Annotated in this window: 48 protein-coding genes (1 of these 48 running past the window's edge); 30 read left to right on the top strand and 18 right to left on the bottom strand. The window is 75.1% G+C overall.

Features of this window, described 5'->3' with window-relative positions; translation table 11 throughout:
• Positions 1-880 carry the 3' portion of an APC family permease gene (locus EV188_RS27570; protein ID WP_133829544.1) on the top strand. The gene continues 593 nt to the left of window position 1, outside the view, so the window shows 880 of its 1,473 coding nt (coding positions 594-1,473); its start codon lies off the left edge, out of view; it ends in the stop codon at positions 878-880.
• Positions 881-925: 45 nt separating this feature from the next.
• Positions 926-2,860 (top strand): primary-amine oxidase, encoded by a 1,935-nt coding sequence (locus EV188_RS27565; RefSeq protein WP_133829543.1) that lies wholly within the window; start codon positions 926-928, stop codon positions 2,858-2,860.
• A 71-nt stretch (positions 2,861-2,931) separates the two neighbouring features.
• Here EV188_RS27565 and EV188_RS27560 read toward each other — a convergent pair whose 3' ends face one another.
• A complete protein-coding gene (locus EV188_RS27560; RefSeq protein WP_133829542.1) occupies positions 2,932-3,198 on the bottom strand; it encodes a hypothetical protein in 267 nt (88 codons plus the stop codon).
• The gene (locus tag EV188_RS27555; protein WP_133829541.1) at positions 3,191-4,402 is read right to left on the bottom strand and encodes a PspC domain-containing protein; all 1,212 of its coding nucleotides are present in this window, start codon (positions 4,400-4,402) and stop codon (positions 3,191-3,193) included. Before EV188_RS27555 ends, EV188_RS27560 begins: the two co-directional genes overlap by 8 nt.
• 156 nt (positions 4,403-4,558) lie before the next feature.
• On the opposite strand from EV188_RS27555, the gene EV188_RS27550 reads away from it, so the two are divergent.
• Together EV188_RS27550 and EV188_RS27545 are read left to right on the top strand one after the other, a co-directional pair.
• A complete protein-coding gene (locus EV188_RS27550) occupies positions 4,559-5,929 on the top strand; it encodes an ATP-binding protein (RefSeq protein WP_133829540.1) in 1,371 nt (456 codons plus the stop codon).
• Complete coding sequence (locus EV188_RS27545) at positions 5,926-6,606, top strand: response regulator (protein ID WP_133829539.1); 681 nt, start codon at positions 5,926-5,928, stop codon at positions 6,604-6,606. Before EV188_RS27550 ends, EV188_RS27545 begins: the two co-directional genes overlap by 4 nt.
• Before the next feature lie 20 nt (positions 6,607-6,626).
• On the opposite strand, the gene EV188_RS27540 is transcribed toward EV188_RS27545, so the two are convergent.
• The 4 genes from EV188_RS27540 to EV188_RS27525 form a co-directional block, all read right to left on the bottom strand.
• Positions 6,627-8,324: a serine/threonine-protein kinase gene (locus EV188_RS27540; protein WP_279536775.1), complete on the bottom strand. Its 1,698-nt coding sequence runs from the start codon at positions 8,322-8,324 to the stop codon at positions 6,627-6,629.
• A 103-nt stretch (positions 8,325-8,427) separates the two neighbouring features.
• Entirely contained in the window at positions 8,428-10,431 is a 2,004-nt protein-coding gene (locus tag EV188_RS32015; RefSeq protein WP_166660123.1) for a hypothetical protein, read from the bottom strand.
• Between the two features lie 251 nt (positions 10,432-10,682).
• Complete coding sequence (locus tag EV188_RS27530) at positions 10,683-11,000, bottom strand: hypothetical protein (protein ID WP_133829538.1); 318 nt, start codon at positions 10,998-11,000, stop codon at positions 10,683-10,685.
• A gap of 87 nt (positions 11,001-11,087) precedes the next feature.
• The gene (locus tag EV188_RS27525) at positions 11,088-11,423 is read right to left on the bottom strand and encodes a chorismate mutase (protein ID WP_133829537.1); all 336 of its coding nucleotides are present in this window, start codon (positions 11,421-11,423) and stop codon (positions 11,088-11,090) included.
• A 487-nt stretch (positions 11,424-11,910) separates the two neighbouring features.
• Between EV188_RS27525 and pcrA the strand changes: the two genes are divergently transcribed.
• The gene (pcrA, locus tag EV188_RS27520; protein WP_133829678.1) at positions 11,911-14,253 is read left to right on the top strand and encodes a DNA helicase PcrA; all 2,343 of its coding nucleotides are present in this window, start codon (positions 11,911-11,913) and stop codon (positions 14,251-14,253) included.
• A 75-nt stretch (positions 14,254-14,328) separates the two neighbouring features.
• Here the strand turns inward: pcrA and EV188_RS33135 are convergent, their stop codons facing one another.
• Complete coding sequence (locus EV188_RS33135; RefSeq protein ID WP_341770800.1) at positions 14,329-15,576, bottom strand: M23 family metallopeptidase; 1,248 nt, start codon at positions 15,574-15,576, stop codon at positions 14,329-14,331.
• 377 nt (positions 15,577-15,953) lie between these two features.
• On the bottom strand, positions 15,954-16,907 hold the full coding sequence (locus tag EV188_RS27510) for an esterase/lipase family protein (protein WP_133829536.1): 954 nt from the start codon (positions 16,905-16,907) through the stop codon (positions 15,954-15,956).
• A gap of 297 nt (positions 16,908-17,204) precedes the next feature.
• Here EV188_RS27510 and sucC point away from each other — a divergent pair, with 297 nt between their 5' ends.
• From sucC to purH, 6 genes are all read left to right on the top strand, one after another.
• Positions 17,205-18,380, top strand: coding sequence for an ADP-forming succinate--CoA ligase subunit beta (sucC, locus tag EV188_RS27505; protein ID WP_133829535.1), 1,176 nt, complete (start codon positions 17,205-17,207; stop codon positions 18,378-18,380).
• Between the two features lie 3 nt (positions 18,381-18,383).
• Positions 18,384-19,265, top strand: coding sequence for a succinate--CoA ligase subunit alpha (sucD, locus tag EV188_RS27500; RefSeq protein WP_133829534.1), 882 nt, complete (start codon positions 18,384-18,386; stop codon positions 19,263-19,265).
• Between the two features lie 57 nt (positions 19,266-19,322).
• On the top strand, positions 19,323-20,828 hold the full coding sequence (locus EV188_RS32010; RefSeq protein WP_166660122.1) for a DUF5336 domain-containing protein: 1,506 nt from the start codon (positions 19,323-19,325) through the stop codon (positions 20,826-20,828).
• 253 nt (positions 20,829-21,081) lie between these two features.
• Positions 21,082-22,560, top strand: coding sequence for a cell division protein PerM (locus tag EV188_RS27490; RefSeq protein WP_133829533.1), 1,479 nt, complete (start codon positions 21,082-21,084; stop codon positions 22,558-22,560).
• A gap of 61 nt (positions 22,561-22,621) precedes the next feature.
• The gene (purN, locus tag EV188_RS27485) at positions 22,622-23,239 is read left to right on the top strand and encodes a phosphoribosylglycinamide formyltransferase (RefSeq protein WP_133829532.1); all 618 of its coding nucleotides are present in this window, start codon (positions 22,622-22,624) and stop codon (positions 23,237-23,239) included.
• Entirely contained in the window at positions 23,236-24,849 is a 1,614-nt protein-coding gene (gene purH, locus EV188_RS27480; RefSeq protein ID WP_133829531.1) for a bifunctional phosphoribosylaminoimidazolecarboxamide formyltransferase/IMP cyclohydrolase, read from the top strand. The genes purN and purH overlap by 4 nt, the downstream gene beginning before the upstream one ends.
• Before the next feature lie 6 nt (positions 24,850-24,855).
• Here purH and EV188_RS27475 read toward each other — a convergent pair whose 3' ends face one another.
• On the bottom strand, positions 24,856-25,755 hold the full coding sequence (locus EV188_RS27475) for an alpha/beta hydrolase (RefSeq protein WP_133829530.1): 900 nt from the start codon (positions 25,753-25,755) through the stop codon (positions 24,856-24,858).
• A gap of 10 nt (positions 25,756-25,765) precedes the next feature.
• Entirely contained in the window at positions 25,766-27,133 is a 1,368-nt protein-coding gene (locus EV188_RS27470; RefSeq protein ID WP_166660121.1) for an MFS transporter, read from the bottom strand.
• Positions 27,134-27,230: 97 nt separating this feature from the next.
• Between EV188_RS27470 and EV188_RS27465 the strand changes: the two genes are divergently transcribed.
• Positions 27,231-27,563, top strand: coding sequence for a chorismate mutase (locus tag EV188_RS27465; protein WP_133829528.1), 333 nt, complete (start codon positions 27,231-27,233; stop codon positions 27,561-27,563).
• Here EV188_RS27465 and EV188_RS27460 read toward each other — a convergent pair.
• On the bottom strand, positions 27,515-28,291 hold the full coding sequence (locus tag EV188_RS27460; RefSeq protein WP_133829527.1) for an NAD-dependent epimerase/dehydratase family protein: 777 nt from the start codon (positions 28,289-28,291) through the stop codon (positions 27,515-27,517). The genes EV188_RS27465 and EV188_RS27460 overlap by 49 nt on opposite strands.
• A 114-nt stretch (positions 28,292-28,405) precedes the next feature.
• Here EV188_RS27460 and EV188_RS27455 point away from each other — a divergent pair, with 114 nt between their 5' ends.
• The 5 genes from EV188_RS27455 (at position 28,406) to EV188_RS27435 (ending at position 35,382) form a co-directional block, all read left to right on the top strand.
• A complete protein-coding gene (locus tag EV188_RS27455; RefSeq protein ID WP_133829526.1) occupies positions 28,406-29,281 on the top strand; it encodes a hypothetical protein in 876 nt (291 codons plus the stop codon).
• The gene (locus tag EV188_RS27450; RefSeq protein ID WP_133829525.1) at positions 29,278-30,984 is read left to right on the top strand and encodes a DNA polymerase Y family protein; all 1,707 of its coding nucleotides are present in this window, start codon (positions 29,278-29,280) and stop codon (positions 30,982-30,984) included. Before EV188_RS27455 ends, EV188_RS27450 begins: the two co-directional genes overlap by 4 nt.
• A gap of 79 nt (positions 30,985-31,063) precedes the next feature.
• Positions 31,064-31,360 (top strand): DUF6247 family protein, encoded by a 297-nt coding sequence (locus tag EV188_RS27445; RefSeq protein WP_133829524.1) that lies wholly within the window; start codon positions 31,064-31,066, stop codon positions 31,358-31,360.
• Complete coding sequence (locus tag EV188_RS27440) at positions 31,361-31,612, top strand: type II toxin-antitoxin system RelE family toxin (protein WP_133829523.1); 252 nt, start codon at positions 31,361-31,363, stop codon at positions 31,610-31,612.
• Positions 31,613-31,842: 230 nt separating this feature from the next.
• Positions 31,843-35,382 (top strand): error-prone DNA polymerase, encoded by a 3,540-nt coding sequence (locus EV188_RS27435; RefSeq protein WP_243742056.1) that lies wholly within the window; start codon positions 31,843-31,845, stop codon positions 35,380-35,382.
• An 89-nt stretch (positions 35,383-35,471) separates the two neighbouring features.
• On the opposite strand, the gene EV188_RS27430 is transcribed toward EV188_RS27435, so the two are convergent.
• Positions 35,472-36,140 (bottom strand): GPR1/FUN34/YaaH family transporter, encoded by a 669-nt coding sequence (locus EV188_RS27430; RefSeq protein WP_133829522.1) that lies wholly within the window; start codon positions 36,138-36,140, stop codon positions 35,472-35,474.
• Positions 36,141-36,368: 228 nt separating this feature from the next.
• On the opposite strand from EV188_RS27430, the gene EV188_RS27425 reads away from it, so the two are divergent.
• From EV188_RS27425 to EV188_RS27400, 6 genes are all read left to right on the top strand, one after another.
• Positions 36,369-36,935: a hypothetical protein gene (locus EV188_RS27425; protein ID WP_133829521.1), complete on the top strand. Its 567-nt coding sequence runs from the start codon at positions 36,369-36,371 to the stop codon at positions 36,933-36,935.
• Between the two features lie 122 nt (positions 36,936-37,057).
• Complete coding sequence (locus tag EV188_RS27420; RefSeq protein WP_133829520.1) at positions 37,058-38,083, top strand: DMT family transporter; 1,026 nt, start codon at positions 37,058-37,060, stop codon at positions 38,081-38,083.
• Positions 38,084-38,087: 4 nt separating this feature from the next.
• Positions 38,088-38,942 carry a bifunctional methylenetetrahydrofolate dehydrogenase/methenyltetrahydrofolate cyclohydrolase gene (locus tag EV188_RS27415; protein WP_133829519.1) on the top strand — a complete coding sequence of 285 codons (855 nt, stop codon included), beginning with the start codon at positions 38,088-38,090 and terminating at the stop codon, positions 38,940-38,942.
• Between the two features lie 238 nt (positions 38,943-39,180).
• Entirely contained in the window at positions 39,181-39,540 is a 360-nt protein-coding gene (locus EV188_RS27410; protein WP_243742036.1) for a DUF3017 domain-containing protein, read from the top strand.
• Between the two features lie 112 nt (positions 39,541-39,652).
• Positions 39,653-40,870 (top strand): NADP-dependent isocitrate dehydrogenase, encoded by a 1,218-nt coding sequence (locus EV188_RS27405; protein ID WP_133829518.1) that lies wholly within the window; start codon positions 39,653-39,655, stop codon positions 40,868-40,870.
• Between the two features lie 167 nt (positions 40,871-41,037).
• A complete protein-coding gene (locus EV188_RS27400; RefSeq protein WP_133829517.1) occupies positions 41,038-42,318 on the top strand; it encodes an AI-2E family transporter in 1,281 nt (426 codons plus the stop codon).
• A gap of 116 nt (positions 42,319-42,434) precedes the next feature.
• Here the strand turns inward: EV188_RS27400 and EV188_RS27395 are convergent, their stop codons facing one another.
• Together EV188_RS27395 and EV188_RS27390 are read right to left on the bottom strand one after the other, a co-directional pair.
• Positions 42,435-42,866, bottom strand: a complete 432-nt coding sequence (locus EV188_RS27395) for a DoxX family protein (RefSeq protein WP_133829516.1) — start codon at positions 42,864-42,866, stop codon at positions 42,435-42,437.
• Between the two features lie 70 nt (positions 42,867-42,936).
• Positions 42,937-43,419, bottom strand: coding sequence for a GNAT family N-acetyltransferase (locus tag EV188_RS27390; RefSeq protein WP_133829515.1), 483 nt, complete (start codon positions 43,417-43,419; stop codon positions 42,937-42,939).
• A gap of 48 nt (positions 43,420-43,467) precedes the next feature.
• Between EV188_RS27390 and EV188_RS27385 the strand changes: the two genes are divergently transcribed.
• On the top strand, positions 43,468-44,007 hold the full coding sequence (locus EV188_RS27385) for a TetR/AcrR family transcriptional regulator (RefSeq protein WP_133829514.1): 540 nt from the start codon (positions 43,468-43,470) through the stop codon (positions 44,005-44,007).
• A gap of 152 nt (positions 44,008-44,159) precedes the next feature.
• Here EV188_RS27385 and EV188_RS27380 read toward each other — a convergent pair whose 3' ends face one another.
• Positions 44,160-45,320 carry an MFS transporter gene (locus EV188_RS27380; protein ID WP_243742035.1) on the bottom strand — a complete coding sequence of 387 codons (1,161 nt, stop codon included), beginning with the start codon at positions 45,318-45,320 and terminating at the stop codon, positions 44,160-44,162.
• Positions 45,321-45,488: 168 nt separating this feature from the next.
• Between EV188_RS27380 and cofG the strand changes: the two genes are divergently transcribed.
• From cofG to yhjD, 4 genes are all read left to right on the top strand, one after another.
• A complete protein-coding gene (gene cofG / locus EV188_RS32830) occupies positions 45,489-46,823 on the top strand; it encodes a 7,8-didemethyl-8-hydroxy-5-deazariboflavin synthase CofG (RefSeq protein WP_243742034.1) in 1,335 nt (444 codons plus the stop codon).
• Positions 46,820-47,902, top strand: coding sequence for an FO synthase (locus tag EV188_RS32825; protein WP_243742033.1), 1,083 nt, complete (start codon positions 46,820-46,822; stop codon positions 47,900-47,902). The genes cofG and EV188_RS32825 overlap by 4 nt, the downstream gene beginning before the upstream one ends.
• A 193-nt stretch (positions 47,903-48,095) precedes the next feature.
• The gene (locus tag EV188_RS27370; RefSeq protein ID WP_208114401.1) at positions 48,096-49,577 is read left to right on the top strand and encodes a flavin-containing monooxygenase; all 1,482 of its coding nucleotides are present in this window, start codon (positions 48,096-48,098) and stop codon (positions 49,575-49,577) included.
• 85 nt (positions 49,578-49,662) lie between these two features.
• A complete protein-coding gene (yhjD, locus tag EV188_RS27365; protein WP_133829512.1) occupies positions 49,663-50,721 on the top strand; it encodes an inner membrane protein YhjD in 1,059 nt (352 codons plus the stop codon).
• Here yhjD and EV188_RS27360 read toward each other — a convergent pair.
• Positions 50,718-52,001 carry a PucR family transcriptional regulator gene (locus EV188_RS27360; RefSeq protein ID WP_133829511.1) on the bottom strand — a complete coding sequence of 428 codons (1,284 nt, stop codon included), beginning with the start codon at positions 51,999-52,001 and terminating at the stop codon, positions 50,718-50,720. The two genes, yhjD and EV188_RS27360, sit on opposite strands and share 4 nt — an antisense overlap.
• 224 nt (positions 52,002-52,225) lie before the next feature.
• Between EV188_RS27360 and EV188_RS27355 the strand changes: the two genes are divergently transcribed.
• Together EV188_RS27355 and EV188_RS27350 are read left to right on the top strand one after the other, a co-directional pair.
• Positions 52,226-53,170, top strand: coding sequence for an alpha/beta hydrolase (locus EV188_RS27355; protein WP_133829510.1), 945 nt, complete (start codon positions 52,226-52,228; stop codon positions 53,168-53,170).
• Positions 53,171-53,195: 25 nt separating this feature from the next.
• Positions 53,196-54,707 carry a flavin-containing monooxygenase gene (locus tag EV188_RS27350; RefSeq protein ID WP_133829509.1) on the top strand — a complete coding sequence of 504 codons (1,512 nt, stop codon included), beginning with the start codon at positions 53,196-53,198 and terminating at the stop codon, positions 54,705-54,707.
• Here the strand turns inward: EV188_RS27350 and EV188_RS27345 are convergent, their stop codons facing one another.
• Together EV188_RS27345 and EV188_RS27340 are read right to left on the bottom strand one after the other, a co-directional pair.
• Positions 54,708-56,186 (bottom strand): AMP-binding protein, encoded by a 1,479-nt coding sequence (locus tag EV188_RS27345; protein ID WP_133829508.1) that lies wholly within the window; start codon positions 56,184-56,186, stop codon positions 54,708-54,710.
• 15 nt (positions 56,187-56,201) lie between these two features.
• Entirely contained in the window at positions 56,202-57,413 is a 1,212-nt protein-coding gene (locus EV188_RS27340) for a D-alanyl-D-alanine carboxypeptidase family protein (protein ID WP_133829507.1), read from the bottom strand.
• Positions 57,414-57,671 lie beyond the last annotated feature (258 nt).

The raw sequence follows: 57,671 nt of genomic DNA, 5'->3' as shown, positions 1-57,671 counted from the left end.
CGTGCAGGTGGCCTCCGGCGAGGTCGGCATCGCGATCATGTTCGCGATCGCGAGCTTCATCGGCTTCGAGGCCACCGCGGTGTTCCGCGACGAGGCCCGCGACCCGCAGCGCACGATCCCGCGGGCCACCTACCTCGCGCTCGTCATCGTCGGCGTCTTCTACGCGATCTCGACCTGGGCGATCGTCTCCGCCTGGGGCGACGAGGCCGCCGTCGCCGAGTCCGGCGCGAACCCCGCCACGTTCCTGCTCACGACGTTCGAGAACTGGCTCGGCCCGGCCGGCGGGCTCATCGTCACGATCCTGCTGGTCACGAGCCTGTTCGCCGCGATCCTGGCGTTCCACAACGTGGCCGCGCGCTACTGGTACGCCCTCGGCGGCCACGGCGCCTTCCCGAGCGCCGTGGGCCGCACCCACGCCCGCCACGGCTCGCCGCACGTCGCGTCGCTGACGCAGACGATCCTCGCGGCGGCGCTCGTGATCGTGTTCGCCGTCGCCGGGCTCGACCCGGTCGCCCAGGTCTTCGCCTGGATGGCCGGCACCGCGACGCTCGGCATCCTCCTGCTGATGGTGCTGACCTGCATCGCCGTGCTCGCCTTCTTCGCCCGCAGCCGCGTCGACCGGCGCGTGTGGCACACCCGGATCGCGCCGGCGCTGGGCCTCGTCGGCCTGCTCGTCTGCCTCGCGCTGACGATCCGGAACTTCCCGACGCTCATCGGCGGCTCCACCGGGCTCGCCCTCGGGATCGGCGCCGTGCTCGTCGTCGTGTTCCTCGCGGGCGTCGTCGTCGCGGTCACGCGGAAGCCGGCGGAGCCCGCACTGTCCGGCGACCCCGCGGCGCCCGGCGGTGTCCCCGGGGACACGCCGCGCGAGAACGTCTAGCCAGCGACCCGTCCCGACACCGCCCACGACAGGAGGTCCGCCCGCATGACCGCCACTGCCCCCGCGCACGTCGACACCGGCGCCGCCACCCACCCGCTCGACCTGGCCACCACCGAGGAGTTCCGCGCCGTCCGCGAGGTCCTCGACGGCGCCGGGCTGCTCGGCGACGCCGTCCGCTACTGCTTCGCCGGCCTCGAGGAGCCCGCCAAGGCCGAGGTCCTCGCCCACGCCGACGGCGACCGCGTCGACCGGCGCTTCCGCGTCCTGCTGCTCGACATGAGCGGCGGGCCCTCGCGCGACGTCGTCGTCTCCGCCTCCCGCCGCGAGATCGACTCGGCGGTCGAGCTCGACCCGGCCACCAGCGGCCAGCTCCCGATCATCGACTCCGAGTTCGAGATCATGGAGGAGATCGTCAACGGCTCGCAGGAGTGGTGCGACGCGCTGCGCCGCCGCGGCATCGACCCGGCCACGGTGCGGGCCGTGCCGCTCTCGGCCGGCGCCTACTACCCCGAGGAGACCGGGCACCGCATGGCGCGGGTGCTCGGGTTCCGCCAGGACCACGAGAAGGACTCGCCCTGGGCCCACCCGGTGGACGGTGTCGTCGCCTACGTCGACCTGACCCGCCGCGAGGTCACCCGCGTGATCGACCACGCGCCGCTGCCGGTGCCCGACGAGCCCGGCAACTTCGACGACCCCGAGCAGGTCGGGCCGCAGCGCACGACGCTGAAGCCCATCGAGATCACCCAGCCCGAGGGCGTCAGCTTCACCCTCGAGGGCAACCGGCTGCGCTGGGAGGGCTGGGACCTGCGCGTCGGGTTCAACGAGCGCGAGGGCCTGACCCTGCACCAGATCGGCATCCACGGCCGCCCGGTGGTCTACCGGGCATCGATCGCCGAGATGGTGGTGCCCTACGCCGACCCGTCGCCGGTCCGGTTCTGGCAGAACTACTTCGACGCCGGCGAGTACATGTTCGCCCGGTACGCCAACTCGCTCGAGCTCGGCTGCGACTGCCTCGGCGAGATCACCTACATGGACGTCGTGGTGGCCGACGACGACGGCTCGCCGCGCACGATCACCAACGCGATCTGCCTGCACGAGGAGGACTACGGCGTCCTCTGGAAGCACTTCGACCTGTTCACGAACGCGCAGGAGACCCGCCGTCAGCGCCGCATGGTGATCTCGTTCTTCACCACGATCGGCAACTACGACTACGGGTTCTACTGGTACCTGTACCTCGACGGCACGATCGCGTGCGAGTCGAAGCTGACCGGCATCCCGTTCACCTCGGCCTATCCCTCCGAGGGGCACCCGTACGCCACGCAGGTGGCCCCGGGGCTCGGGCTGCCGTACCACCAGCACCTGTTCTCGGCGCGCCTCGACATGGCCGTCGACGGCACGCGCAACGCCGTCGAGGAGTGCGAGGCCGTCGCGCTGCCGATGGGGGAGGGCAACCCCTGGGGCAACGCCTTCACCGAGTCCCGCACGCGGCTCACCAGCGAGGCCGACGCCCAGCGCGTCGCCGACCCGGGCCGGGGGCGCACGTGGCAGGTGGTCAACCCGGGGTCGACCAACCGCCACGGCCGCCCCGTCGGGTACGCGCTGCAGGCCGAGGGGAGCCCGACGCTGCTCGCCGACCCGAGCTCCGTCGTCGCCGGCCGCGCCGCCTTCGCGACCCGGCACCTCTGGGTCACCGCGTACGACAGCGACGAGCGCTATCCCGCCGGTGACTTCGTCAACCAGCACGCGGGCGGCGCCGGCCTGCCGGAGTGGACCGCGGCCGACCGGTCCCTCGACGAGGACGGACAGGGCGCCGACGTCGTCCTGTGGCACACCTTCGGGCTGACCCACGTGCCGCGCCCGGAGGACTGGCCGATCATGCCCGTCGACTACGCGGGCTTCCGCCTGATGCCCGTCGGGTTCTTCGACCGCAACCCCACGCTGGACGTGCCGCCGTCGTCGAACGGGCACTGCCACAGCTGACCCGAGACGCACTACTGGCTGGTATCCCTCGCTGAGCGAGGGATACCAGCCAGTAGTCGTTGCGGGCCGGGTCAGGTCTGACGGCGGCGCAGGGTCATCCAGAGGACGGCGGAGCCCACGCCGACCGCGCCGATGACGAGCACCCAGCGCGGGTCGACGCTCGCCAGCGCGCCGGTGAGGGCGAGGACCGCGATGACGATCGCGGTCAGCCCGGCGACGAGACCGAGCGGGTCGGGTCCGGGCCGCGTGGCCGGCGCGGACTCGCCGGCGTCCTGGTCGTGGACGACGTCGACGTCGCGGTGGATCGTGTACGGCTGGTCAGGAGTCTTCTCATCCACGGCGCACCTCCACGTCCCCGCCGCCGCTGACGGCCTGCAGGTCGATCCGGGGTCCTCCGGGCCCGTCGGGCCCGAGGTCGTTCACGGGGCCGGCGCCGCGCCCGAGGCAGTCGGCGTCGCCGCCGCCGGACTCGCACGTCGCCGTCACGTCGGCGGTCGCGGGCACGATCACGGTGACGTCGCCCGCGCCGCTCTGCACCTGGGTGCGCACCGGCGGCACCCCGGGCGGGGTGGGCGCGAGGTCGCGCAGGTCGAGCTGCGCGTCGCCGTAGGCCGTCTCGTAGGCCGGCGCCACGGCGTTCGCCATCGGCCGCCACTGCGCGTCGCCGAGGGTCTGGACGGCGCCGTCCGTCTGCTGGTACCCGTCGAACTGGTCGACCCAGGGCGGCGGGCCGGTGCGGCCGTCGTCGTTCGCGGCGGCCACCAGCACGAGTGCGAGCGGCACCGCGGCCACGATGAGACTGCGGCCCTTGTTCCGGAAGGCGCCGACGACCAGGCCGGCACCCACCACGGCCAGCGCGGTGCCGACCACGGCCGTCACGCCGAGCGGCACGAGCCCGAGCAGGCCCAGCCCCGCGACGACCGCGGACGCGACCAGCGCGACGGCGAGGGTCAGCGGCGCGAGCCGCGAGCGCGGCGGCTTCGGCGGCACCGGGGCCGCCGGCTCGGGCAGGTCCCACGCGAACGGCGCGGCGCCCAGCGGGTCCCACGACGGCGGGCGGAGGGTCCCGTCCGGGCCCTCCACGGGCTCGGTCGCCGTGTCACCGGTGACGATCGGGCGCTGCGGGTCGCGCAGGTGCCCCCGGCTGCGGTGCAGCGCGTAGACCAGGGCCAGCACGGTGACGATCCCGATGACCGTGCCCAGGTCGCCGGAGAACGCCCCGACGACCGCCACGATCCCCAGCAGTGTGCCGACGACGATCGCCCAGACCGGCGTCTCGCGCCGGCCCTGCGCGTCGACCCGCGGCAGCACCAGCATGCCGGCCAGGTAGACGAGCAGGCCGAAGCCGTAGAACGCGGTGACGACGAACGCGACCCGCACGAGCGTCGGGTCGATCGCGTAGCGCCGCGCGATCGCGGCGGACACGCCACCGATCTTGCGGTCCTCCTTGAGACGCGCGGGGCGCGTCGCCCACATCTCGCGCAGGGTCGCGCCGACGTCGGCCCCCGCCGGCGCCCGTGACCCCTCTCCCGGACTGCTCATCACGCCTCATCCTCCTCGGTGCGGTCGATCCGGGTACCGAGACTGCGCGGGCGTCCGGCCCCCGGAATCCGGGAGCGACCCCGGTCCTGCCCCCGAGACGACCCCGAGGACCTCGGGGGTCGCACCGGGCCCACCGGGGGTCGGTGACGTGTGACGATGGTTCCCGTGGACGAGGCGACGACCCTGCACACCGGCACCCCGCCGGTGACCGCGGAGACGCCTGCCCCCACGCCCGCCCCCACCCCCACCGAGCCGCCGACCCGGCCGGGCCCGGCGATCCCGCGCATCCGGCGCCGCCGGCAGGGCGCGGTGATCGCGGGCGTGACGGGCGGGGTGGCCGACCACCTCGGCGTCGACGTCCTGCGCGTGCGCCTGGTGTTCGTGCTGCTCGTCGCGGCCGCGGGCGCGGGCTTCGTCGCCTACGCCGGGCTGTGGCTCTTCTGCCCGATCGAGCCGCGCGGCGTCCGGCGCGACGTGCCGCCCCGCGAGCGCCGCCAGGGCCTCGGTCTGGCCACGCTCGGCGTGCTGCTCGCGTTCATCCTCTCCGGGCTCGGCGGCCAGCTCTCCGGCTGGGTGATCGGGCCGCTGGTCGTCGTGGTCATCGGTGTCGCGCTGGTGTGGCGCGAGGCCGACACCGGCGGCGCCGCCGTCGAGGGCGAGACGGGGTGGCGGGCGCGCTGGCTCGTCGGGCGCCGGCTCGGGCTGCTGCGGCTGCTCGCGGGCGCGCTGCTCGTCACCATGGGCATCGCGGTGTTCCTGCTCGGCAACGTCGACCTCGGGCAGGTCCAGTTCGGCGTCCTCGCCGCCCTCGCGACGCTCGCCGGGGTCGTCGTCATCACCGTGCCCTGGTGGATGCGCCTGGTGCGCGAGCTCGGCACCGAGCGCCGCGAGCGCATCCGGGGCCAGGAGCGCGCCGACATCGCCGCGCACCTGCACGACTCGGTGCTCCAGACCCTGGCGCTGATCCAGAAGCAGGCCGGCGAGGACGTCGCGGGCCGCGAGGTGCGCCGGCTCGCCCGCAGCCAGGAGCGCGAGCTGCGCGCGTGGCTCTACGGCCCGCCGGGCGGCGACGCCGGACGCCCCGCGGGTTCGACCGACGCGACGCTCGCGGCCGCGCTGGCCACCGCCGCCGGCGAGGTCGAGGACGACTACGGGGTCCGCGTGGCGCCGGTCGTCGTCGGCGACACCGAGCTCGACCCGAACACCACCGCGCTCGTCGCTGCCGCCCGCGAGGCGATGGTCAACGCCGCCAAGCACGCCGGCGTCGACGAGATCGACGTCTACGTGGAGGTCGAGCCGGACGTCGTCGAGGTGTTCGTGCGCGACCGCGGCCGCGGGTTCGACCCCGACGCCGTGCCCGAGGACCGCCGCGGTCTCGCCGGCTCGGTCCGCGACCGCATGACCCGCCACGGGGGCCGCGTGCGCCTGCGCACCGCGCCCGGCGAGGGCACCGAGGTCGGTCTCGTGCTGCCCCGCAGCCGTCGTGGCACGCCCGCCCCCGCCACCGCCCAGGAGGAGTCCCGATGACCGAGCCGGCGAGTGCGCCAGACGAGCCCGTCACCGTCGTCCTCGTCGACGACCACGCGCTCTTCCGCCGCGGCGTGCGCGCCGAGCTCGAGTCGCTCGCCCGCCGCACCGTCAGCGTCGTCGGCGAGGCGGGCTCGGTGGACGAGGCCGTCGCCGTCATCGGGCACCGCAAGCCCGACGTGGTGCTCCTCGACGTGCACATGCCCGACGGCGGCGGCGCCGCGGTGCTCAGCCGCACGCGCCCCGACCACCCGGACGTCGTGTTCCTCGCGCTGTCGGTGTCCGACGCCGCCGAGGACGTCATCTCGGTCATCCGCGCGGGCGCCCGGGGCTACGTCACCAAGACGATCTCCGGGCACGAGCTCGCCGACGCCGTCGTGCGCGTGCGGGCCGGCGACGCCGTGTTCTCGCCGCGGCTGGCGGGGTTCGTGCTCGACGCGTTCGCCGACCGCCCGGGCGCGACCGGCGTCGTCGACCCCGAGCTCGACCAGCTGACCCGCCGCGAGCGCGACGTGCTGCGCCTGCTGGCCCGGGGCTGGTCGTACAAGGAGATCGCCGCCGAGCTCGTCATCTCGGTGAAGACCGTCGAGACCCACGTGTCGAGCGTCCTGCGCAAGACCCAGTCGTCGAACCGCCACGAGCTCTCGCGGTGGGCGAGCGACCGGCGCCTGGTCTGACCGCCTGGTCCGAGCGGGCTCTAGCCCTCGTCGGAGTGGTCGTCCCCGCCGTGCCCGGAGTCGTCACCCGAGTGGTCGTCGGACCCGGAGTGGTCGTCGCCGTGGTGACCGCCGTGGTCGTCCCCGGAGTGGTGGTCCTCGGCCGCGCGTGAGGGGGACGCCGACGTGGTCGGCGCGGCCTCCGCGAGCGGGGTGTCGAGCTGCAGGCCGGTGGCCGCCGCCCGCGGGCTCGCGCCGTCGACGCTCTCGTCGGTGTCGATCAGCCAGCGCCCGTCGGGGCCGCGGACCATGCCGAGCTCGTGGACCTCGCGGATGCGCTCGCGGCCCTCGGGCACGAAGTCGAGGGTGGCGCGCACCGTGTCGGCGTCGAGGGCGCTCGCGTCGACGACCTGGACCGACGAGATCGTCGTCCAGAACGCCTGGTAGCGCGCGAAGCCGCCGGCCTGCGACTGCAGGTTGGGTCCGAGGCGCGCCCAGCCCGCGGCCTCGTTGCCGGTGACGACGCCGTAGTAGTCGCGGACCGCGGCCACCATCGCGGCCTGCGGATCGTCGGCGGCCGCGCCCCCGGGTGCCGCGACGCTCGCCCCCGTCGAGTCGGAGCCCGACGACGACGACAGCAGCGCGACCCCGACGACCCCGCCGGCGGCGAGGGCGACGAGCAGGACGAGGACGACGATCGCGGTGGTCGGGCGCCGGGCCGGGCGTCGCCGCGGCGGGGGGTCCGGGGCGGGCATGCCCTGGCGGGTCGGGGGACCGGCCGGGCCGCCGGAGCCGGAGCCCGAGCCGCCGCCGGAGCCCCCCGGACCGGGCATCCACGGGTCGGACGAGTGCCGCGCCTCGGGGACTGCCGCCGGGGCGCCGAGCGGGACGAGGTTGCCGAGCGGTTCCTCGGGCCGCCCGCCCGCGTGCGCGATGCGGCCCAGCTCCTGGCGGGCCTCGGCGGCGGACGGGCGCTCGGCGGGGTCGTTGCGGAGCAGCCGCATGAGCAGCGCGGTCAGCGGCCCGGCCTGCGAGGGCGGCACGACCTTGCCGGCGGCCACCGAGTGCAGCAGGGCGAGCGCGTTGTCGTCCGCGCCGAACGGGGGCATGCCCTCGACCGCCGCGTACAGCGTGGCGCCGAGGGAGAACACGTCGGACGCCGCCGTCGAGTCGTCGCCCCGGGCGACCTCGGGCGCGAGGTAGGCGGGCGTGCCGGCGAGCATCCCGGTGCGCGTGAGGGTGAGGTCGCCGGTGGCGCGGGAGATGCCGAAGTCGGTGATCTTGACGGTGCCGTCCGCGCCGAGCAGGACGTTCCCGGGCTTCACGTCGCGGTGCACGATGCCGGCCTGGTGGGCGGCGTCGAGGGCGTCGGCGACCTGGCGCCCGATGCGCGCGACCGTGCGCGGCTCGAGCGTGCCCTGCTCGCCCAGCACGTTGGCGAGGCTGCGCGAGGGCAGGTACTCCATGACCAGCCACGGCTCGTCGCCCTCGATGGACGCGTCGAACACCGAGATCGCGTGCGGGTGCTGGAGGCGCGCGGCGATCCGGCCCTCGCGCAGGGTGCGCTGGCGGACCTCCTCGGCCTCCCGGTCGTCCAGACCCGCGTGCAGGAACACCTGCTTGACCGCGACGACGCGACCCAGGCGCTCGTCGGTGCCGCGCCACACCACGCCCATCGCCCCGGAGCCGATGCGCTCCTCGAGGCGATAGCGCCCGGCGACCACGCGGGGAGAGCTCACTGGCCGCTCCCCGTCGGTGTGTCCACGGGGGTCACAGTAGAGGTCCCGACCGGGTGACGACCACGCGCCCGAGCACCCGCGGCCCTGCCCACGGCGGCGCTGCTCAGTCGTCGCCGCCGAGCAGGCCACCGACGGTGTCGCCGAGCGCGTCCGTGGTGTCCTCCACCGCGTCGCCCGTGTCGTCCACGGTCGACGACACGGAGTCCACCGTGTCGTCCACGGTGTCGCCGACCTCGTCGGTCGTGTCCTCGACCGCGTCGCTCGTGTCGTCGACGGTCGAGGACACGTCCTCCACGGTGTCGTCCACGGTGTCGCTGACCCGGTCGGTCGTGTCCTCCACGACGCGCGAGGTCGTGCGGCCGACGGCGGAGACGTCGTCGACGGCGTCCCCGGCGGTCCGGCCGGTGTCGCGCACGGCGCCGGTGACCGTCTCGGTCGCGGGCTCGACGACCTCGCGGGTGGTGGTGCGCAGGGTGGTCCCGGTGGTCTCTCCGGTGTCGCGCACGGCGCCGGTGACGGTCCCCGTGGCGGGCGCGACGACCTCGTGGGTCGTGTCGTGCAGCGTGGTCCCGAGGGTCTGGCCGGTGTCGCGCACCAGCCCCGACGTCGTCGTGGCGAGCGGCGCGACGACCTGGTGCTGGACCGTGCCGACCGTGGTGTCCACGGTGGTGCCCAGGGCCTCCACCGGCACGCCGAGCGGCCCGGGCAGGGCGCCCGCGACGCCGCTGGTGGTGTCGCCGACGAGGGTGCCGACGCGCCCGACGAGGCCCGGGTCCCCGGCGGGGGCGTCGTTGTTGCCGATGGCCCCGAGCCCGCCGGCGAGCCCGTCGACCGTCGTCCCGAGGCCGCCGGTCAGCCCGTTCACCGTGGTGCCGACGCCGGTCACGGTGGTCCCGAGGCCGGTGCCGACGTTGCGGACCGTGGTCCCGAGCCCGCCGGTCACGCCGGTGACGGTGGTGCCGACGCCGGTCACGGTGGTCCCGAGACCGTCCCCGACGTTCGTGACGGTGTTCCCGAGGCCGTCCACGACGGCGGGGACGATGCCGGGGGTGCCACCGGGGCTCCCGGGGGTGCCGCCCGGGCTGCCGGGGCTCCCGGGCGTGCCGCCGGGACCGGGCGCGACGGGGCCGGCACCCGGGGCGCCGCCGCCGGCGGCACCGGGCGCACCCGCACCCGGTGCCGCGGCGCCGGGGAGCGCGCCGGCGGGGGCGGCGAGCGGGCCCCGGACCCCGGCGAGACCGCCGCCGGCGACGGCGTTGCCGCCGGGTGCGCCGAGGCCGAGGTCGCTGACCGAGGCGCTGAGGGTGACGCCCGGGACCGGGACGCCGCCGACGGTCGTGCCGGGCAGCGCGCCGAACGTCCCGGGGAGGCCGGGCACCAGGGCGACGCCGGGCGGGAGCGCGCGGGGGTCGCCGGGGTAGGGCACGTCCTCGATCGGGAGGCCGGGCAGCTGGCCGGCGACGCTCGCGATCGTGCCCGCGACCAGGAACACGCCCGTGCTCGCGCCCAGCGACCGCCCGCGGCCCAACCGGAACGGGTTGGTGCGCCGGCGCGCCGAGCGTCCGGGCGTGGGCTGCGGGCGCACGGGGGCGGCGCGCGGCGGCCGCGGGGCACGGCCGGCGGAGGTGCTCCGCGTCGTCTCCCGGGCCTCGGCGGCGTCCAGGGCCGCGGCGAACGCGAGGGCCTTGGCGAGCGCGGCGGAGTCGGGGTCGGAGTCGGGGTCCGGCTCCTCGTCGGGCTCGGGGGTCTCGTCGTCCGGGCTGTCCTCGACCACGGGCTGCGGGCCGGTCAGACGGGCGAGGATCTCCGTGACCGGGATGCCGTCGGTGTGGCGGGACTCGACCGGCTCCGGCTCGTGCTCCGGCTCGTGCTCCGGCTCCGGCGCCTCGGCCGCCGGGATGTCGTCGGCGGGCCGGCGGGGCGCCGGCAGGAGCTCGACCCAGTGCTCACCGGTGTCGTCGGCCCCGGGGGTCTGCGCGGTCTCGACGCCCTCCGGGTCGACGTCGGCGGGCAGGGCCGGCGGGGGGACCGTCGGCGGCACGAGCAGAGCGCCCGTGACCTCGCCGGGGTCGTCGAACCACGCGTGCCGCCCCTCACGCTCGTTCATTCGTCCGTGCTCCTCGTCCGCTGCCGTCCGTGTCCCGGGTCCCCGACCGGTGACGTCGTCTCCACTCCGCGTGAGGGAATGGCTACTCCGACGTCACCCGGCGGGGGAGACGTCGTCCGGGCGACGGCTGGCCATCGTTCGGGTCTGGTCGCCGGACGGGCGTATCCCCCGGGGCGACCGAACACAGCACTTCGTTCCCCGGACAGGCACCACGTCATGTGCCGTCCGGCGCGAGGAGCGGACCGTCCGGCTCAGTGGGGCGGCGCGGCGAGGCGCTTGCGGGCGCTCTGGAGCTGGTTCGTCGCGACGAGACCCACCCCGCCACCGACGAGCAGCCCGATGACGTCGAGCGGGATGCCGCCACCCGTCAGGAGCAGTGCGACGAGCGCACCGAGGGCCAGACCACCCGCGGCCGGCAGGCGCTTGCGGGCGTCGATCGCGAGGTGCGACGCCCCGGGGCGCTTGGAGGCCACCGACGAGATCATGAGCAGGTAGCCGCCGTAGCCGACGGCGGCCAGCAGGCTGAGCACCGTGACGATCGTGGCGATCAGATCGATGACGCTTCCCATGACACCAGAGTGCCACCACACGCGTGTGGTCGGTGCTCGCCGCGACCCCCGTGTTGTTCGGGGTCGCGCCTCAGGGTCCCCGGCTCGTCAGCTGCGGCCGCCGAGGCGGCCGCGCCCGAGGCGCAGGAGCAGCATGCCCAGCTCGCGACCCTCGGCGCCGAGGTCGCGGAAGCGGGCCAGCACGGCCATCTCGCGGTTGTAGACGATCCGCGGCCCGCCGGCCGCCATGCGCGCCAGCCCGATCCGCTGGGAGATCTCGGTGCGGCGCTGGATCAGCCGCAGGATCTCGGCGTCGATGCTGTCGATCTCCACGCGCAGGTCGGGGATCTCCTCGGCGCTCGCGGGGGAGAGCGCCGCGCCCCGATCGGGGTCGGCGTCCTCGTCGGCGGTGGTCGGGGTGGAGTCGCTGGTCGCAGCACTCACGGGGATCGGCCTCCAGGGGGTGTCCGGGGTTGGGTGGCTCCACGAGGAACCCCGGACACGAGAACGCCCCGGGGTCCGTGGACTCCGGGGCGGCGTGGGTCGGGCGCGGCAGGCGCGTCAGATGTCCACGGGCACCGGGGTCCGGTACCCGTAGAAAAATCGAACGGTCTGCGCGTGCACGACGAACATCATGCCACCGCGCCCCCGTGCCGCCAACCGCCCGCTGCGCCGCCCGTCCGTTGTCAGGGGGCCCCGGTAGCGTGGACCGACGATGAGCACCGGTCCTGCCACCCGTCCCGCCGGGTCCGACGCCGCCCTCGAGGCCGGGCCGGACGCCGGGTCGGGTCCCCCTGCGCGCTCGGCGGCCTCCGCCCTGTCCCGGCGCCTCGCCGCGGCCGCCGCCGGCGGGGGTGACGCGGGCGGCGGCGCGGCGCTGCGCCGCTCGTCCGACACGCCGGACCCGGCCGACGATCCCCTGCTCGAGGGCATGAACCCGCCGCAGCGCGAGGCCGTGATGCACACCGGCTCGCCGCTGCTGATCGTCGCGGGCGCCGGGTCGGGCAAGACGCGGGTGCTCACCCACCGGATCGCCTGGCAGATGCGCCACCAGGGGGTCGGGCCGGGCCAGGTCATGGCCATCACGTTCACCAACAAGGCCGCCGCCGAGATGCGCGAGCGCGTGGCCGCGCTGGTGGGCCGGCGCGCCAACGCGATGTGGGTTTCGACGTTCCACTCCATGTGCGTGCGCATCCTGCGCCGCGAGTACCGCCACCTGGAGCTGAGCTCCACGTTCTCGATCTACGACGCGGACGACTCCCGCCGGCTGGTCGCGTCGGTGGCCCGGGGGCTCGACCTCGACGCCAAGAAGTACTCGCCGCGCGGCCTGCTCGCGCGCATCTCGGCGTGGAAGAACGAGCTGGTCTCCCCGATCGAGGCCGCCGACGCCGCCACCACCGACGCGGAGAAGCGCACCGCCGAGGTCTTCGCCGTCTACCAGCAGCGCCTGCAGCAGTCGAACTCGCTCGACTTCGACGACCTCATCGGCCGCACGGTCGACCTGCTGACGCGCTTCCCGGACGTCGCGGAGTACTACCGGCGCCGCTTCCGGCACATCCTGGTCGACGAGTACCAGGACACCAACCACGCCCAGTACATGCTGGTCCGGGCCCTGGCGGCGGGCAGCGTTGACGGCTCGGTGAAGCCCGCGGAGCTCTGCGTCGTCGGCGACGCCGACCAGTCGATCTACGCCTTCCGCGGCGCGACCATCCGCAACATCATCGAGTTCGAGCGCGACTACCCCGAGGCGCGCACGATCCTGCTCGAGCAGAACTACCGCTCCACCCAGCGCATCCTCACCGCGGCCAACGCCGTCATCAGCCGCAACCCGGAGCGCCGCGACAAGCGGCTCTGGACCGACGCGGGCGACGGCGAGCTGGTGGTCGGCTACGTCGCCGACAACGAGCACGACGAGGCCGCCTTCGTCGCCGCCGAGATCGACCGCCTCGTCGACGCCGGCGAGGTGCGCTTCGGCGAGGTCGCCGTCTTCTACCGCACCAACGGTCAGTCCCGCGTCTTCGAGGACGTGTTCATCCGCCTCGGGCTGCCGTACAAGATCGTCGGCGGCGTGCGGTTCTACGAGCGCCGCGAGGTCCGCGACGCCATGGCCTACCTCAAGGTGCTGTCCAACCCCGAGGACACGGTCTCGCTGCGGCGCATCCTCAACGTCCCCAAGCGCGGGATCGGCGACCGCGCCGAGTCGGTGGTCGCCGACGCGGCCGACCGCGAGCGCATCACCTTCGCCGCCGCCCTGCGCCGCGCGGCCGCGGGCGAGGTGCACGGGCTGGCCACGCGCTCGCAGCGCAACATCGCCGACTTCGTCGAGATGATGGACGGGTTGGCGGGGCTGCTGGTGGGGGGAGACGAAGCGGAGCGGAGCTCGACCGATCGAGGCGCTGCGCCGGTCGACGAGGTGCTCGACGCGATCCTCGACCGCTCGGGCTACCGCGCCGAGCTCGAGGGCTCGGAGGACCCGCAGGAGCAGTCCCGCCTCGAGAACCTGCAGGAGCTCGTCAGCGTCGCCCGCGAGTTCGTCCAGGACGCGCGCAACGCCGAGGGCCTCGAGGGTGACGACGAGACGCCCGCCGCGGGCACCGACGGCACCCCCGAGCCCGGCTCGCTGGAGGCGTTCCTCGAGCGGGTCTCGCTGGTCGCCGACGCCGACTCGATCCCCGACGGCGGCGACGGCGTCGTCACCCTGATGACGCTGCACACCGCGAAGGGCCTCGAGTTCCCGGTGGTGTTCGCGACGGGCTGGGAGGACGGCGTCTTCCCGCACTCCCGCGCCCTGGCCGACCCGGCGGAGCTCTCCGAGGAGCGCCGGCTCGCCTACGTCGGCATCACACGGGCGCAGAAGCGGCTCTACCTCTCGCGCGCGGTGATGCGCTCGGCGTTCGGGCAGCCGCAGGCCAACCCGCCCTCGCGGTTCCTCGACGAGGTCCCCGGCGACGTGTGGGAGTGGCGGCGTGTCGAGCCCAGCTCCGAGCGGTCCTCGCCGGTGGGCCGAACCCGGTTCGGCTCCGGACGCTGGGCGAGCCCCGGCACCGACCTGTCGGGGCGCACCTCGCGCCCGTCGCCGATGCGCCCGGACTGGAAGGAGGCGCCGACCATCTCGCTCGAGGTCGGCGACCGCGTCACCCACGACAAGTACGGCCTCGGCACGGTCGTCACCGTCGACGGCGTCGGCTCCCGGGCCACCGCCACCATCGACTTCGGCTCCTCGGGCACCGTGCGCCTCATGCTCATCGGCGGCGTCCCGCTGACGAAGCTGTAGCCCGCCGCCGACGCCCCCACGACGAGGGCCCCGGAGCGCGTGCTCCGGGGCCCTGGTCGTCTTGCGGGGAGCGGACTAGTCCTGAGGGGAACCCAGCGAGATGCCGCGTTCCGCGAGCCACGGCAGCGGGTTGATCTTCTGGCTGCCGTTCTTCCACACCTCGAAGTGCAGGTGCGGGCCGGTCGACTGACCGCGGTTGCCGATCTCGGCGATCTCCTCGCCCGCGCGGACCCGCTGGCCCTCGCGGACGTAGGAGCGGTTGACGTGGCCGTAGACGTTGACCGTGCCGTCCTCGAGCTCCACCCGGACCCACTGGCCGAAGCCGCTGGCCGGGCCGGACTCGATGACGGTGCCGTCGCCGACCGAGACGATCGGGGTGCCGATCGGGCCGGCGATGTCGATGCCGCGGTGCGACGAGCCCCAGCGGGCACCGAAGCCCGAGGTGAAGCGGCCGTCGGCGGGCTTGACGAAGTCGGGGCGGGCGGCCTCGGCGGCGGCGCGCGCCGCGGCGGCCGCACGGTCGGCGGCCTTGCTCAGCGAGCCGACCTGGTGCGCGTCGTCGGCGTCGGACGACGACGAGGTGCTCGATGCGCCCGTCGTGGACCCCGAGCCGGTCGTCGTGGTGACCGGGAGGACTCCCGAGGTGGCGGGGTCGAGGTCGGTCGCGCTGCGCGACGACCCGCCGGTGCCCTCGGTGCTGCCGCGGTCGGCGGCGAGGGCCAGCTCCGCGGTGGTCGGGGCGTCGCCGAGGGCGTCGAGGCCGGCGAAGCTCTGCCCCGCCGTGGCCAGGGCGCCCGCGGCCACCGCGGCGACGGCCAGGCGGCCGCGCAGCGGCGAGGGGCCGCGCTCGGCGGGCGGCGCGGGACGGGCACCGCGGCGGGGGTCGACGTCGCGGCGCTGGGGAGCGCCCTGCGGCCGACGCTGCGGCGAACCCGGGGGCGGGCCCTGGGGCGCCCGGTGCTCGCGCGGGAGGTCGCGGAGGGTCTCCTCGGTCCGCGGGGGACGGCGGTGACCGCCGGTCGTGGGTCCCTGCGGCGGCGGGCCGGCCGGACGCGGGGGCGCGGGCGGCGGGGAGCCGGGGCGGACCCCGACGGGGCGGCCGGGCACGGGGCCGGGGGCGTGCGCCGGGGCGTTCACCAGGCCGGCGGCGTCACCGCCGCGCCGGCCACCGCGGGCGCCGAGCCCGGGCAGTCCTCCGGCGAGGCCGGAGAGATCGGGGAATCGCGGTCCCGACGGAGCTCCACCGGCGCCGGCGAGGGCGGGGGTGAGACCGAGGGAACCGAACAGGGGCGCGGACGGCGGGCGTGGGGAGCTGTTCGCCAAGACCATCCTTCCCGCAGATCGGGGCCGGTCGCGGCGACATGCAGGGCGGTGGTTCGGGGAGTGCCCTGGGGAACGTCGGGGTCGTTCCGTATGTCGTTCGTGACCTGGCCGTGATGAGGACGGCGGAAAGGTAGCGACGAGGTCACGGCGGGAGCAAACGACAGGAGTGCCCCGAGTCGGTCGCTACGCCGTGCGTGCGGGCGTACGCGCCGAGCGGTCGTCACCGGGTCGGGTGACAGCGGTTCGCTCGGTCGGCGGCACCGTCGGGGTCCCGCCCGTGCCGCGGGACCGTGACCGGCCCGTTCGGCGCGTGCGCGGCGCCCGCCGGCACGTGGCGCCGACCGTTCGCCGTGCCCGTGTCGCCCGGGTCACGCCCGTCAGCCGGCGAGGCGGCCCGTCGGCTCGCGGTTGCCCACGACAGGCTGTCGGGACAACAACCGTGTGACCAGGTGCACGACGTCGGCGTCGATCGTCATCGACAGGTGCCCGACGTGCTCCAGCTCGACCTCGGTGACCTGCAGGTCGGGATGGGTCAGCCGCGCCGCGCGCTGCGGGATGATCAGCTGGTCCTGGCGGCTCCACACCGCGAGGAAGCGCGTGCGGCAGCCCGGGGCCGGTTCCTCGAGCTCGCGCAGCAGGTCGGAGCCCGGCTGCAGCTGCATCGGGACGCGGGTGGGCGGCAGGACGTGCGCGATGAGGCTGCCCTCGTGCGGGGTGCCGAGCGTGACCAGCGTGTCCACGCGGGCGTCGCCGCCGAGACGCTGCACGTAGTAGCGCGCGATGAGCCCGCCGAGGGAGTGCCCGACGATGTGCACGCGGTCGGCGCCCGTGCTGGCGCACAGCCGCTCGACGTGGTGGCCGAGGTCGCGCGCGGCCTCGCGGATGTCGCCGGTGAACGCCGTGAGGACGCTGAAGTTGATCGCGTGGACGACGCCGAACCCGCGGCGGCGCAGGGCGCGGGCCAGCAGCGCGAAGATCGAGCGGTTGTCGACGATGCCGTGCACGAGCAGGACCGGCGTCGTCGAGCTCTCCATGTCGGAGACGACGAGGCTGCGCTGGGCGGGGGAGAGCGCCTCGGTGCGGTGGTGGACGAACGTGCCCACCGGGCGCAGCACCTCGTCGACCAGGCCCCACGGGTAGAGCGACATGTGCACGGCCGTGTAGGCGATCTCGACCGCGAGGCCGCGCACGCCCGCCGGCACCCCGAAGGTGCGCGCGACGTAGCCGAGCCCGCGCCAGACGGCACCGGCGACGGCCGTCACCGGTCGCTCCGCGGGTCCCAGCGCGTCCGCCGGCTCCGTCGCCGGCGACATGACGCCCGTCACGTCCATGAGACGGACGTTAAGCGTTGTTCACTCCCAATTCTCACCAGGGTCTGCGCCGAACCGATCAAGATCGCCCGGAGGTGGGCCCGTTCGGGGCACCGGCGAATCGATCCAGACCCCGGTCGACCTGCTCGTGTGTCGGGAGTCGCCCCCCACCGTGGCGCCCGGCGCGTCCCCGCGTGGATAGGGTCGCCGCGCATCCGTCGGACGCAGGCGCTCCACTCCACACCGAGGGCGCCGCGCGACCTCGCCCGGCGACCGCCGTCCGGCGGCGCCCGGGGAGTTGGTGAGGAGAGTTCACGAGTGGACCTGTACGAGTACCAGGCGAAGGACCTCTTCGCCGCCCACGGGGTGCCGGTGCTGCCCGGTCGCACCGTCGACACCGCCGCCGAGGCGGAGCGGGCCGCGGAGGAGATCGGCGGCTCGGTCGTCGTCAAGGCGCAGGTGAAGACCGGCGGCCGCGGCAAGGCCGGCGGCGTCAAGCTGGCGCAGAGCCCGGCCGAGGCCAAGGAGAAGGCCGAGGCCATCCTCGGGCTCGACATCAAGGGCCACATCGTCCACCGGGTCCTGGTCACCGCGGCCAGCGACATCGCGGAGGAGTACTACTTCTCCTTCCTGCTCGACCGCTCGAACCGCAACTTCCTGGCCATGTGCTCGGCCGAGGGCGGCATGGAGATCGAGGAGCTCGCGGTCGAGCGGCCCGAGGCGCTGGCCCGGGTGCCGATCGACCCGATCGCGGGCGTCGACCGCGCGAAGGCCGACGAGATCGTCAAGCAGGGCAAGCTGCCCGCCGAGGTCGCCGACGAGGCCGCGCAGGTCATCGTCAAGCTCTGGGACACCTTCGTCGGCGAGGACGCGACGCTGGTCGAGGTCAACCCGCTGGTCCGCGACCCCGAGAGCAGGATCGTCGCGCTCGACGGCAAGGTCACGATCGACGAGAACGCCGAGTTCCGCCACGAGGCCCACGCCCAGCTCGTCGACGAGAAGAGCCAGAACCCGCTCGAGGCCAAGGCCAAGGAGTCGAACCTCAACTACGTCAAGCTCGAGGGTGGCCAGGTCGGCATCATCGGCAACGGCGCCGGGCTGGTCATGTCGACGCTCGACGTCGTGGCGTACGCCGGTGAGCAGCACGGCGGCATGAAGCCCGCCAACTTCCTCGACATCGGCGGCGGCGCGTCGGCCGAGGTCATGGCGGCCGGGCTCGACGTCATCCTCGGCGACGACGACGTGCGCAGCGTCTTCGTCAACGTCTTCGGCGGCATCACCGCGTGCGACGCGGTCGCGAACGGCATCGTCGAGGCCCTGAAGATCCTCGGTGACAACGCGACCAAGCCGCTCGTCGTCCGGCTGGACGGCAACAACGTCGACGAGGGCCGCCGCATCCTCGCCGAGGCGAACCACCCGCTGGTCACCGTGGTGGACACGATGGACGACGCGGCCGCGAAGGCCGCCGAGCTCGCCGCGAAGGCTGGTGCCTGAGAGATGTCGATCTTCCTCAACGAGAACAGCAAGGTCATCGTCCAGGGCCTCACCGGCTCCGAGGGCATGAAGCACGGCCGCAAGATGCTGGCCGCGGGCACGCAGCTCGTCGGCGGGGTCAACGCCCGCAAGGCCGGCACGAGCGTCGAGATCGACGGCACGAACGTGCCGGTGTTCGGCGGCGTCGAGGAGGCCATGAAGGAGACCGGGGCGGACGTCTCGGTGCTCTTCGTGCCCCCGAAGTTCGCCAAGGACGCGGCGATCGAGGCCATCGACGCGGGCATCGGCCTGACCGTCGTGATCACCGAGGGCATCCCGGTGCACGACTCCGCCTGGTTCTGGGCGCACGCCACCGCGAACGGCAACCGCACCCGCATCATCGGCCCGAACTGCCCCGGGATCATCTCGCCCGGGAAGTCGCTCGCGGGGATCATCCCGGCGAACATCTCGGGTCCCGGCAAGATGGGCCTCGTGTCCAAGTCGGGCACGCTGACCTACCAGATGATGTACGAGCTGCGGGACATCGGTTTCTCGACCGGCATCGGCATCGGCGGCGACCCGATCATCGGCACGACGCACATCGACGCCCTCGCGGCGTTCGAGGCCGACCCCGAGACCGAGGCGATCGTGATGATCGGCGAGATCGGTGGTGACGCCGAGGAGCGGGCCGCGGACTACATCAAGGCCAATGTGACCAAGCCCGTCGTCGGCTACGTTGCGGGGTTCACGGCCCCCGAGGGCAAGACGATGGGCCACGCCGGCGCCATCGTCTCGGGCTCCGCGGGGACCGCGCAGGCCAAGAAGGAGGCGCTCGAGGCCGCGGGGGTGAAGGTGGGCAAGACTCCCACCGAGACCGCCGACCTCGCGCGCTCCCTGGTCAGCTGACCCCAGCCGGCCCCCAGCCGACCCGCCCGACGCCGCCGTCCCCGGGAGGACAACCTCATGAGCTCACCGAACCAGGGCCCGCCCCCGGGCGGCCCGTCCGGTCAGCGACCGGGTCAGGCGGCGTCCGGCCCGGGCGGCTGGGGCGCCGGCGGCGGCTCGTACGGCGCACCGGGTGGTGCGCCGTACGGCGGGTCGTCGTGGGCCGGCGCGGGTCAGCAGCAGCAGCCCTACGGGGCTCCGGGTCAGCAGGGCTACGGCCAGCAGACTCCGGGACAGCAGGGGTGGGGCCAGCAGCAGCCGGCGCCGTCCTCCCCGCAGTCCTCGCAGCCACCGCAGCCGTCGCAGCCGTCGCAGCCGTCGACCGGGGGCTTCCCCGCGGCCACGACGACGATCACCGCGAAGCCCGAGACCGGCGGCCCTGACGGCTCGGCACGTCCCGGGGCCGGCTCGGGTGCCGAGCGCGGTGTCGCGCTGGGTGCCGGGGTCCTGGCGCTGCTCGCCTACATCCTGACGTTCTTCGGCTCCGCCGAGGCGTCGGGCGTCGCGTCCGACCTCAGCGCGGCCTTCGGCTCGCTGTTCTACCTGCCGCTGGTGCTCGCCGGCGGCCTGCTCACCGCCGCGTCGCTGCTGCCCCGCAGCCCGAACACGCTCGTGCCGGGCGCGGTCGTCGGGGTCACCGGGGCGCTGGCGATGCTGCCGCTGCTCGCGTACGCCGACGCGCTGCTCGTCGTGCAGGTGGTGCTCGCGGTGCTCGCCGCCGTGGCCGCGGTCGTGGCGGCGCTCTTCGGCACCGGCGTGATCAGCGCCCCGGCCGCGCGCCCCGCGGCGTCGGGCTTCGGGGCGCCGGCGGGTGGTGCGCCGGCCGGGCCCCCGCCGCCGACCCCGGCCGGGCCCTGGGGCGGACCGGCCGGTCCGCCGTCGGGGGGCATGCCGCCCGCTCCCACGCAGCAGCAGGGATACGGCGCTCCGGGTCAGCACACCGGGCCGGGCTCCGGGCAGTTCGCCGCGGCGCCGCGGGGTGGTCAGGGCGGCGCGCCCGCGTCCGGGCCGCCGTCGGGTCCCTTCGGGGCGGGCTACGGCTCGGCGTCGACCACCCAGGTCGTGCCCAGCGCGACCGCGTCCGGTCAGGGCGGCGAGTCCGCGTCGTCGTCGGCTTCTCCGTCGGACGCCGGGTCGTCGCCGAGCGCGGCCACGGGATCGTCGGGGCCGCTCGGGACGCCCGGGTCCCCGGACTTGCAGGCGACGAGCGTGACGCCGGGCTTCAGCTCCTACGGGTCGAGCGAGTCGTCGAGCAGCGACGACGGCCCGAACACCCCGCCCCAGGGCACCCCGCAGGGCTCGACCGGGCCCAGCTCGACCCCGGGCTACGGCATCCCCTCCACCGGTTGGGGCGCGCCGTCGAACCCCGGTGCCGGCTCGGCGCCGTCGAACGGCCCCTCGAACAGCCCCGTCGCCCCGCCGCCCGGCGGCGAGCGCCGCGGTGCCCACGAGTCCGGCGAGGACCCGGGCCGCCCCGAGTCGTCGTCGGACGACCGGCGCGGCGAGTGGGGCTCGCCGCGCTGACCTGCGCTCTCGGGTGATCAGGAGCGCGTGGTGCACCTCGTGGCGCTGGTGAGGTGTCTGAGGCGCTCCTGATCATGCGAGCGCCAGTCGGCGTGGCTCGGTGGTGCCAGCGATGCCGCATCGCTCGCACGCCCCGCCCATGATCGTGGTGGATTTCCTGACACTGAGTGTGAGCGTGGCCGCCACGCTGGAACACCCCGGGCGACGGCGTGGCGGCGGGTCCCGGTGCCCGCTCTTTGACAGTGTCGGGAGCGTGACCGCCCCGACCAGCCAGTCCCCGCGACGCGGCGGTCGCGGGACTCGCCCGGCGACCGCCACCCCGGCCGCCCCCGGGCCCCCGGGCTGGGTGCCGGTCCTCGCGCGCGTGGCGCTGCTGCCGCCGCTGACCCTGTACGGGGTCGCCGTCGTCCTCGCCGGCGTGATCGCCGCGCTGGCGTCCGGCACGACGCCGGGCGGCGAGCCCGGTCTCGGGCAGGCGCTCGCCGTCGGGATCCCGCTGTGGCTGGTCGCCCACCTGGTCCCGCTGCAGGTCACCGGGGTGCCGCTGGGCATGCTGCCCCTCGCCCCCGCGCTGCTGCTCGCGGTCCTGGTCGCGACGGTCGCGCGCGGCGCGGTCGCGCGGCTCGAGGGCCGCGCCGACGGGCGGACCGCCGGCCTCCTGCACGGCGTCGGCGTGCCGGTCGTCGCCACGGCCGCGGCGGCGCACGCGGTGATCGGCGTGCTCGCGGCGGCCCTGCTCACCCCCGAGAACGTCGTCGACGCGTCACCCGGCCTCGCCGGGGTCGTGTGCGGCCTGCTCGCCGGCCTCGCCGCGCTGGCCGGTGTCGCCCGCCCCTGCGGCCTGCTCGCGCTGCCCCGCCGCCTGCCCGCGTGGGCGCGCCACGGCCTGCAGGGCGGCCTGCTCGCGACGACCGCGCTCCTGACCGCCGGCGCGGGCCTGCTGCTCGCGGCCCTGCTCGCCGACCTGACCGCGGTACGCGGGGTGTTCGCCGACATCGCCCCGGAGGCCGGCAGCGGCGCCGGCCTCACCCTGCTCACGCTCGCCTATCTGCCCAACGCCGTCGTCGGGGCCGCGGCGTGGCTGGTCGGGCCGGGGGTGTCGATCGGGGCCGCCTCGGCGACGCCGACGGCGATCACGTCGGGCCTGCTGCCGCCCGTGCCGCTCGCGGCGGTGCTCCCGCAGAGCACCCCGCCGACCTGGGCGGGGCTCGCGTTCGCGGTGCCGCTCGCGGTCGGGAGCATCGTCGGTTGGCGCCTCGCCCCCTCCGCCGCCGAGGCCCCGCCGCGCGTCAAGGCGGTCGTCACCGCGGCCCTCACCGCGGCGCTGCTCCTGGGGCTCGCGGCGGCCCTGTCCGGCGGGCGCCTCGGGGCGGGGCCGTTCGACCCGGTCGACGTGCCGGCCGCGCCGGTCGCGTTCGCGGTGCTGGTCTGGGTGCTCGTGCCCGGCCTCGTCGTCGCGCTGCTCGCCGTCCCGCTGGGGACCGCGCCCGCCCGGACCCGTCGCCGGCCGGTGTCCACGACCCGCCGCCGCGCCACCGAGAAGACCGAGAAGACCGCGAAGACCGACAAGACCGCGACGACCGCCACCGAGGAGCCCGCGGCCGAGGACACGGCCGACGCCGACGATACGAGCGCCGAGGACCCGCCCGACGACGCCGGGGAGACCCCGCCCGACGAGGCGGTGTCGGAGGCAGGCGAGGCCGTCCGACCTGCGGAGGAGCCGCGCGGTTAACCTGGACGCCGACATCCACGGCGGCCCGGGAGCAGCGCTGACCACCACCGAGCAGCACCGGCTGACTCTGCCCGTGCCCGCCCGCGTCGTCGTCCTGGCCTCCGGCTCGGGGAGCCTGCTGCAGGCGCTGCTCGACGCTTGCGCCGCGGACGACTACCCCGCGCGCGTCGTCACCGTCGTCTCCGACCGCACGGCGGTGGGTGCGCTGGACCGCGCGACGGCCGAGGGCGTCGACACCGCCGTGGTGCCGCCGGCCGAGTTCGCCGACCGCGCCGCCTGGGATGCCGCGCTGGCCGAGGCCGTCGCCGCCGCCGAGCCCGACCTCGTCGTGTCCGCCGGGTTCGCCCGGCTGCTCGGGACGGCGTTCCTGGCCCGGTTCGGCGGCCGCACGATCAACACGCACCCGGCGCTGCTGCCGGCGTTCCCGGGCGCGCACCCGGTGCGCGACACCGTCGCCTACGGGGTGAAGGTCACCGGGGCGACCGTGCACCTGGTCGACGCCGGCGTGGACACCGGCCCGGTGCTGGCCCAGGAGGCCGTCACCGTCGCGCCGGACGACACCGAGGACACGCTGCACGAGCGCATCAAGGTGGTGGAGCGCCGCGTGCTCGTCGAGACCGTGGCCGCCCTGGCCCGCCACGGCGCCACCGTCACCGGACGAGGAGTGAGGATTCCGTGACCGCCACCGAGGCCCAGGCCACCAGCACCGTCGAGGGTCGGCGCCCCGTCCGCCGCGCCCTGGTCAGCGTGTTCGACAAGGCCGGCCTGCTCGACCTCGCCACCGGCCTGCACGCGGCCGGCGTCGAGGTCGTCTCCACCGGCTCGACGGCCGCGCGCATCCAGGACGCCGGGGTGCCGGTGACGCGGGTCGAGGAGGTCACCGGCTTCCCCGAGTGCCTCGACGGGCGGGTCAAGACGCTGCACCCGCGGGTGCACGCCGGCCTGCTCGCCGACATGCGCCTGCCCACCCACACCGAGGCGCTCGAGTCGCTGGACATCGCGCCGTTCGACCTGCTGGTCGTGAACCTCTACCCGTTCACCCAGACCGTTGCCTCCGGCGCCTCGCCCGACGACTGCGTCGAGCAGATCGACATCGGCGGGCCCGCGATGATCCGCGCGGCGGCCAAGAACCACGAGTCGGTCGCCGTGGTCACCGACCCCACCCGCTACGCCTGGGTGCTCGAGCAGGTCGGGGCGGGCGGCGTCACGCTCGCCGACCGGCGCGGGCTGGCCGCCGAGGCCTTCCGCCACACCGCCTCCTACGACGTCGCCGTGGCGTCGTGGATGGGCAACGTCCTGACCTCGGACGCCGAGCCGGGCTCGCCGTTCCCCGGCTGGGTCGGCACGACGGCCCGGCGCCGCGCGGTGCTGCGCTACGGCGAGAACCCGCACCAGGCGGCCGCGCTCTACGGCGACCCGGAGGTCACCTCGGGCATCGCCGGCGCGACGCAGCTGCACGGCAAGGAGATGTCGTACAACAACTACGTCGACACCGACGCCGCCTGGCGTGCCGCGCACGACCACGACGGCGTCTGCGTGGCGATCATCAAGCACGCCAACCCGTGCGGGATCGCGGTGGCGACGGCGAACGACCCCGCTGATGACGCTGTCGCCGCCGTGCACCGCAAGGCCCACGCCTGCGACCCGACCAGCGCGTTCGGCGGCGTCATCGCCGCGAACACCGAGGTCAGCGTGGCCATGGCCGAGACCGTCGCGGAGATCTTCACCGAGGTGATCGTCGCGCCGTCGTACGCCGACGGCGCGGTCGAGGTGCTGGCGCGCAAGAAGAACATCCGCGTGCTCACCGCGACCTGGGCGCCGGCCGCGGCCGAGCAGCGCGCGATCTCCGGGGGCCTGCTGCTCCAGCAGCGCGACGCCGTCGACGCCCCCGGCGACGACCCGGCGTCCTGGACCCTGGCCTGCGGCGAGGCGGCCTCGCCCGAGCTCCTGGCGGACCTCGCCTTCGCCTGGCGCGCCTGCCGCGCGGTGAAGTCGAACGCGATCCTGCTGGCCCACGACGGCGCCACCGTCGGCGTCGGCATGGGCCAGGTCAACCGCGTCGACGCCGCACGCCTCGCCGTCACCCGCGCCGGCGACCGCGTCCGCGGTGCGGTGGCCGCGTCGGACGCGTTCTTCCCGTTCCCGGACGGCTTCGAGGTGCTCGCCGAGGCGGGCGTCGCGGCCGTCGTCCAGCCCGGCGGGTCGGTGCGCGACGAGCAGACGATCGAGGCGGCGCAGAAGGCCGGCGTGACGATGTACCTCACCGGCACCCGCCACTTCGCGCACTAGAGCGCACTAGGCCAGCTGTCGGCGCACCCACTCCCCGGCCCGCGCCAGCGCGTCGGCGGCCTCGGGGTAGACGCCGACACCGAGCTGGAAGAAGTGCTGCATCTGCGGCCAGACGTCCAGCGTGACGGGGACGTCGGCGAGCGCCGCCACGCGCGTGACGGCGAGGGCGTCGTCGAGCAGGACCTCGTGGCTGCCGACCTGCACCAGCAGCGGCGGCCACGCCACGGCGACGTTCTTGGGCAGCGCGAGGGCGGGCGAGGCGCCCGGGTCGGTGGGGTCCCGGCCGTCGAGGTACTGGCGGGCCATCCGCGTCAGGCTCTCGCGGCTGCACTCGAGGTCGACGTCGCGGCGGGCCTCGAAGGACGGCGCCGAGCAGGTCAGGTCCGCCCACGGGGACATGAGGTAGGCCGCGGCGGGACGGGGCAGCCCGGCGCGGGCGGCGGCGAGCAGCGTCTCGAGGACGAGCCCGCCCCCGGACGACTCGCCGACGACGACGAGCCGGTCGGCCGGCACCCCCTGCCGCTCGAGCAGCCAGCGCGCGGCCGCGACGGCGGCGTTGACGTCCTGCGGGTAGGGGTGCTCGGGCGCCAGCGGGTAGTCCAGCAGCAGCACGCGGGCGTCGAGGGCGAGCGCCAGGTGGCCGGCGAACTTGTGCCGCGACGCCGGCGAGGTGATGACGTGCCCGCCGCCGAACAGGTACAGGACGGTGCTGGTGGCCGTGGCGCCGGTGACCCAGACGCCCGTCACCCCGTCCTCGGCGACCGGCGCGTAGGTGACGCCCTCCGGCGTCGCCGTGAGGTCCTCGGCGTGCTCCCCGGCCTCCCGCTGCGCGGTGAGCGGCATCTCGGCCATGCGCGGCGCCTGCCGCAGCATGTCGGCGAACTTCTCGGCCTCGGCGCTGACCACGGGCGTCTCCTCAGGCGGGTACGGGATCGGTGGTCTCGGCGGTGCGCCGCCGCGGCCACTGGCTGACGAGGGTCGCCACGCCGGCGACGAGCAGGAGGGCCGCGATCGCGACGAGGGTGAGCGCCAGACCGGCCTCGGTGGGCGGGCGCGGCCCGACGGCCTCGATGACCGCGGTGGCGGCGACGACGCCGATGCCGCCGACGCAGATCAGCGACGTGAGCATGACCGAGGTGCCCTCCGCGGAGCGCCGGGCCGGCAGGACGTTCTGCGCGGCGAGCGGGCCGAGCCCGTACCCCATGCCGGTGGTCAGCCCGCACAGCCCGAGCGCCACGACGTAGAGCGGGAGCGGCCCGGCCGCGGCGAGCAGGACGAGCGCCGGCGCGCAGGCCAGGACGGACACGGCCATCACCAGGCCGGCGGGCACCTTCGTCGTCACCCAGCCCGACAGCGGCCCGCACGCCGCCAGCCCGACCGACGACACGGCGAACGCGAGCCCGGCCGCCGCCGCGGGCAGGCCGCGCAGGGTCTGCAGGTCGATGGTGGCCGCGACGATGTAGGTCACGGTCCCGATGTTCGCGAGGGTGCCGGCGACGCAGAGCAGGACGAACAGCCGGTTGCGCACCAGCGACGGCCGGACCAGCGGCGCGGGGGCGTGGCGCTCGCGGACCGCGAAGGCGACGAGCAGGGCCAGCCCGCCGAGCAGCGGCCCCCAGGTCGCGGGGGTCGTCCAGCCCTGCACGCCGACGTCGTCGATGGCGACGCTGATCGCGACCAGCCCGCCGACGACGGTGACGACGCCCCACCAGTCGAGGGTCCGGAGGTCGCGGCCCGCCTCCTCGTCGCGCGACGTGCGCATCCGCCGCCCGCCCCAGAGCGCGAGCAGGGCGACCGGCACGTTGACGAGGAACACCCAGCGCCAGCCCACCGTCGACGACAGCACGCCGCCGACGACCGGCCCCAGCGCGGTGCCGACGCCGGAGACGCCGAGCAGCACCCCGGTGACCTTCGGGCGCTCCTCCTCGCTCGTCGCGTTGGTGACCAGCGCGAAGCTCGACGGCATGATCATGGCCGCGCCGACGCCCTGCGCCACGCGGGCGGCGATGAGCACCGGGACCGCGCTCGCGAGCCCGCACACGAGCGAGCTCAGCCCGAACAGCGCGATGCCCGCGAGCATGACCTCGCGCCGCCCGAGCATGTCGCCGAGCCGTCCGCTCGGGATCAGCAGCGCCCCGAGGGCGATCATGTAGCCGCTCAGCAGCCACTGCAGGTTCGTGACGGTCGTGCCGAGCTCGACGGCCATCGTCGGCAGGGCGAGGCCGAGCGAGAAGAAGTCGAGCTGGATGCAGAAGAGGCCCGCCGCGGCAGGGAGGAACGGCAACGAAGCACGCAACGTAGCCGTGGACAGGGCCATGAGAGGTACGTTAGGGAGTCATACCCGGATCGTCATCACTCTGCGTCGATAAAGTGGGGGTCCGATGTCCGACGAGCTCGAGGTGCTGCGCGCGGAGCTCGACGGCATCGACGAGGCGCTGTACGCCCTCGTGCGGGACCGGATGCGCTGCATCGAGCGGGTCGGGGCGGTGAAGGCGCGCGCGGGGACACCGGTGTTCCAGCCCGGCCGGGCCGCCGAGGTGGAGCGCCAGGCCGCGGCCCGCGCCCGCGAGCACGGCCTCGACGAGGGCTTCCTGGTCCGGCTGGCCGACCTGCTCATGGCGGAGGCCATCCGCGTCGAGGAGGCGATCGTGGCTCGGGGGACGGGTCAGGCGGGGGTGTCGAACGACGGGCCGGCGAACTCGCCGCCGACGTAGCCGTCGGTGTCGGCGGTCCGGTCGCCGACCTGCGCGGCGAAGACCTCCGCGTCGTCCTGCGGGCGGTAGCCGATCTCGTGCGCGCCGGCCAGCGACCACCGGCGGCGGGTGTTCGCCGAGACGCCCCAGACGACGCGGAACCCCGGTGCCCGACAGGTCAGCGAGGCCTCGACGAGCCGGCCGCAGTCGTCGGGCGAGAGCCAGGTCGCGAGCCCGCGGGCGTTCGGCGGGGTGTCGCTGCAGGTGCCGATGCGCAGGCAGACCACGTCGAGGCCGTAGCGGTCGTGGTACAGGCTGCCGAGCGCCTCGCCGGTCACCTTGCTGACGCCGTAGTAGGTGTCCGGGCGGGTCGGGAGGTCGTCGGGGACGGGGTCGGTGGCGGGGTGGAAGCCGGCGGCGTGGTTGCTGCTCGCGAACACCACGCGGCCGACGCCGGCCCGCCGGGCGGCCTCGAACGCGACGTAGGTGCCGTGGATGTTCGTCGCGAGGATCTCCTCCCACGGCGCCTCGCCGCTCTGTCCGCCGAGGTGGACGACGGCGTCGACGTCCGCGCACGCGGCGACCATCGCGTCGAGGTCGGTGACGTCCGCGGTGATCGCCTCCTCGTGCTCGCCGACCGCGTCCGGGGTGGTGATGTCGAGCAGGCGCAGCGTGCGGTCGGGGCGGGGGAGGCGGGCCCGGAGGTAGCCGCCGATCCGCCCGGCCGCTCCGGTGACGAGGACGCGCATGGGTCTCCTTCGCTGTCGGGTCTCGTTCTCGTGACCCTGCCCGCAGGGCTCGGCGGCTGTCGGGGGTGTGGGTTAGCGTTCCGGTGTTCGAACACGTGTTCGAGGAGGGCGCTCATGGGTGGTGCGTCGTCGTTGCTCGACGAGCAGGGTTCCCCGTCGCGGCGGTGGGCCGACCTCGGGGTGGTGCGGGCCTCGGAGCTGCGGGGCCGGCGGCGCGCCCCGGCGCCGGCGGCCCCGGAGTCCGCGCCGGTGCCGGAGAGGGTGGAGGAGCCGGTCGCCGAGCCGCCGCGCGTCGACCGCGAGGGCAGCGCGGTGCTGCCGGTGGCGGCCCCGCTGGCCGGCCTGCTGCCCGACGGCGGGCTGCGGCGCGGGTCGACGGTGGCGGTTTCCGGGTCGACGTCGTTGCTGCTCGCGGTGCTGGCCGAGGCCTCGCGGGCCGGGTCGTGGTGCGCGGTGGTGGGGCTGCCCGACCTCGGGGTCCAGGCCGCCGCCGAGGCGGGGCTCGACCTGGCACGCACGGCGCTGGTGCCCCGCCCCGGGCCGCGTCCGGCGGCGGTGGTGGCGGCGCTGGTCGACGGGGTCGACGTGGTCGTGCTCGACACGGCGCTGCCCGGCGTGCGGTGGCCCGCGGGCGATCGGCAGCGGCTCGGCGCGCGGGTCCGCCAGCGGGGCGCGGTGCTGGTGCCGGTCGGGGCGCCGGGCACGTGGCCGGGCGCCGAGGTCGAGCTGCGGGCGCAGGGCAGCGCCTGGGCCGGGCTCGGGGGCGACGGCGCGGGGCGCCTGCGCTCGCGGCGGGTCCGGGTGCGCTCCGCAGCGCGGGGGCGTCCGGGCGAGCGGGAGGAGCCGCTGCTGCTGCCCGGCCCGGCGGGGACGTGCCTGCCGGACGGGGAGCTGCCGGTCGGGGCGCCGCTGACGGGTCCGCCACGGCCGGTGGAGCCGGCAGGGCCGACGGAGCCGGTGGCCGCGTCGCTCGGGGTGGTGGCCGGGTGAGCGCGCCGGCGCGGGTGCTCGCGCTCTGGTGTCCCGACTGGCCGGTGGTGGCGGGCGCGGCCGAGGCGGGGCTGCCGCCCGCGCGGCCCGCGGCGGTCCTGGCGTCCCACCGGGTCGTGGCGTGCTCGGCGACGGCGCGGGCGCAGGGGATCCGGCGGGGGCTGCGGCGCCGCGAGGCCCAGGCCCGCTGCCCGGACCTCGCGGTGCTCGCCCGCGACCCCGAGCGTGACGCCCGCTGCTTCGAGCCGGTCGCGTCGGCGGTCGAGGAGATCGCGCCGGGGGTCGAGGTGGTGCGCCCGGGGCTCGTCGCGCTCTCGGCGCGTGGGCCGGCGCGGTACTTCGGGGGCGAAGAGGTCGTGGCCGAGCGCCTGGTCGACCACGTGGCGGCGCGCACCCGCGTCGAGTGCCAGGTGGGGGTGGCCGACGGGCTGTTCGCGGCCGGCCTCGCCGCCCGCCGCTCGCTGCTGGTGCCGCCCGGCGGGAGCCCGGCGTTCCTGGCGCCGCTGCCGATCACCGAGCTCGAGCTCGAGCCGGGCGTGGAGCCCGACACCGCCGGTGCCGACGACGACGCGAGCGCGACCCGCGCGGAGCTGATCGGCCTGCTGCGCCGGCTCGGGCTCAGCACGCTGGGCGCCTTCGCCGGCCTGTCCGCCACCGACGTGGCCTCGCGCTTCGACGCGGCCGCGGTCCGGGCCCACCGGGTGGCCCGCGGGCTCGACGAGCGCCCGCCCTCGCGCCGCCGGATTCCCGACGAGCTCACCGTCGAGCTCCCGCTCGACCCCCCGGTCGACCGGGTCGACGCCGCCGCCTTCGCCGCCCGCTCGCTGTCCGAGCGGCTGCACGAGGCGCTGGGCCGGGCGGGCCTCGCGTGCACGCGTCTCGGGGTGCAGGCGCGCACCACCGAGGGCGACGAGCTGGCCCGGGTCTGGCGCTGCGCCGAGCCGCTCACCCCGCACGGCACGGCCGACCGCGTGCGCTGGCAGCTCGAGGGCTGGCTGTCCCGCCGGCAGGGCCACAGTCGAGACGGCGGCCTGACGGTGCTGCGCCTGGTGCCCGAGGAGGTCGTCGACGCCGGGCGGCTGCAGCTCGGGCTCTGGGGCGAGGTCGGGGTGGCCGACGAGCGGGCCGGGCGGGCGCTGGTGCGGGTGCAGGGTCTGCTCGGTCCCGAGGAGGTGCTCACCGGGGTGTCCGGCGGCGGCCGCGGTCCCGGCGAGCGGATCCGGCTCGTGCCCTGGGGCGACGAGCGGGCGCCCCAGGGCGCCGACCCGGAGGCGCCGTGGCCCGGTGTGCTCCCCGCGCCCTCGCCGGCGCGGGTGCCGCCCGAGCCGCTGCCCGCACGGGTCCTCGACGCCGACGGTGCGCCGGTGCGCCGGGCCTCCCGCGGCCGGCTCACGGCCCCGCCCGCCCACGTGGCGCTGGGCACCGACCCGTCGGCCCCCACCGCGCCGGTGCGGGCGTGGGGCGGGCCCTGGCCCGATCCCGGCCGCTGGTGGGACCCGCGGGCGGTGGCCGGGGGCAGCCTGCGCGTCCAGGTCGTGTGCAGCACCGACGCCGACGAGATCGCCGCCGGCCGCGACCCCGAGCCCGACCCGGCGGCCGACCTCGCCCCCGACCCGGTCGCCTCCGGCGCCGACGCCGTCGGCCGCGCCCTGCTCCTGGTCCACCGCGACGGCCGGTGGGCGGTGGAGGGGATCTACGACTGACCGACATCTCCGTTCCGACCCGGCGAGGCGCCGACGATGGGAGAGTGTCCGGAACCGCAGCTCGTCGAGGGGAGGGGTCATGACGCTGACGATCACCGTTGAACGTTCCGGTCCAGCGATCAGGGCCGCCCTCGCGAAACACCGGCCCGAGGAGGGCGCGGCGTTCGAGGCCGAGTTCCGCGAAGCTCTCGATCGCGCGCGTGACACCTTCGACCTCGCTCCGGTGGAGGCAGTCCTGGACCGGTGGTGGGGCATCGCTGCGATTCGCGCGAACCCTCTCACCGACGCCGAGAAGGAGCAGGTTGCCGGGGTCGGTCGAGGCGATGTCGACGGGCTCCTGGCCCGCGACGACCAGGGGAACTGGATCCGGATGTAGATGGCGCGCTACTCGGTGGTGTGGCTCGAGGTCGCGCGAGAGCAGTACGACGGCCTGCCGGGTGAAGCCCGGGACCACATCGACGCCCGACTCGATCAGCTCGCCGAGAATCCTCGTCAGGTCCCTCGCAGTGCGTACGACCACCTCACTGACCAGTGGACCACCGTCTACGGCGACGGTGCCGGCCTGATCCTCTTCGCGCTGGTCGAGCGACCGCCGCGCGTGATCGTCCTGCGCCTGGTGGCCGGGTGACGGCGCGGCGGTCGTCGAGCACCGCCGTCGCTCCCGGTTCCACGAGGACGTCGGCTCGGCGAGCGGAGGGGATGATCGCGTCGAGGCCGACGTCCGTCTCGACGCGATCACGACCCTGGGTCCGCTCGCCCCTCCCGAGAGCCGCCGCCGTCACGCGACCGGCCCCCGCCTGTCGGGCCCGTCGTCTATCGTGTCGAACACGTGTTCGATCGACGGAGCCGGAGGTGCGGATGGGGTGGGGCAACCCGCCGGTGAGCTGGTCGGAGATGGAGCGCCTGCTGGCCGGGCGCCCGGCCGACGGGCCCAGTCTGCAGGGGCGGGGCAACGGGACGCGCAAGGCCATCCAGGGGGATGCCAAGGTCCGGCGGAAGGACGACGAGCCGCACGAGGGCCACATCGGCCCCTGGCCCCCGGACGACTTCGTCCGCGACCCCCTCGCCTTCGACGACGGCGACCGGGTCGACGGCCCGGGCACGATCCGCGCGCCGCGCGACGAGCAGTTCCCCGGCGACGGGGGCGACAGCCCGGCGTGGAGCAGGCACCGCACGCCCTACCGCCCGCCCGCCGGGCAGCGGTCCACGGGCACGACCGTCCCCTACGCCGAGCTGCACGTGCACTCCAACTTCAGCTTCCTCGACGGCGCGTCGCACCCCGAGGAGCTGGTCGAGGAGGCGGCGCGGCTGGGGCTCGAGGCGATCGCGCTGACCGACCACGACGGCATGTACGGGGTGGTGCGCTTCGCCGAGGCCGCGCAGGAGCTGGGGGTCCCGACGGTCTACGGCGCCGAGCTCTCGCTGGGCCTGTCGGCGCCGCAGAACGGCGTGCCCGACCCGGAGGGCGACCACCTGCTGGTCCTCGCCCGCGACCCCGACGGCTACCGGGCGATCTCGCGGGCGATCACCGAGGGGCAGATGCACACCCACGGCGAGAAGGGTCGCCCGGTGTACGACCCCGAGCGCGTCGCGTCGACGCTCGGGGGGCACGTGCAGGTGCTGACGGGGTGCCGCAAGGGGTCGGTGCGCCGGGCGCTCGCGGCGGGCGGCGCGGAGGCGGCGGCCCGCGAGATCGAGCGGCTCGTCGCGCTGTTCGGGGCCGAGAACGTCGCGGTCGAGCTCACCGACCAGGGCCTCCCGGACGACACCGAGCGCAACGCGGCGCTGGCCGAGATCGCCGACCGGGCCGACCGGGGCCGGGGCCTGCGCACCGTGGCCACCACCGGCGCCCACTACGCGACGCCCGACCGCGCGCGGCTCGCGGCCGCGCTCGGGGCGGTCCGGGCGCGGCGCAGCCTCGACGACGCGGAGGGCTGGCTGCCGCCGGGCCCGTCGCACCTGCGCTCGGGGGCGGAGATGGCGCAGCGGTTCGCGCGCCACCCGCAGGCCGTTGAGCACGCCGCGACGCTGGGGCGCGAGTGCGCGTTCTCCCTCGAGCTGCTGGCGCCCGAGCTGCCGCCGTTCGCGGTGCCCGAGGGCGAGACGGAGGCGAGCTGGCTGCGCCGCCTGACGTGGCTGGGGGCGGGCGTGCGCTACGGCGATCGGCTGCGCTCGCCGCGGGCCTACGAGGTGATCGACCACGAGCTGGACGTCATCGAGCGCCAGGGCTTCCCCGGCTACTTCCTCATCGTCGCCGACATCGTGAAGTACTGCGCCGACCACGACATCTACTGCCAGGGTCGGGGGTCGGCGGCCAACTCGGCGGTCTGCTTCGCGCTGGGCATCACCCACGTCGACGCCGTGCTGATGGGCCTGCTGTTCGAGCGCTTCCTCTCCCCGGAGCGCGACGGCTACCCCGACATCGACCTCGACATCGAGTCCGACCGCCGCGAGGAGGCCATCCAGTACGTCTACGCGCGCTACGGGCGCGACCGTGCCGCGCAGGTCGCCAACGTCATCACCTACCGGCCGCGGTCGGCGGTGCGTGACGCCGCCCGCGCGCTGGGGTTCTCGCAGGGCCAGCAGGACGCGTGGAGCAAGCAGATCGACCGCTGGGGCCCGGGCGCCGAGCTCGCGGGGCAGGTGCCCGAGATGCCGCCGGCGGTGGCCTCGCTCGCCGAGCAGATCGCGGGCTTCCCGCGCCACCTGGGGATCCACTCCGGCGGCATGGTCATCTGCGACCGCCCGGTCGACCAGGTGGTGCCCGTGGAGTGGGGGCGGATGCCGGGGCGCAGCGTCATCCAGTGGGACAAGGACGACGCGGCGGCGGTCGGGCTGGTCAAGTTCGACCTGCTCGGGCTGGGGATGCTCTCGGTGCTGCACTACGCGTCCGACCTGGTCGCCGAGCACCACGGGGTGCGGGTGAAGCTGCACGACCTGCAGCCCACCGACCCGGCGGTGTTCGCCATGCTCGCCGAGGGCGACTCGGTGGGCGTGTTCCAGGTCGAGTCGCGGGCCCAGATGGCGACGCTGCCGCGGCTGCGCCCCCGCGAGTTCTACGACCTGGTGGTCGAGGTCGCGCTCATCCGGCCCGGCCCGATCCAGGGCGGGTCGGTGCACCCCTACATCCGGCGGCGCAACGGGCTCGAGCGCGTCGTCTACGACCACCCGCTCTGCGAGCCGGCGCTGGAGAAGACGCTCGGCGTGCCGCTGTTCCAGGAGCAGCTCATGCAGCTCGCGGTCGACGTCGCCGGCTTCTCCGCCGCGGAGGCCGACGAGCTGCGCCGCGCCCTGTCGGCCAAGCGCTCCACCGAGCGGATCGAGCGGATGCGCGAGCGGTTCTACGAGGGGATGGCGGCCAACGGGATCACCGGCGACCTCGCGGACACGATCTTCCACAAGACCAGGGCGTTCGCGAACTTCGGCTTCCCCGAGAGCCACTCGATCAGCTTCGCGTCGCTGGTCTACGTCAGCGCCTGGTACAAGCTCTACTACCCGGCCGCCTTCTGCGCGGCGCTGCTGCGGGCCCAGCCGATGGGCTTCTACTCGCCCCAGTCGCTCACCGCCGACGCCCGCCGGCACGGGGCGGTGGTGCTGGGCCCCGACGTCCTGGTCGCCGACGACACCCCGGGGCTCGAGCCGCACGAGGGCAGCGCCGGCGGGGTCGCGGTGCGGCTGGGGCTCGCGAGCGTGCGGGGGCTGGGCGACGAGGTGGCCGCGCGGATCGTGGCCGAGCGCACCGAGAACGGCGCCTACCGCGACGTCGCCGACCTCGCCCGCCGTGCCGAGCTGACCACCGCCCACGTCGAGGCCCTCGCCACGGCCGGGGCGCTGGGCTGCTTCGGGCTCGACCGCCGCGAGGCGCTCTGGGCCGCCGGCGCGGCCGCCGCCGGGGTCGGGGTGGTCCGCGACGGCGTGCGCCACGACCGCCTGCCCGACACCGCGGTGGGGCTCGAGGCCCCGGCGCTGCCCGGCATGAGCGCGGTCGAGCTCACCGTCGCCGACGTGTGGGCCACCGGCCTGACCCCCGACAGCCACCCGGTGACCCACCTGCGCGCGGCCCTCGACGAGCGCGGCGCGTTCTCGGTGGCCGGGGTCGCGGGGGTGCCCGAGGGCGAGCGGATCGAGGTCGGCGGGGTGGTCACCCACCGCCAGCGCCCCGCGACGGCGGGCGGCACGACGTTCCTCAACCTCGAGGACGAGACCGGCATGCTCAACGTCGTCTGCTCCGAGGGCCTCTGGGCGCGCCACCGCGTCGTCGCCCGCACCAGCGCCGCGCTCGTGATCCGGGGCCGCGTCGAGCGGGCCCACGACGCGCCGACCGTGGTCAACCTGATCGCCGACCGCGTCGAACGCCTCGAGCTCCGCGTGCCGTCGAGCTCCCGCGACTTCCGCTGAGCCCGCACCCCGGGGACAGCACGAGGGGCTCCCTCGCTGCGCCGGACGCAGCGAAGGAGCCCCTCGCTCCCCGCGGGTGGTGCGGTGGCTCAGCCGCCGATGATCGGCTTGCCCATCGGGAGCGCCTTGCCGCCGGTGGCCTGGCCGAGGGCGTCGAAGAACAGGTAGACGCCGACCAGGGTGAACGCGAACACCGCGATGCCGCCGCCGAACAGCAGCCCGGTCGAGCCGCTCGAGGTGCCCAGCAGCACGAGCAGCAGCGCCGCGTCGACCAGCACGAACAGCAGCGTGAACACCGACGGCAGCCGCAGCGAGGCCAGGGTGAGCATGACGATGCCGACCAGCCAGCTCAGCAGGAACGTCACCTGGGCGCCGGTGGCCACGGTGGTGTCGGTCGACGTCGGCCCGAACCAGTCCGCGCCCAGCGACGTCGCGAGCACGGCGAAGCTCAACCAGAACCCGGCGAAGATGCCGAAGATCGCGGCGACCGGCCCGGCCCCGGTGCGGATCGCCCAGACCGTGGCGATGACCTGGCCGAGACCGGTGCACATGAACAGGATCGGGAGCATGCCGACCAGGGCGGTGCTCGAGGCGCCCGTGAACCCGATCAGGTAGAGACCCAGTGCCACCGACCCGATGACGAAGGTGGGTACGCCCACCAGTGCCGGGTTGGCGGCCGCCGCGGCCGCCGCCGCCTCGTCCGCCCCGGTGTCCGGTGCCGCGTGGGCGGCGCCGGCCTGCTCGTCGATCGTGGTCATCCCCACTCCTTCGTGTGTCCGACCGGGATCCGCGCACGGGGCTCGCCCCCTTGCGCTACGAGGCGCAACAGCGTGAATCCGGTGTGTGAGATGAGTGTGGTGTGGGACACGACTCAGAGGGCACCGGACGAACGGAGGGGACCGAACGGAGGGGGGACCTGTCCGTCCGCATCGTGAACCGATCCAGGGCATGCTGGCCCCATGACCGGACGGCGGGGGGACGCACGGGTGCTCCGCGGAGCCGCCCGAGGGGTGCTCGGCGGCGCCGTCGGCACCGCCGCGATGGCCCTCGCGGCCCATCGTCGCCGTCGCCGCTTCACCCGGCGCCACGGGGTCACCCCCGAGGACGCCGGCGTGGTCCTCGACTACGACGACAGCGAGCACGTCGTCATCGCCGCCTCGGTGCTGACGCGCCACGTCATCGGGTGGGCTCCGCGGTCGCCGCAGGAGCGTCAGGCCCTGTTCTGGCTCGTGCACTGGGGGTACGGCTCGGCGGTCGGCGCCGGCCACGTCGCGCTCCAGCACGTCCTGGGCCGCGAGCCGCGGCCGGGGCTGGCGTTCTTCGCGGCGTCCCAGGTGATGGCGCTCGGCCTGTTCCCGGTGCTCGGCGAGACCCCGCCGCCGTGGCGCTGGGAACGGCGCCTGGTCGTCACGAGCTTCGTCCAGCACGCGATCTACGCCGGTGTCGTCGCGGCGGCGAACACCGCGACCGCCCCGCCGGCGCCGACCGCCCGACTCGTGCGCCTCGCCCGCGGCGCCCGACTCGCCCCACTCGGACGCCGCGCCCCCCGATAGCAGCGAACGAGCCGTTCGCTGCGTCTAGGCCGACGAGATACCCGTTCGCTGCGCCACGGATCCGGTCGCGGACGATCGGCCGCGGCGCGGGACAGCCGCACGCGCGCTAGGTTCCCGTGACCGTGGCTGCACCCTCCTCGCGCACCGCGCTCGGGCTCGCCGGGGCGTTCGTGACCGGCGCGTTCATCGTCGCGCAGGCCCGGGTCAACGCGGAGCTCGGCGCCCAGCTCGGCGACGGTCTGGTCGCGGCGGTCATCTCCTTCGGGCTGGGCCTGGTCCTGCTGCTCGTGCTCCTGGCGCTGCTGCCGGCGGGCCGCCGCGGGCTCGGGCGCGTCGGCGCGGCACGGCGTCGTGGGCGGCTGCGGCCCTGGCAGCTCCTGGGCGGTCTCGGTGGCGCGCTGCTCGTCGCCGGGCAGGGCCTGACGGCGCACGTCCTGGGCACGGCGCTGTTCACGATCGCCGTGGTCGCCGGGCAGTCCAGCGGCGGGCTCGTCGTCGACCGCGTCGGGCTCGGGCCCGCCGGGCCGCAGGCCACGACCCCGCCGCGCATCGTCGGCGCGGTCCTCATGCTGGGCGCGGTCGTGCTATCGGTGGCGCCGTCGATCAGCACCGACGCCCCGGTGGTGCTGGCGCTGCTCCCGCTCGCCGCCGGGCTCGCCGTCGCGACCCAGCAGGCCCTCAACGGGCGGGTGGCGGCGGTCGCGGGCGGCTCGGGGACCGGGTCGGCGCAGGACGAGAACGACTCCGTGGTGGCCTCGGTGCTGCCCGCCGCGACGGTCAACTTCGTCGTCGGGGGCGCGGCGCTGGCGGTCGCCGCCGTCGTCGCGGTGCTCCTGCTCGGCCCGCCGAACCCGTTGCCGAGCGCCTGGTACCTCTACCTCGGCGGGCCGTTCGGCGCGCTGTTCATCGGGCTCGGGGCGTGGGTCGTCGGGCAGGTCGGGGTGCTGCTGCTCTCGCTCGGCGCGGTCGCGGGGCAGATCGTCGGCGCGCTCGTGCTCGACGTCGTGCTGCCCTCGGCCGCCGGGACGCCCGGCCTCACGACCGTGCTCGGGGCGCTCCTCACCCTCGTCGCGGCGGGGGTCGCGTCCGCCCCGTGGCCCCTGCGGCGGTCAGCTGCGCGGAACACGGGGTCCGACCTGCCATCATGAGGGTGTGACCGCGACCAAGCTGGACGGGAAGGCCACCCTCGCCGCGATCCTCGACGACCTGAAGACGCGGGTCGAGGCGCTGACCGCCGCGGGCCGGACGCCGGGCCTCGGCACCGTGCTCGTCGGCGACGACCCGGGGTCGCACTCCTACGTCAAGGCCAAGCACAACGACTGCGCGAAGATCGGCATCGAGTCGATCCGCCGCGACCTGCCCGCCGACGCGACCCAGGCCGACGTCGAGCGCGCGATCGACGAGCTCAACGCCGACCCGGCGTGCACCGGCTACATCGTCCAGCTCCCGCTGCCCAAGGGCCTGGACTCGGGCGCCGTTCTCGAGCGGATCGACCCCGCCAAGGACGCCGACGGGCTGCACCCCACCAACCTCGGGCGGCTCGTGCTCCAGGAGCCGGGCCCGCTGCCGTGCACGCCGCGCGGGGTCGTCGAGCTGCTGCGCCGCTACGACGTCCCGCTGAACGGCGCCAAGGTCACGGTGCTCGGGCGCGGCGTCACCGTGGGCCGCCCGCTGGGCCTGCTGCTCACCCTGCGCTCGGTGAACGCGACCGTGACCCTGTGCCACACCGGCACCAAGGACGTCGCCGCCGAGCTGCGCGCCGCCGACGTCGTCGTCGCGGCCGCCGGTGTCCCCGGCCTCGTCACCGCCGACATGATCAAGCCCGGTGCCGCCGTGCTCGACGTCGGTATCACCCGCGGCGAGAACGGCCTGGTCGGCGACGTCGCCCCGGAGGTCGCCGAGGTCGCGTCCTACCTCGCCCCGGTCCCCGGCGGCGTCGGCCCGATGACGCGCGGGATGCTGGTCACCAACGTCGTCGAGAGCGCGGAGCGACTGGCCCAGGGATGATCACCGGACGCCGCGGATGACCGCCGTGACCCCTCGATCGGGACGACCGTCGGGGCCCCCACCGGGGCCACCGGCGGTCGGGTCGCGGCCCGCCCCGGCACCGGGTCAGTCGCCGGGTCAGCCGCCGGGTCAGGCCCCGGACCAGGCCCCGCTCCGGCCCCCCGCCCCGCGGTCCTCTCCGCGGTCCGGCCCCCAGCCAGAGGCGCCGCCCGTCGCGCCCCCGACCTCCCGTCCCGGCGTGCCGCCGCCCGACGAGAGCCCCACCGAGATGCTCCCGGCGGGCCGGCACGCCCGCCCGCCGCGCACACGCGCCGAGACGTGGCGCAAGGTCCGCGGGCACCTGCCCTTCCTCGCGGTCATGCTCGTCGTGGCCGTCGCGTTCGCCCGGATCGGCCTGCAGCACTGGCGCGAGGGCACCACCGAGCTGGGCCTCGCGCTGCTGCTCGGCGGGGTGCTGCGGGCGAGCCTGACCCGCACCGCGGCCGGTCTGCTCGCCGTCCGCAGCCGGCGCGTCGACATCGTCACCTACGTCCTGTTCGGGCTCGTGATGATCCTCGTCTCGCTCACCATCACGGGTGGCCCGATCGCGGCCCGGTGATGCCGCCCACCTGGGTATTCCTCACCCGTCGTGCCCCGCGCCCACGTTGATAGCGTGCGGGCAAGCCAGCCGGCGCCGGTGGTCGGCGCCCCATGAGGAGGTCTCTCGAGTCGTGGCGAAGATCAAGGTAGAGGGCACCGTCGTCGAGCTCGACGGTGACGAGATGACCCGGATCATCTGGCAGTTCATCAAGGACAAGCTGATCCACCCGTACCTCGACATCGATCTCGAGTACTACGACCTGGGCATCGAGAAGCGCGACGAGACCGACGACCAGGTCACGGTCGACGCGGCGAACGCGATCAAGAAGCACGGTGTCGGCGTCAAGTGCGCGACGATCACGCCGGACGAGGCGCGCGTCGAGGAGTTCGGCCTCAAGCGCATGTACCGCTCGCCCAACGGGACGATCCGCAACATCCTCGGCGGCACCATCTTCCGCGAGCCGATCGTCTGCTCGAACATCCCGCGCTACGTCCCGCACTGGACGAAGCCGATCGTCGTCGGCCGTCACGCGCACGGCGACCAGTACCTGGCGCAGGACTTCAAGGTCCCCGGCCCGGGCACCGTCACCATCACCTACACCCCCGACGGCGGGGGTGAGCCGATGGAGTTCCAGGTCGCGAAGTTCCCGGAGGACGGGGGCGTCGCGCTGGGCATGTACAACTACAAGAACTCGATCGTCGACTTCGCCCGCGCCTCGCTGCGCTACGGCCTCGACCGCGGCTTCCCGGTCTACATGTCGACGAAGAACACCATCCTCAAGGCGTACGACGGCATGTTCCGCGACACCTTCGAGGAGATCTTCGAGTCGGAGTTCAAGGCCGACTTCGAGAAGGCCGGTCTCACCTACGAGCACCGCCTCATCGACGACATGGTCGCCGCCGCCCTGAAGTGGGAGGGCGGCTACGTCTGGGCCTGCAAGAACTACGACGGCGACGTGCAGTCCGACATCGTCGCGCAGGGCTTCGGCTCGCTCGGTCTCATGACCTCGGTGCTCATGACGCCCGACGGCACCGTCGAGGCCGAGGCCGCCCACGGCACGGTGACCCGGCACTTCCGCCAGCACCAGCAGGGCAAGGAGACGTCGACCAACCCGATCGCGTCGATCTTCGCCTGGAGCCGTGGCCTCGCCCAGCGCGGCCGCCTCGACGGCAACGACGCCCTCGTCGACTTCGCGCAGAAGATCGAGGACGTCTGCATCGCGACCGTCGAGGACGGCAAGATGACCAAGGACCTGGCGCTGCTCATCGGCAAGGACGCGCCGTACCTCAACACCCAGGACTTCCTCGACGCGATCGACGAGGGCCTGCAGAAGGCCGTCGCGAGCTAGTCCGCTCGACGTCCGCGCGACGGGCCCCGTCCGACCTCGTCGGGCGGGGCCCGTCGTCGTCGGGCTCCGTGGGTACGGCGTGGCGCCGGGTGGGCACCCCGGGCCGTTGGCACGCCCCGCAGCCCGTCGCCGCCGGAGGATCCCCCATCACTGACACACTCGGGTCCATGGACGAGGCCCCCGCCTCCCGGGACATCGCTCGTGGTCACACGCCCACGCGCGGACACCTCATCGGCGAGGGGCTGGCCTGGACCGCGCGGTGGAGCCTGCGGTTCCTGCTGGTCGTGGCCGCCCTGACGGTGGTCGGGTACCTGGTCATCGCGCTGTGGGACGTCATGTTCCCGGTGTTCCTCGGCCTCGTCATCGCGACGGTGCTGGAGCCGCCGGTGACGTGGCTGCGCAACCACCGGTGGCCCGGGACGCTGGCGACCGCGGTGGTGCTGCTGCTCGGGCTGGCGGTGTTCGGCGGGATCATCGCGGCCATCGCCCCCGCGGTGGCGGGGCAGGCCCCGGCGATCGGCCAGGGGGCCGTCGGCGGGATCCAGCAGATCCAGGGCTGGCTGCAGGGCCCGCCGTTCAACCTGGGCGCGAGCCAGATCGGCCAGTACGTGCAGGCCGCGGTCGAGCGCCTCCAGCAGAGCGCGGGCCAGATCGCCACCGGTGTGCTGACCGGCCTCACCACGGTGGCCAACAGCGTCATCAACGCCGTGCTCGCGCTCGTGCTCGCGTTCCTGTTCGTCAAGGACGGCCCGACGTTCCTGCCGTGGCTGCGCCGCGTCGCGGGCCCGACGTCCGGCGGCCACCTCGCGGAGATCGGCGCCCGCTCGTGGCTGCGCCTGGGCGGCTTCATCCGCAGCCAGGCGCTCATCGGGTTCGTCGACGCGCTGTTCATCGGCGTCGGCCTCGTGATCTTCGGGGTGCCGCTCGCCCTGCCGCTCGCGGTGCTGACGTTCTTCGGCGCGTTCATCCCGATCATCGGCGCGCTCGTCGCCGGGGCGCTGTCGGTGCTCATCGCGCTGGTGGTGCAGGGCCCCGGGACGGCGATCGGCGTGCTGATCCTCATCCTCGCCGTGCAGCAGATCGAGGGGAACCTGCTCCAGCCGCTGGTCCAGGGCCGCGGGCTGGGGCTCAACTCGGCGATCGTCATCCTCGCCGTGACCGCGGGCTCGAGCCTCGCGGGCATCGCCGGGGCGTTCCTCGCGGTGCCGGTGGCGGCGGTGATCGCCGAGATCCTCCGCTACTTCGGCGAGCAGATCGACCTGCGCACCGGCGCCCAGGACGAGCCGAGCGAGGACGCGGTCGCCGAGATGCAGGACGACGACGCGGAGTTCGAGCCCGAGCCCGACACGGAGACCGATTCCGGCGACTCGATCGAACCCGCGGATCGGCCCACCGCGGCGGACAGCGACGGGACGACCCCGGGAACGGCGACGACCCCGCGCACCTGAGGCGCGGGGTGTCTCAGCGTGGCGACCAGGCTGACGTTGAACGTCAGGAAATCCGCCAGCTCGATCGCGCACGAGGGGCGGCCCGGACGTTCCGGGCCGGCCCTCGTCGTGCGGGCCTAGCGTCCGAGCAGCACTCCGCGCGGGTCGCGGACCAGCGCCGCGGTCTCGGCGCGGCGCACCCACGCCACGACGGCGACGAGCACGAGGACGACGGCCGGCAGGAGGATCATCGCGCCACCGATGGTGGCCGCGGTCGTCGTCACCGCGCCGATCATCAGCAGGACGCAGCAGGTGGCGGTGAGCCCGGCGAGGCGGGGGATCAGCAGGCCGACCGCCGCCGCGAGCTCGACGACGCCGAGCGCGACCACGCCGGCCGGGCCGATGCCCATCATCGCGAACCCGGCGACGTTGGCCGGGTCGAGCGAGACCTTGCCGAACCCGGAGAACAGGTACAGCGCGGCCAGCAGGACCTGCAGGACGACGAGGCCCCAGCGCGCCGCCCGGGGACGCGTGGCGGTCGGGGCCTCGGTGGCGGTCGTGGTGCTCATCGTGCATCTCCTCGGTTGGACAACCTGTTGGTTGGATATGAAAACAGGACCAAGGAGTGCGGTCAAGGGGTCAGCTGAGAGCGAGCTCGTACGACTGCCCGTGGAGCTCGTCGCCGAACTCGGTGTGGCGCTCCTCGCCGGTGAGCACGAAGCCGGCCTCGAGGTAGAGGTGCCGGGCGGCGGCGAGCGGCTCGTTGGTCCACAGGACGAGGCGCGCATAGCCGGCGTCGCGGGCGAACGCGATGCACCGCGCGACGAGGTCGCGGCCCACGCCGTGGCCGCGGGCCGCGGGGGCCACGAGGAGGAGGCGCAGCCGCGCGGTCCGCTCGTCGTCGCGGACGCACAGCACGCTGCCGACGCGGACGCCGTCGAGCTCGGCGATCCAGCCGGCGTCGCGTCCGGGGCGGGCGTGCGCGGCGTGGTCGGCGACGATCCGCGAGGTCACGGCCTCGACGGCCCAGTCGTACTCGGCGGCGTAGAGCTCCCCGTGGGCCATGAGCACCCAGCCCAGATCCCCGGGGCGCCCGAGCTCCCGGATCGTCACCTCACCCATCGCGACCTCCTCACTGAAACGACTGTTTCAGTGAAGCACACTGGTCCGGTGTCCGAGGAGGGTTCCGCGCGGCAGCAGGAGCTGCTCGAGGCCGCGTACGCGTGGGTGCTCGAGCGCGGCTGGGCGGGGATGTCGCTGCGCCCGCTGGCCGAGGCGATCGGGTCGAGCCCGCGTGTGCTGCTGTTCCTCTTCGGCAGCAAGGACGGGCTGGTGCGCGCGCTGCTGGCGCGCTCGCGGGCCGACCAGCTCGCGGTCGTCGACGCCGTCGGCGGGGGCGGGGACCTCGCCGCGGTGGGCGGGCGCGTCTGGGCGTGGCTCGCGGCGCCCGAGCACCGCGCGCTCCTGCGGCTGTGGCTCGAGGGCTACACGCACTCCGTCGCCGACCCCGGCGACGGCCCGTGGGCGGGGTTCGCGGCGCGCACCGTCGCCGACTGGGACGCGCTGTTCGCCGAGCACCAGTCCGTCGACGACCCCGCCGAGCGCGCCCTGCTCCTCGCGGTCCTGCGCGGGGCGCTGCTCGACCTCCTCGCGACCGGCGACGCCGCCCGTCTCGACGCCGCCGTCGCCGCGCACCTGGCGAGGCTCTGACGTGCGAGCGATGCGGCATCGCTGGCGTCAGAAGCCAGGATCGCCACATCCTCGGTGACGCGACACGCCGGGGAGCGGGCGTCGTCCGGGGTGAGTCAGCGTGGCGGCCACGCTGACGTTGAAGGTCAGGAAAGCCGCCACGATCATCGGCATCAGGCGGCGAGGCCCACGAGTGCCGCGAGCACGGTGGCGAGTCCGAGCACGAGGAAGGCCATCGGGAACCCACCGACGATCGAGGCCACGGCGACGCCGCCGGCCGGAGCGAGCGCGACCGCGAGGCTGACGGGCGCCGAGAAGACACCGTTGATCCGGCCGAAGGCGCGGGTGCCCCAGCGGTCCGAGACGGTCGAGGCCTGCAGCAGCGTGCTCAGGCCGCGACCGGCGCCGGCGACGACGGCGAGCGCGATGAGCAGCGCCGCCGGACCGGGGACGAACGCGAGCGCCACCACACCGGCACTGCCGAGCAGGAGGACGCCGGCGAGACGGGTGCGCGGGGTCGACCGTCGCACCAGCGGCACGAACGCCAGCCGGCCGAGCACCTGCCCCGCGCCGGTGAGCCCGAGTCCCAGCGCGGCCAGATCGAGGTCGAGGCCGCGGTCCATGAGCAGCGGGATCAGGTTGATCGTCGCCGCGAAGAGCCCGAAGGTGCCGACGGTCATGACGACGGTGACCACGGCGAACCGCGGGCTGCGCAGCACCGACCGTGCGTGCGCCGCGTCGTCGGCCTCCGACGTGCCCTTCCCGTGCGGACGCCACGGCGGCGTCAGGAAGACCGCGTGCAGCGGCACGGTGACGACGGCGAGCACGACGGCCAGCACGAGGTAGGTCTCGCGCCACCCGAGCCCGCCGAGCAGGGCGGCCGTCAGCGGTGCGAACACGGTGCTGGCGAAGCCGGCGACGAGGGTGACGGTCGTGAGGGCGCGGACGCGCTGCTCGCCGTACCAGCCGGTGAGCGCCGCGAACGCGGGCGGGTAGAACGTCGCGGACTGGGCGAGCCCGGCGAGCGCCCACGCCGCGTAGAACAGGGGCAGGGTCGGCGCGGCGGCGATCGCGACGACGGCGAGGACGCCGACCACGGAGCCCGTGGTCATCACGACCCGCGGCCCGTGGCGGTCGATGAAGCGGCCGACGACGATCCCGGCGCCCGCCGACACGAGCGCCCCGAGGGAGAACGCGCCGGTCGCGGCCCCGATCGACCAGCCGGTGTCGGTGCTGATCGCCGTCACGAGCACCGGGAACGCGTAGTAGAGGACACCCCAGCTGACGATCTCGGTCACGCACAGCGCGGCGAGGGCGCGGCTCCGGGCCTCCACATCGCCCACCCTGGACCACGGGCACGCGGCGTGCTCCGTGATCGTGGGGGCTTTCCTGACGTTGAACGTCAGCGTGGCCGCCACGCTGAGACACCCCGTGCCTCGGTGATCCCGCGGCGCACACGCCGGCGATGCCGCATCGCTCGCACGGCGCGTACGTTCGAGGCCGTGGTCGTCCCCGCCGATCTCCCGCACCCCCTGTCGCTCCCGCGACCGCTGGCCGAGCTCCCCGCACCGGCGGAACCGTCGCGCACCGACGTGCGGGTGGCGCTCGGGCGGGCCGCGGACGGAACGCTCGCCGACGACCCCGAGCACCCCGCGACGCTGGCCGACGCGACGACGCTGCTCGCCGCGCGGGGCGAGGAGCTCGACGCGCTGCTGGGGCTCGCCGCCGCCCGCCGCGACGAGCACCTCGCCGGCGAGGGGCGCCCCGGCGTCGTCACGTACAGCCCCAAGGTCTTCGTCCCGCTGACCCGGCTGTGCCGCGACCGCTGCCACTACTGCACGTTCGCCACCGTGCCCGGGCGCCTGCCCGCGGCGTACCTCGAGCGCGACGAGGTCCTCGAGATCGCCCGCGCCGGCGCCGAGCAGGGCTGCACCGAGGTGCTGTTCACGCTCGGCGACCGGCCCGAGGAGCGCTGGGCCGCCGCCCGCGACTGGCTGGGCGCCCGCGACCTGAGCACCACCCTCGAGCACGTCGAACAGTCGGCCCGAGCCGTCCTCGACGAGACCGGCCTCCTGCCGCACCTCAACCCCGGCGTCATGGACCTCGTCGAGCTCCAGCGGCTGCGCGGGGTGTCGCCGTCGATGGGGATGATGCTCGAGACGACGGCGACGCGGCTCTGGTCGCAGCCGGGCGGCGCGCACTTCGGCTCCCCGGACAAGGAGCCCGCCCTGCGCCGCCGCGTCATCGACGACGCCGGCCGTGCGCGCGTGCCGTTCACCAGCGGGATCCTCGTCGGCATCGGCGAGCACCGCGCCGAGCGGGCGCAGTCGCTGCTCGTGCTCGCGGAGTCGGCGCGCCGGGGCGGGCACCTGCAGGAGGTCATCGTCCAGAACTTCCGCGCCAAGCCCGACACAGCCATGCGCGGGGAGCCCGACGCCGAGTTCGACGCGTTCGTCGCCGCGGTCGCCGTCGCGCGCCTGATCATGCCACTCGGTGTCAGTGTCCAGGCCCCGCCGAACCTCGCGGGCGACCTCGACGACTCGCAGAGCGCCGCCGACGACCAGGCCCTGCTGCTGCGCGCCGGCATCGACGACTGGGGCGGCGTCTCGCCCGTCACCCCCGACCACGTCAACCCCGAACGCCCCTGGCCCGGCCTCGACGCGCTGCGGGCCGTCACCGGCGCGGCGGGGTTCACCCTCAGCCCGAGGTTGACGATCTACCCGCGCTACGTCCGCGAGCCGAACCAGTGGCTGCACCCCGACCTCGTCGACCCGGTCATCGCCCTCGCCGACCAGCAGGGGCTGGCCCGCCCCCGCCAGCCGGCCGCGGCGCGGTGAGCGTCCGCACCCACCTCGGCCCCCACCTCTCCGCGGCCGAGGCCGACCCCGCCGGCCTGTCCGACGAGGCCTACGTCGAGCTGCTCGGCGCCGACGGCGAGGAGCTCGACGCGCTGGCCGCGATCGCCGACGGCGTGCGCCGCGAGGCGGTCGGCGACCAGCTGACCTTCGTCGCCAACCGCAACCTCGATACCGCCGTCGTCCGCGACCCCGACCACGCGGACGCCCTGGTCGACGAGGCGTGGGCGCTCGGCGCGACGGAGGTCTGCGTGCAGGGCCCGCTGCCGGCCGACGTCCCGGACCGGGCGCCGCTCGACCTCGTCGCGCTGGTCACCGGGCGGCTGCCGCTGCACCTGCACGCGTTCCGTCCCGCGGAGGTCGCCGACGCCGCCGCGCGCCTCCGGCTCAGCCCGCGGGAGTTCCTGATCGCCGCCCGCGAGGCCGGTCTCGGGTCGGTGCCGGGCACCGCGGCGCGCATCCTCGACGACGACGTCCGCGCGCTGCTCACCGACGGCACCGACATCCCCGCCGCCCGGTGGATCGAACTCGTCACCACCGCGCACGAGGTCGGCCTGCGCTCCACGGCGACGATGGTCTACGGGCACGTCGAGACGCCGGCCGAGCAGGTCGCGCATCTGCGCGCCCTCGCCGCGATCCAGGACCGGACGGGCGGGTTCACCGAGTTCATCGCCATGCCACTCATGCCCGAGGCCCACCCAGCGGGCGGATTTCCTGACGTTGAACGCCAGCGTGGCCGCCAGGCTGACAGACCCCGGGAGACGCGAGCCCTGCACGCCGTCGCGCGGTTGCTGCTGCACGGGCGGATCGCGCACGTCCAGGCGGCGTGGCCCAAGCTCGGGCCCGAGCTCACGACCGCGGTGCTGCGCGGGGGTGCCGACGACGCCGGCGGCCTGCTCCTCGACGGCGCGCTCGATCCCGCCGCCGGGGCGGAGGCGGGCCGGCAGCTCACGCTCGTGCAGGTCGAGGCGCTCGCCGCCGACCTCGGCCGCACGCCGCGCCAGCGCACCACCGTCTACGGCGACCCGCCCCCCGAACGGATGGCGGTCCTGCGCGCCTGACCCCGCCCGGCCGTACGGTGACGCCATGGTCGACGGCGACACCGGGCGCGCACGTCTGTGGCTCGCGCTCACCCTCCTCGCGATCCCGGCCGTCGGCGGTGCGGTCGCGGTGCTCCAGCTCGCCTGACAGCCGGACGCACCGGGCGTAGGTTCGGGTCGTGGCTGATCACGGCGCGGGGTCCCCGGGATCACCGTGAGCGCACCCGTCGACGTCGACGTCGCCGTGGTCGGGGCCGGGTTCGCCGGCATCGGCCTGGGCGTGCGGCTGGCCCGCCGCCGGCGCGAGTCGTTCGTGCTGCTCGAGCGCGCCCACGGGGTGGGCGGGACGTGGCGCGACAACCGCTACCCCGGCGTCGCCTGCGACGTGCCGAGCCACCTGTACTCGTTCTCGTTCCGCCCGAAGCCCGACTGGTCGCGGGTGTTCGCGCCGGGCTCGGAGATCCACGACTACCTGCGCGACTCCGCCCGCGACGAGGGCCTCGACCCGCACCTGCGCCTCGGCACCGAGATGCAGCGCGCCCGCTGGGACGGCACGCGGTGGCGGATCGCGACGTCGTCGGGGACCTACCGCGCGCGGGTGCTCGTCGTCGCCGCCGGGCGCCTGTCCGAGCCGCGCATCCCCGAGATCCCCGGCCTCTCGGACTTCGACGGCCCCGTCTTCCACTCCGCGCGCTGGGACGGCGCCGCCGCGCTGGGCGGGCGCCGCGTCGGCGTCGTCGGCACCGGGGCCTCGGCCGCGCAGATCGTGCCCGCGCTCGCCGGCACGGCCGCCCACCTCGTCGTCTTCCAGCGGACCCCGCCCTGGGTCGTGCCGCGCGGCGACCGCGCCTACACCGAGCAGGAGCGCCGGACGTTCGCGCTCGACCCCGCCGCCGAGCGCGCCCTGCGCGAGGAGCTCTTCGACGAGGCCGAGGGCGCCATCGGGGCCCGTCGGCGGGTCCGCCCCGACATCGACCGGCTGCGCGACCGCGCCCTGGACCACCTCGCCGCGCAGGTGCCCGACGCCCGCCTGCGCGCCCGCCTGCGCCCGGACTACGAGATCGGCTGCAAGCGCATCGTCATCTCCGACGACCTCTACCCGGCGCTGGGTCGCGACGACGTGACCCTCGAGCCGAGCGCGCTGCACCGCGTCGAGAAGACCACCGCGGTCGCGGCGTCGGGCGCCCACCACCCGCTCGACGCGCTCGTGCTCGCCACCGGGTTCTGGACGACGCGGCTGCCGTTCGCGCAGCGCATCGAGGGCCGTCTCGGCCTGCTCGCCGACCGCTGGGCCGACGGGATGACCGCGCACGCGTCCACGGCGGTGCACGGCTTCCCCAACATGTTCGTGCTCAACGGGCCCAACGCGAGCCTCGGGCACAACTCCGCCGTCTACATGATCGAGGCGCAGATCGACCACGTCCTCGGCGCGCTGGACCATCTCGCCGGGACGGGGGAGCCCCTCGAGGTCACCGCCGAGGCCGAGGAGGCCTACACCCGCGAGATCGACGCGATGAGCGCGGACACGGTGTGGCTGCAGGGCGGGTGCCGCAGCTGGTACGTCGACGAGACCAGCGGGCGCCTGACGCTGCTCTGGCCCGGCACGGCCCGGTCGTTCCGGGCGCGGAACGGGACGTTCGACCCTCGGCCGTACGGGCAGTCGGCGGTGTCCGCTGCTCCTGCGGGCGGCGAGTGACCGGCGGCCACGCGGGGTAGCTACGTCCCACGCGGGCCGCGCCGGTCCGCGGTGAGTCGGGGACCGCGAGAGGAACGCGCCAGCGATGACGAGCGCCAGCACGACCGACACGGAGAACGGGGCGGCCGAGCCGACGCAGCTGGAGAAGCTGCGGGCCAAGTACCCCTGGCTCGACCACCTCGTCAAGGCCGCCACCCGGTACACCGAGAAGCACGGTGACCACTACGCCGCGGCGATCACGTTCTTCTCGATCCTCGCGCTCGTCCCGCTGCTCATGGTCGCGTTCGCCGCGGCGGCCTTCGTGCTGGCCAACGACCAGGCGCTGCTCACCGAGATCCAGAACAGCATCACGGCAGCGGTCCCGCCCGGCCTGGGCGACCTGCTCAACTCCGTCATCGACCAGGCCATCGCGCAGCGCAACGCGGTCGGCATCATCGGTCTGCTCGGTGCCCTGTTCTCCGGGCTCGGGTGGATGAGCAACCTGCGCGAGGCCCTCTCGGAGCAGTGGGACCAGCGCGGCGAGCCGCCGTCGATCGTCAAGCGCTACGGCAGCGACCTGCTCGCCATGGTCGGGCTCGGGCTGGCGTTCGGGCTCTCGTTCGCCGTGACCGCGGTCGCGACCGGCCTGTCGAACACGATCCTCGACTTCCTGGGCCTCGGCGACGCCGGCTGGGCGCACGTCCTGTTCGTCATCGCCGGCATCGTCATCACCGTCGCCGCGAACTGGCTGGTCTTCCTCTGGGTCATCGCCCGGCTGCCCCGCGAACCGGTGACCCTGCGGTCGGCGGCCCGCGCGGCCCTGCTCGCCGCGGTCGGGTTCGTGATCCTGCAGCAGATCATGACCGTCTACATCAGCAGCGTGACCAACTCGCCCGCCGGCGCCGCCTTCGGCCCGATCATCGGTCTGCTGGTGTTCGCGAACTTCGTCTCGCGGTTCATCCTGTTCGTCACCGCCTGGGCCGCCACGCTCAAGGAGAACGAGCGCGAGGAGCTCCCCGAGCCCGCCCCGGTGATCGTCCGGCCCGCGGTGACGGTCGGGCGCGTGCCCGGACCGCGCGCCACGGCGGGCCTGCTCGGCGCTGGCGCCATCCTCGGCGTGCTCGGCCTCGGGCTGGGCGGCCGGCGCCGCGACCGCGACTCCTAGGGCTGGTCCGCGGGCCCCAGCCACGCGCAGGCCATCAGCGCCAGCTCCACGTCGAGCCGGTCGTTCTCCGAGGAGCCGAGCGGCCGGCCGCGGACCTCGTGGGCCCGCGCGACGCGGTACTTGACGGTGTTGCGGTGCACCTGCAGGCGCGTCGCGGCCGTCGCGAGGCTGCCGCCGGTCGCGAGGAACACCCGCAGGGTCTCGCGTAGCCGCCCGACGCCGGGCTCGGGATCGGCGAGCGGGCCGAGGACGCGCCGCACCCAGGCCCGCGCGCCCTCGCGGTCGGCACACAGCAGCGCGACCGCGCCGACCTCGTCGAACAGCGTCACCGCGGGCGCGCCCGTGCCCGACGCGAGCGCGACGTCGCGGGCCCGTCGGGCCTGGTCGTGGGTGGTGCGGAACCCGGCGACGCCGGCCAGCGGCGCGCCGCCGGCGACGTGCAGCCCCGGGCCGTGGCGGGCGACCGCCCGGGCGAGCGCCTCGCGCGGCGGGTCGCCCTCGTCGCGGCGCGTGACCCAGACCCAGGCGCTGCCGGCGTCCCACGGCACCACCAGCGGCCGCCCGACCGCGTCGAGCGCCGCCCCGACGTCCAGCGCCACCCGTTCCAGGGCCGCGACCGCGTCGGCGGTCCCGGACGACGGCGGCTCGTCGGCCCACACCACGAGCCCGAGGTGCACGGGCGCGAGCCGGTAGGCCAGCGTCGTCTCGACGGCGAGCTGCTCGTCGGGGTCGGTGGGCGTGCGCCCGGCGAGGACGTCGCGCACGCGCGCGAGACGCAAGGCGTGCCGGCCCTGGCGCCAGTGCTCGCGCTCGGACTCGTAGGCGCCGATGACGTGCTGGGTGACGTGGTCGACGTAGTCCATGACCACGAGCACGATCCGCTGCGACGCCGCCGCGGCCGCCTCCCCGGGCCGGCGCGCGGCCTCGGCGAACGCCCACTCCATGAGGTGCGACTGGCCGACGCGGTAGGCGCGGACGAGGGCGTTGACGGGGACCTCGCGCTGGGCGAGGCGCCGCGCGTAGGCCATCGCCGCCGCCGGGGGCTCGACGTCGCGCGGGTCGAGGTCGTGGCGCAGGACGTGCAGGATCGTCTCGACGTTGCCCTCGACGCTCGCGGCCAGCAGGTCGAGCAGCGCGGGGTCGCCGCGCAGGTCGTCGATGCGGCTGGCGAGCACGTCGCTGATCGAGGCGCTGACCTCGGCGCGGTGGGGGGCGAGTGCGGCCGCGACCTCGGCGACCTCGGCCACCGCGTCCTCCGGGGTGGGGGACGGCTCGACCATGACCACCCTGCGACCACCACCCCGAGTGCGCCTGCGCCGGCCCCCTCCGGCCGACCGTAGCCGCCCCGGGATGTGACGACCAGCACTCGCCGCGACACCGCACCGTGGGACGACGGCGGGGACAAGGCCGGGCGCGGTGATTCGTCCCCGGCGCACAAGCGACGTCCGTGTGCGCTGCATCACGCTCGGTGGGACCCGTCCCCGACCTCCCAGGGAGCCCCCACATGGCCGTCCACCCCGAGGCGCAGGCACTCCTCGACGCGCTGGTCGAACAGGGCATGCCGCCGATCGAGTGCATGACCGTCCCGCAGGCCCGCCAGGCCGCCGGGGCCTTCGTCGACCTGCAGCCCCCGGCGGAGGAGGTCGGCACCGTGTCCGACCGCGCGATCCCCGGCCCCGGCGGCGACATCCCCGCGCGGATCTACGTCCCGCACGGCGGCGGCAGCGGCGGCGTGCTCGTGTACTTCCACGGCGGCGGCTGGGTGATCGGCGACCTCGAGACCGTCGACCGGCCGTGCCGCTCGATCGCGAACGCCGCGGACGTCGTCGTGGTGTCGGTCGAGTACCGCCTCGCGCCCGAGCACGTGCAGCCCGCCGCGTTCGACGACTGCTACGCGGCCACCGCGTGGGTCGCCGACCACGCCGACGAGCTCGGCGTCGACGCGTCGCGCCTCGCGGTCGGCGGCGACTCGGCGGGCGGCCACCTCGCGGCCGCGGTCAGCCTCGCCGCGCGCGACCGCGGCGGCCCGGCGATCGCGTTCCAGATGCTGCTCTACCCGGTCGTCGACTTCGACTGGACCAGCCCCTCGATCACCGAGAACGCCGAGGGCTACCTGCTCGGGCGCGCCACCATGCAGTGGTTCTGGGCGCACTACCTGGGCGCCACCGACCCCGCCGACGACCCGTACGCCTTCCCGCTGCGCGCCCCCGACCTCTCCGGGCTGCCCCCGGCGTTCGTCGGCACCGCCGAGTACGACCCGCTGCGCGACGAGGGCGAGTCGTACGCCCGCCGGCTCGAGGAGGCGGGCAACACCGTCACCGCGAAGCGCTACGACGGCATGATCCACGGCTTCCTCTGGACGCTCGGCGCGACGCCGTCGGGTGCCGTCCTGGTCGACGACGCCGTCGCCGCCCTGCGCCCCGCCCTCAGCCCCACCGTCTCCGCCTGATCCCGACGACCAGAGGAGGAGCACCGTGACCATCACCGAGAGCAGCCCCACCACGCGGGCCGGCGGGAGCGGGGACGTCGAGCACGTCGACGTCCTCGTCATCGGCGCCGGCGTCTCCGGCATCGACGCCGGTCACCACCTGCGTGAGCGCTTCCCCGACAAGACGTTCGCCATCCTCGAGAAGCTGCCCGGCCGGGGCGGGACGTGGTGGACCCACCGCTTCCCGGGCGCCCGCTCGGACTCCGACCTGTTCACCTACGGCTACGCCCACAAGCCGTGGCGCGGGCCGTCGATCGCCACCTCCGAGGAGATCACCAACTACCTCGACGAGGTCATCGAGGAGGACGACCTCAAGGCGGTCATCCGCTACCGGCACACCGTGACGGCGGCGAGCTGGTCGTCGGCCGAGCAGCTGTGGACGGTCGACGTCCACCGCGAGGACACGGGCGACACGCTGCAGATGACCTGCGGCTTCCTGTGGATGTGCCAGGGCTACTACAACCACGCCGACCCCTACAAGCCCGACTGGCCGGGCACGGACCGCTTCCGCGGGGTGATCGTCCACCCGCAGCAGTGGCCGGAGGACCTCGACTGGACCGGCAAGCGCGTCGTCGTCATCGGCAGCGGCGCGACGGCGGCGACGGTCGTGCCGGCGATGGCCGAGTCGGCCGCGCACGTGACGATGCTGCAGCGCACGCCGACGTTCGTCGCCGCGGTGCCGAAGACCCACGAGCTCGCGGTCCAGCTGCGCGCGCTCGACATCCCCGAGGAGTGGACCCACGAGATCCTCCGCCGGGCCTACATCGAGCAGTTCAACGAGCTGACCCGGATGTGCCAGGAGACCCCGGAGGAGGCGCGGACCTGGCTCCTCGACGAGATGCGGCCCTACCTGCCCGAGGGCTACGACGTCGAGAAGGACTTCAACCCGGGCTACCGCCCGTGGCAGCAGCGGATCGCGGTGGTCCCGGACGGCGACATCTTCACCGCAATCAGCGAGGGCCGGGCGTCGGTGGTCACCGACACCATCGACACCTTCACCGAGACCGGCATCCGGGTCTCCTCGGGCGAGGAGCTCGAGGCCGACATCGTCGTCTCGGCGACCGGGTTCAACCTCAGCGCCCTCGGTGACATCCCGTTCACCGTGGACGGCGAGCCCGTCGACGTGTCGCAGCAGGTCACGTGGCGCGGGATCATGATCTCGAACCTGCCGAACATGGCCTACGTCTTCGGCTACTTCCGCCACAGCTGGACGCTGCGGGCCGACCTCGTCAGCGACCTGATCTGCCGGCTGATGACGACGATGGAGAACCGGGGGGCCCGCTCGGTCACCCCGACCCTGCGGGCCGAGGACGCGGACATGGAGATCCGTCCGTGGTCGGACCCGGAGAACTTCAACTCCGGGTACGTCATGCGCTCGCAGGACAAGATGTTCAAGCAGGGCGACCGCGTGCCGTGGACGCACATGCACGAGTACGCCGAGGAACGCCACACCCTGCCCGCCGCCGACCTCGACGACGGGACGCTGCACTACGAGTAGCTAGCGGTACGCCGAGCGCCGGACCTTGCCCGCGTCGTCGCGCAGCGCCTCGGCCGAGCGCCGCCACGCCCGTGGCCGCTTGGCCGGGGAGAGCCGCGCGGCAACGTGGGCGTCCAGGTCGGCGTCGGTGACGTCGCCGTCCGTCTGCACCACGGCGTGGGCCACCGAGCCGAGATCCTCGTCGGGGGCCGGCACGACCACGACCGACACGACGGCCGGGTGCTCGAGGACCGCCGCCTCGATCTCGGCCGGGTACACGTTCTGGCCGCCCACGACGATCATGTCCTTGGCGCGGTCGGCGAGGTAGAGGTAGCCGTCGGCGTCGAAGGACCCCATGTCGCCGAGGGACTCCCAGCCGCCGGGGCGTGCGCGCGCCTCCGCCCCGATGTAGCGGTAGGTCGTGCGCCCGGGCTCGGGACGCAGCCAGAGCTCGCCGACCTCGCCGACGGCGCAGCGCCGGTCCCCGTCGAGGGTGCGGGCCTCGATCTCCCCACCGGTCACGCGGCCCACGGAGCCGGGGTGCTCGAGCCACTCGCGGCCGGTGATCGACGTGCGCGCCTGCGCCTCGGTGCCGGCGTAGCCCTCGAGGACGCGGTCGGGGCCCAGCCACTCGATGACCGCGCGCTTCACCGCGGGCGGGCACGGGGCGCCGATGTGGAACAGGGTGCGCAGGGCGGGGAGGGCCGGCAACGAGCCGTATCCACCGGTCGAGCTCCGCTGCGCTCCGTCTCCCGCCAGCCGGACCATCCGCCCCATCATCGTCGGCACCGCGTAGATCCACGTCGCCGCGTGCTCGTCGGCGAGCGCCACCGCGCGGGCGGCGTCGAAGCGCCCCATCAGCACGACGTGGTTGCCCCGCAGCAGCGCGAGCAGCGAGAACAGGTACGGCGCGTTGTGGAACAGCGGCGCCGTGCACAGGAACGTGCCGTCCGGCTCGATGCGGTAGACGTCGGCGCGGCTGGCGACGATGTCGAGGACGCCCGGCTCGCCGGCGACGATGACCTTGGGGCGGCCGGTCGAGCCGCCCGAGGTCGGCGCCTTCCAGGCCGGCGGCGCCGGGGCGGGCGGCGGCGGGGTGTCGGGGCCGTCGGGCTCGTGGCCGAGCGTCAGCGCGTCCGTGCCGTGTGGCGCGACACCCGGGTCGGTGCCCGGCGCGAGGCCGGCGACGACGGGCGGGCGCACCACGTCGAGCACGGCGGCGAGCTCGGCCGCCGAGAGCTTGTGCGACACCGGCTGCGGGACCGCGCCGAGCTTCCACGCCGCGAGCGTCAGCGCGTAGTGCTCGGCGACGTTGGGGTGCGCGATCGAGACGAAGTCGCCGGGGCGGACGCCGCGCCCGGCGAGGTCGTGGGCCCAGCGGTTGGCGTGGGCCTCGAGCTCGGCGGTGGTCCAGGTGGAGACATCGTCGGTCACCGCCTGGCGGTCGGGCCGCTCGCGCGCCATGCGGGTGAACGCCTCGCCGAGGGGTTCGGGCTCCATGCCCCGATCCTGCGCTCAGCGGCGTCCCGAGCGCAGGGCAACCAGGCCGCCGACGCCCGCGACGACGGCGATCAGCAGCAGCGGCGTGCCCCACGACGACGACGTCGCGCCGGACGACGGTGCCGGCCCGGCGTCGCCGCCGCCTGTCTCCGGGACCACGCTGACCTGGGGGCCGTCGCCCGGGGCCGGCCCGTCGGTGAGGGTGCCGACGCCGCGCACGTCGGGGAGCGCGAAGCCGTGGTCGAGCAGCGCGGCCGCCTGCTGGTACATCGGCGTGGGGCGCTGCTCGCCGTGCATCAGGACGACGACGAGCCGCCGCCCGTTGCGTTCGGCGGCCCCGATGAACGTGTGCCGCGCGTCGTCGGTGAAGCCGGTCTTCCCGCCGAGGTAGCCCTGGTAGCCGCTGGTCAGGAGCTTGTTGTCGTTGACGACCTCGAACGGCGGGTTGGTGCCGTAGCCCGGGAACGGGATGCGCGTGGTGGCGACGGCCTGGGCGAACGGGGCCTCGCGCATCGCGACGCGGAAGATCGACGCGAGGTCGTAGGCCGACGTCTGCATCCCGGGGCCGTCGAGCCCGGACGGGGTGGCCGCGCGGGTGTCGAGCGCGCCGAGCTCGCGGGCCGTGGTGTTCATGAGGTCGACGGTCGCGGGGACGCTGCCGGTCAGCCGCACGGCGAGCGCGTGGGCGGCGTCGTTGCCCGAGGCGATCATCATCGAGTCGAAGACCTGACGGATCGTGTACTGCCCGCCGGGCCCGATGCCGACCCGCGTGCCCTCCTGGTCGGCGTCCTCCTGCGTCCCGGTGATCGTCTCGTCGAGGGGGAGCTGCCGGGCGACGAGCAGGCCGGTCAGCGTCTTCATCAGCGACGCCGGGCGCAGCCGCGCGTGGGGGTTGCGGGCGGCGAGGACCTGGCCGGAGTCGAGGTCGGCGAGCACGTAGGACACGACGCCGACCGCGGGCGCGGGCGGCGCGCCGTCTCCGACGACGTCGCCACAGGCGCCCAGCGCCGCGCCGCCGATCGGCGGGTCCGGGATCGGGAGCGGCGTGGGCTCCGGCTGGCCGGGCTTCAGCACCTCGGACTCGTCCACCGGCGGGCCCGGCGCGGTGCCGAAGGGGCAGGAGGCGTCGGCGGGGAGCGCCGGGTGGGCGGACGCCACGCCCGGCAGGGCACACAGGACCAGCGCGAGGAGCACCGTCACCGTCGCGACGCGACGTCGGGAACGCACCGGGGCGACCCTAGACGCCGGGGTCGGGCTCGCGCGGACCGACGGGTCGTGTCGGGGGGAGCGACCGTCGAGCGAGGGACTCCCTCGCTGCCTACCAGGCAGCCGGGGTGACCCTCGCTCCCGATCCCGCGAGCCGGCGGCGGGCGCCCCTCGCCGGTCTAGTTGTACTCGGCCAGGACGTTGGTGACGGTCGGCGTGGCTGATTGAACGAGGAAGGCCCTTCGGGCGAGGTGGGGGTGTCTGACGCCGCCCGCCCCA

It is taken from the genome of Actinomycetospora succinea (assembly GCF_004363095.1).
GTDB classification, from domain to species: Bacteria; Actinomycetota; Actinomycetes; order Mycobacteriales; family Pseudonocardiaceae; genus Actinomycetospora; species Actinomycetospora succinea.
Note: the sequence above shows the minus strand (reverse complement) of the source record. Positions and strands in the feature narration are given on the sequence as shown.

What these genes read in the sequence shown, in the direction of transcription:
- EV188_RS27565 (WP_133829543.1), top strand. Translation starts at nt 926, where the DNA reads ATGACCGCCACTGCCCCCGCGCACGTCGACACCGGCGCCGCCACCCAC.
- EV188_RS27555 (WP_133829541.1), bottom strand. Translation starts at nt 4,402, where the DNA reads ATGAGCAGTCCGGGAGAGGGGTCACGGGCGCCGGCGGGGGCCGACGTC.
- EV188_RS27550 (WP_133829540.1), top strand. Translation starts at nt 4,559, where the DNA reads ATGGTTCCCGTGGACGAGGCGACGACCCTGCACACCGGCACCCCGCCG.
- EV188_RS27545 (WP_133829539.1), top strand. Translation starts at nt 5,926, where the DNA reads ATGACCGAGCCGGCGAGTGCGCCAGACGAGCCCGTCACCGTCGTCCTC.
- EV188_RS32015 (WP_166660123.1), bottom strand. Translation starts at nt 10,431, where the DNA reads ATGAACGAGCGTGAGGGGCGGCACGCGTGGTTCGACGACCCCGGCGAG.
- EV188_RS27530 (WP_133829538.1), bottom strand. Translation starts at nt 11,000, where the DNA reads ATGGGAAGCGTCATCGATCTGATCGCCACGATCGTCACGGTGCTCAGC.
- pcrA (WP_133829678.1), top strand. Translation starts at nt 11,911, where the DNA reads ATGAACCCGCCGCAGCGCGAGGCCGTGATGCACACCGGCTCGCCGCTG.
- EV188_RS27510 (WP_133829536.1), bottom strand. Translation starts at nt 16,907, where the DNA reads ATGGACGTGACGGGCGTCATGTCGCCGGCGACGGAGCCGGCGGACGCG.
- sucD (WP_133829534.1), top strand. Translation starts at nt 18,384, where the DNA reads ATGTCGATCTTCCTCAACGAGAACAGCAAGGTCATCGTCCAGGGCCTC.
- EV188_RS32010 (WP_166660122.1), top strand. Translation starts at nt 19,323, where the DNA reads ATGAGCTCACCGAACCAGGGCCCGCCCCCGGGCGGCCCGTCCGGTCAG.
- EV188_RS27465 (WP_133829528.1), top strand. Translation starts at nt 27,231, where the DNA reads ATGTCCGACGAGCTCGAGGTGCTGCGCGCGGAGCTCGACGGCATCGAC.
- EV188_RS27460 (WP_133829527.1), bottom strand. Translation starts at nt 28,291, where the DNA reads ATGCGCGTCCTCGTCACCGGAGCGGCCGGGCGGATCGGCGGCTACCTC.
- EV188_RS27455 (WP_133829526.1), top strand. Translation starts at nt 28,406, where the DNA reads ATGGGTGGTGCGTCGTCGTTGCTCGACGAGCAGGGTTCCCCGTCGCGG.
- EV188_RS27445 (WP_133829524.1), top strand. Translation starts at nt 31,064, where the DNA reads ATGACGCTGACGATCACCGTTGAACGTTCCGGTCCAGCGATCAGGGCC.
- EV188_RS27440 (WP_133829523.1), top strand. Translation starts at nt 31,361, where the DNA reads ATGGCGCGCTACTCGGTGGTGTGGCTCGAGGTCGCGCGAGAGCAGTAC.
- EV188_RS27435 (WP_243742056.1), top strand. Translation starts at nt 31,843, where the DNA reads ATGGGGTGGGGCAACCCGCCGGTGAGCTGGTCGGAGATGGAGCGCCTG.
- EV188_RS27430 (WP_133829522.1), bottom strand. Translation starts at nt 36,140, where the DNA reads ATGACCACGATCGACGAGCAGGCCGGCGCCGCCCACGCGGCACCGGAC.
- EV188_RS27400 (WP_133829517.1), top strand. Translation starts at nt 41,038, where the DNA reads ATGGACGAGGCCCCCGCCTCCCGGGACATCGCTCGTGGTCACACGCCC.
- EV188_RS27395 (WP_133829516.1), bottom strand. Translation starts at nt 42,866, where the DNA reads ATGAGCACCACGACCGCCACCGAGGCCCCGACCGCCACGCGTCCCCGG.
- EV188_RS27390 (WP_133829515.1), bottom strand. Translation starts at nt 43,419, where the DNA reads ATGGGTGAGGTGACGATCCGGGAGCTCGGGCGCCCCGGGGATCTGGGC.
- yhjD (WP_133829512.1), top strand. Translation starts at nt 49,663, where the DNA reads ATGACGAGCGCCAGCACGACCGACACGGAGAACGGGGCGGCCGAGCCG.
- EV188_RS27360 (WP_133829511.1), bottom strand. Translation starts at nt 52,001, where the DNA reads ATGGTCGAGCCGTCCCCCACCCCGGAGGACGCGGTGGCCGAGGTCGCC.
- EV188_RS27355 (WP_133829510.1), top strand. Translation starts at nt 52,226, where the DNA reads ATGGCCGTCCACCCCGAGGCGCAGGCACTCCTCGACGCGCTGGTCGAA.
- EV188_RS27345 (WP_133829508.1), bottom strand. Translation starts at nt 56,186, where the DNA reads ATGGAGCCCGAACCCCTCGGCGAGGCGTTCACCCGCATGGCGCGCGAG.